The organism is Alkaliphilus peptidifermentans DSM 18978 (genome assembly GCF_900101495.1).
GTDB classification, from domain to species: Bacteria; Bacillota; Clostridia; order Peptostreptococcales; family Natronincolaceae; genus Alkaliphilus_C; species Alkaliphilus_C peptidifermentans.
Map to the genome: position 1 here is coordinate 1 of NZ_FMUS01000013.1, position 57,671 is coordinate 57,671.

The 57,671-nt window shown below is 33.6% G+C and carries 57 protein-coding genes, 1 pseudogene, 1 riboswitch and 1 other annotated feature (1 of these 60 running past the window's edge); of the genes and pseudogenes, 48 read left to right on the forward strand and 10 right to left on the reverse strand.

The window, feature by feature from the left end; genetic code table 11:
* Window positions 1-207: pseudogene (locus BLP68_RS10430) on the reverse strand (IS5/IS1182 family transposase); the annotation flags it as partial.
* 213 nt (window positions 208-420) lie between these two features.
* Between BLP68_RS10430 and BLP68_RS10435 the strand changes: the two are divergent.
* The 5 genes from BLP68_RS10435 (at window position 421) to BLP68_RS10455 (ending at window position 6,456) form a co-directional block, all read left to right on the forward strand.
* A complete protein-coding gene (locus BLP68_RS10435) occupies window positions 421-1,809 on the forward strand; it encodes a TldD/PmbA family protein (RefSeq protein WP_091543205.1) in 1,389 nt (462 codons plus the stop codon).
* Window positions 1,810-1,811: 2 nt separating this feature from the next.
* The gene (locus BLP68_RS10440) at window positions 1,812-3,161 is read left to right on the forward strand and encodes a TldD/PmbA family protein (RefSeq protein ID WP_091543206.1); all 1,350 of its coding nucleotides are present in this window, start codon (window positions 1,812-1,814) and stop codon (window positions 3,159-3,161) included.
* A 228-nt stretch (window positions 3,162-3,389) separates the two neighbouring features.
* Window positions 3,390-4,382 (forward strand): acyl-CoA dehydratase activase-related protein, encoded by a 993-nt coding sequence (locus BLP68_RS10445; RefSeq protein ID WP_143003088.1) that lies wholly within the window; start codon window positions 3,390-3,392, stop codon window positions 4,380-4,382.
* 2 nt (window positions 4,383-4,384) lie between these two features.
* Window positions 4,385-5,476 carry a 2-hydroxyacyl-CoA dehydratase gene (locus BLP68_RS10450; protein ID WP_091543207.1) on the forward strand — a complete coding sequence of 364 codons (1,092 nt, stop codon included), beginning with the start codon at window positions 4,385-4,387 and terminating at the stop codon, window positions 5,474-5,476.
* 17 nt (window positions 5,477-5,493) lie between these two features.
* Window positions 5,494-6,456, forward strand: coding sequence for an acyl-CoA dehydratase activase (locus BLP68_RS10455; protein ID WP_091543209.1), 963 nt, complete (start codon window positions 5,494-5,496; stop codon window positions 6,454-6,456).
* A 102-nt stretch (window positions 6,457-6,558) separates the two neighbouring features.
* Here the strand turns inward: BLP68_RS10455 and BLP68_RS10460 are convergent, their stop codons facing one another.
* Complete coding sequence (locus BLP68_RS10460) at window positions 6,559-7,125, reverse strand: hemerythrin domain-containing protein (protein ID WP_091543210.1); 567 nt, start codon at window positions 7,123-7,125, stop codon at window positions 6,559-6,561.
* A 198-nt stretch (window positions 7,126-7,323) separates the two neighbouring features.
* Here BLP68_RS10460 and BLP68_RS10465 point away from each other — a divergent pair, with 198 nt between their 5' ends.
* The 4 genes from BLP68_RS10465 to BLP68_RS10480 all read left to right on the forward strand — a co-directional run bounded on the left by BLP68_RS10465 (window position 7,324) and on the right by BLP68_RS10480 (window position 10,434).
* A complete protein-coding gene (locus tag BLP68_RS10465) occupies window positions 7,324-8,094 on the forward strand; it encodes a DUF1385 domain-containing protein (protein ID WP_091543212.1) in 771 nt (256 codons plus the stop codon).
* 98 nt (window positions 8,095-8,192) lie between these two features.
* Window positions 8,193-9,134, forward strand: a complete 942-nt coding sequence (locus BLP68_RS10470; protein ID WP_091543214.1) for an LCP family protein — start codon at window positions 8,193-8,195, stop codon at window positions 9,132-9,134.
* 23 nt (window positions 9,135-9,157) lie between these two features.
* On the forward strand, window positions 9,158-9,856 hold the full coding sequence (locus tag BLP68_RS10475) for a cytochrome c biogenesis CcdA family protein (protein ID WP_091543215.1): 699 nt from the start codon (window positions 9,158-9,160) through the stop codon (window positions 9,854-9,856).
* A 20-nt stretch (window positions 9,857-9,876) separates the two neighbouring features.
* Window positions 9,877-10,434 (forward strand): TlpA disulfide reductase family protein, encoded by a 558-nt coding sequence (locus tag BLP68_RS10480; RefSeq protein WP_091543216.1) that lies wholly within the window; start codon window positions 9,877-9,879, stop codon window positions 10,432-10,434.
* A 52-nt stretch (window positions 10,435-10,486) separates the two neighbouring features.
* Here the strand turns inward: BLP68_RS10480 and BLP68_RS10485 are convergent, their stop codons facing one another.
* A complete protein-coding gene (locus BLP68_RS10485) occupies window positions 10,487-10,747 on the reverse strand; it encodes a DUF1657 domain-containing protein (RefSeq protein ID WP_091543217.1) in 261 nt (86 codons plus the stop codon).
* Between the two features lie 179 nt (window positions 10,748-10,926).
* Between BLP68_RS10485 and BLP68_RS10490 the strand changes: the two genes are divergently transcribed.
* The 10 genes from BLP68_RS10490 to BLP68_RS10535 all read left to right on the forward strand — a co-directional run bounded on the left by BLP68_RS10490 (window position 10,927) and on the right by BLP68_RS10535 (window position 20,262).
* Complete coding sequence (locus BLP68_RS10490; RefSeq protein WP_091543218.1) at window positions 10,927-11,148, forward strand: hypothetical protein; 222 nt, start codon at window positions 10,927-10,929, stop codon at window positions 11,146-11,148.
* 209 nt (window positions 11,149-11,357) lie between these two features.
* Window positions 11,358-12,068, forward strand: coding sequence for a Crp/Fnr family transcriptional regulator (locus BLP68_RS10495; protein WP_091543220.1), 711 nt, complete (start codon window positions 11,358-11,360; stop codon window positions 12,066-12,068).
* 203 nt (window positions 12,069-12,271) lie between these two features.
* Window positions 12,272-12,529, forward strand: a complete 258-nt coding sequence (locus BLP68_RS22260; RefSeq protein ID WP_091543221.1) for an alpha/beta-type small acid-soluble spore protein — start codon at window positions 12,272-12,274, stop codon at window positions 12,527-12,529.
* 459 nt (window positions 12,530-12,988) lie between these two features.
* Complete coding sequence (rodA, locus tag BLP68_RS10505) at window positions 12,989-14,104, forward strand: rod shape-determining protein RodA (protein WP_091543223.1); 1,116 nt, start codon at window positions 12,989-12,991, stop codon at window positions 14,102-14,104.
* 139 nt (window positions 14,105-14,243) lie between these two features.
* Window positions 14,244-15,575: a magnesium transporter gene (gene mgtE, locus BLP68_RS10510; RefSeq protein WP_091543225.1), complete on the forward strand. Its 1,332-nt coding sequence runs from the start codon at window positions 14,244-14,246 to the stop codon at window positions 15,573-15,575.
* 152 nt (window positions 15,576-15,727) lie between these two features.
* Window positions 15,728-16,417, forward strand: coding sequence for a spore cortex-lytic enzyme (gene sleB, locus BLP68_RS10515; protein ID WP_091543227.1), 690 nt, complete (start codon window positions 15,728-15,730; stop codon window positions 16,415-16,417).
* A 16-nt stretch (window positions 16,418-16,433) separates the two neighbouring features.
* Window positions 16,434-17,780 (forward strand): germination protein YpeB, encoded by a 1,347-nt coding sequence (ypeB, locus tag BLP68_RS10520; protein ID WP_091543229.1) that lies wholly within the window; start codon window positions 16,434-16,436, stop codon window positions 17,778-17,780.
* Between the two features lie 147 nt (window positions 17,781-17,927).
* A complete protein-coding gene (locus tag BLP68_RS10525) occupies window positions 17,928-18,827 on the forward strand; it encodes an acetamidase/formamidase family protein (protein ID WP_242876959.1) in 900 nt (299 codons plus the stop codon).
* 161 nt (window positions 18,828-18,988) lie between these two features.
* Window positions 18,989-19,354: a zinc ribbon domain-containing protein gene (locus BLP68_RS10530; RefSeq protein ID WP_091543231.1), complete on the forward strand. Its 366-nt coding sequence runs from the start codon at window positions 18,989-18,991 to the stop codon at window positions 19,352-19,354.
* A gap of 104 nt (window positions 19,355-19,458) precedes the next feature.
* Window positions 19,459-20,262: an ATP-binding protein gene (locus BLP68_RS10535; protein ID WP_091543232.1), complete on the forward strand. Its 804-nt coding sequence runs from the start codon at window positions 19,459-19,461 to the stop codon at window positions 20,260-20,262.
* A 225-nt stretch (window positions 20,263-20,487) separates the two neighbouring features.
* On the opposite strand, the gene BLP68_RS10540 is transcribed toward BLP68_RS10535, so the two are convergent.
* Window positions 20,488-21,078 carry a hypothetical protein gene (locus BLP68_RS10540; RefSeq protein WP_091543234.1) on the reverse strand — a complete coding sequence of 197 codons (591 nt, stop codon included), beginning with the start codon at window positions 21,076-21,078 and terminating at the stop codon, window positions 20,488-20,490.
* A 226-nt stretch (window positions 21,079-21,304) separates the two neighbouring features.
* Here BLP68_RS10540 and BLP68_RS10545 point away from each other — a divergent pair, with 226 nt between their 5' ends.
* The 3 genes from BLP68_RS10545 (at window position 21,305) to BLP68_RS10555 (ending at window position 24,555) form a co-directional block, all read left to right on the forward strand.
* On the forward strand, window positions 21,305-22,654 hold the full coding sequence (locus BLP68_RS10545; RefSeq protein ID WP_091543235.1) for a glucose-6-phosphate isomerase: 1,350 nt from the start codon (window positions 21,305-21,307) through the stop codon (window positions 22,652-22,654).
* A 112-nt stretch (window positions 22,655-22,766) separates the two neighbouring features.
* Window positions 22,767-23,588, forward strand: a complete 822-nt coding sequence (gene murI, locus BLP68_RS10550) for a glutamate racemase (RefSeq protein WP_091543237.1) — start codon at window positions 22,767-22,769, stop codon at window positions 23,586-23,588.
* A gap of 31 nt (window positions 23,589-23,619) precedes the next feature.
* On the forward strand, window positions 23,620-24,555 hold the full coding sequence (locus BLP68_RS10555) for a DMT family transporter (RefSeq protein WP_242876960.1): 936 nt from the start codon (window positions 23,620-23,622) through the stop codon (window positions 24,553-24,555).
* 102 nt (window positions 24,556-24,657) lie between these two features.
* On the opposite strand, the gene BLP68_RS10560 is transcribed toward BLP68_RS10555, so the two are convergent.
* Together BLP68_RS10560 and BLP68_RS10565 are read right to left on the reverse strand one after the other, a co-directional pair.
* The gene (locus BLP68_RS10560) at window positions 24,658-24,897 is read right to left on the reverse strand and encodes a YkoF family thiamine/hydroxymethylpyrimidine-binding protein (RefSeq protein WP_242876961.1); all 240 of its coding nucleotides are present in this window, start codon (window positions 24,895-24,897) and stop codon (window positions 24,658-24,660) included.
* Window positions 24,898-25,018: 121 nt separating this feature from the next.
* Window positions 25,019-26,326 carry a Sapep family Mn(2+)-dependent dipeptidase gene (locus BLP68_RS10565; RefSeq protein WP_091543239.1) on the reverse strand — a complete coding sequence of 436 codons (1,308 nt, stop codon included), beginning with the start codon at window positions 26,324-26,326 and terminating at the stop codon, window positions 25,019-25,021.
* 249 nt (window positions 26,327-26,575) lie between these two features.
* Between BLP68_RS10565 and BLP68_RS10570 the strand changes: the two genes are divergently transcribed.
* The 8 genes from BLP68_RS10570 (at window position 26,576) to BLP68_RS10605 (ending at window position 35,355) form a co-directional block, all read left to right on the forward strand.
* Entirely contained in the window at window positions 26,576-26,962 is a 387-nt protein-coding gene (locus BLP68_RS10570; protein WP_143003089.1) for a hypothetical protein, read from the forward strand.
* Window positions 26,963-27,050: 88 nt separating this feature from the next.
* Window positions 27,051-28,601: a putative polysaccharide biosynthesis protein gene (locus BLP68_RS10575; RefSeq protein ID WP_091543243.1), complete on the forward strand. Its 1,551-nt coding sequence runs from the start codon at window positions 27,051-27,053 to the stop codon at window positions 28,599-28,601.
* 97 nt (window positions 28,602-28,698) lie between these two features.
* Window positions 28,699-30,372, forward strand: a complete 1,674-nt coding sequence (locus tag BLP68_RS10580) for a M3 family oligoendopeptidase (RefSeq protein WP_091543245.1) — start codon at window positions 28,699-28,701, stop codon at window positions 30,370-30,372.
* Between the two features lie 110 nt (window positions 30,373-30,482).
* Window positions 30,483-30,947 (forward strand): FMN-binding protein, encoded by a 465-nt coding sequence (locus BLP68_RS10585; protein ID WP_091543247.1) that lies wholly within the window; start codon window positions 30,483-30,485, stop codon window positions 30,945-30,947.
* Between the two features lie 60 nt (window positions 30,948-31,007).
* Window positions 31,008-31,175, forward strand: a complete 168-nt coding sequence (locus tag BLP68_RS10590) for a hypothetical protein (protein ID WP_242876962.1) — start codon at window positions 31,008-31,010, stop codon at window positions 31,173-31,175.
* Between the two features lie 590 nt (window positions 31,176-31,765).
* Window positions 31,766-33,904 (forward strand): ribonucleoside triphosphate reductase, encoded by a 2,139-nt coding sequence (locus BLP68_RS10595; protein ID WP_091543250.1) that lies wholly within the window; start codon window positions 31,766-31,768, stop codon window positions 33,902-33,904.
* A gap of 173 nt (window positions 33,905-34,077) precedes the next feature.
* Window positions 34,078-34,626: a GNAT family N-acetyltransferase gene (locus BLP68_RS10600; RefSeq protein ID WP_091543252.1), complete on the forward strand. Its 549-nt coding sequence runs from the start codon at window positions 34,078-34,080 to the stop codon at window positions 34,624-34,626.
* Between the two features lie 45 nt (window positions 34,627-34,671).
* Window positions 34,672-35,355: an anaerobic ribonucleoside-triphosphate reductase activating protein gene (locus tag BLP68_RS10605; RefSeq protein WP_091543254.1), complete on the forward strand. Its 684-nt coding sequence runs from the start codon at window positions 34,672-34,674 to the stop codon at window positions 35,353-35,355.
* Between the two features lie 103 nt (window positions 35,356-35,458).
* On the opposite strand, the gene BLP68_RS10610 is transcribed toward BLP68_RS10605, so the two are convergent.
* A complete protein-coding gene (locus tag BLP68_RS10610; RefSeq protein WP_091543255.1) occupies window positions 35,459-36,466 on the reverse strand; it encodes an ABC transporter substrate-binding protein in 1,008 nt (335 codons plus the stop codon).
* 149 nt (window positions 36,467-36,615) lie between these two features.
* Here BLP68_RS10610 and BLP68_RS10615 point away from each other — a divergent pair, with 149 nt between their 5' ends.
* The 6 genes from BLP68_RS10615 (at window position 36,616) to BLP68_RS10640 (ending at window position 43,310) form a co-directional block, all read left to right on the forward strand.
* Entirely contained in the window at window positions 36,616-36,936 is a 321-nt protein-coding gene (locus tag BLP68_RS10615; RefSeq protein WP_091543366.1) for a hypothetical protein, read from the forward strand.
* A gap of 125 nt (window positions 36,937-37,061) precedes the next feature.
* Window positions 37,062-37,601 (forward strand): CDP-diacylglycerol--glycerol-3-phosphate 3-phosphatidyltransferase, encoded by a 540-nt coding sequence (gene pgsA / locus BLP68_RS10620; protein WP_091543257.1) that lies wholly within the window; start codon window positions 37,062-37,064, stop codon window positions 37,599-37,601.
* Between the two features lie 64 nt (window positions 37,602-37,665).
* Window positions 37,666-37,882, forward strand: a binding site (T-box leader).
* A 76-nt stretch (window positions 37,883-37,958) separates the two neighbouring features.
* On the forward strand, window positions 37,959-38,162 hold the full coding sequence (locus tag BLP68_RS10625; protein WP_091543258.1) for a hypothetical protein: 204 nt from the start codon (window positions 37,959-37,961) through the stop codon (window positions 38,160-38,162).
* Window positions 38,163-38,183: 21 nt separating this feature from the next.
* Window positions 38,184-40,835, forward strand: coding sequence for a valine--tRNA ligase (locus BLP68_RS10630; RefSeq protein WP_091543260.1), 2,652 nt, complete (start codon window positions 38,184-38,186; stop codon window positions 40,833-40,835).
* Between the two features lie 115 nt (window positions 40,836-40,950).
* Window positions 40,951-42,249 (forward strand): bifunctional folylpolyglutamate synthase/dihydrofolate synthase, encoded by a 1,299-nt coding sequence (locus BLP68_RS10635; protein ID WP_091543261.1) that lies wholly within the window; start codon window positions 40,951-40,953, stop codon window positions 42,247-42,249.
* A 122-nt stretch (window positions 42,250-42,371) separates the two neighbouring features.
* Window positions 42,372-43,310, forward strand: coding sequence for a YncE family protein (locus tag BLP68_RS10640; protein ID WP_091543263.1), 939 nt, complete (start codon window positions 42,372-42,374; stop codon window positions 43,308-43,310).
* Between the two features lie 90 nt (window positions 43,311-43,400).
* On the opposite strand, the gene BLP68_RS10645 is transcribed toward BLP68_RS10640, so the two are convergent.
* Together BLP68_RS10645 and BLP68_RS10650 are read right to left on the reverse strand one after the other, a co-directional pair.
* The gene (locus BLP68_RS10645; protein WP_091543265.1) at window positions 43,401-43,928 is read right to left on the reverse strand and encodes a DUF4364 family protein; all 528 of its coding nucleotides are present in this window, start codon (window positions 43,926-43,928) and stop codon (window positions 43,401-43,403) included.
* Between the two features lie 171 nt (window positions 43,929-44,099).
* Window positions 44,100-44,306, reverse strand: a complete 207-nt coding sequence (locus BLP68_RS10650; protein WP_091543267.1) for an alpha/beta-type small acid-soluble spore protein — start codon at window positions 44,304-44,306, stop codon at window positions 44,100-44,102.
* A gap of 171 nt (window positions 44,307-44,477) precedes the next feature.
* Here BLP68_RS10650 and BLP68_RS10655 point away from each other — a divergent pair, with 171 nt between their 5' ends.
* Window positions 44,478-45,173 (forward strand): 4Fe-4S double cluster binding domain-containing protein, encoded by a 696-nt coding sequence (locus BLP68_RS10655; protein WP_091543269.1) that lies wholly within the window; start codon window positions 44,478-44,480, stop codon window positions 45,171-45,173.
* A 31-nt stretch (window positions 45,174-45,204) separates the two neighbouring features.
* On the opposite strand, the gene BLP68_RS10660 is transcribed toward BLP68_RS10655, so the two are convergent.
* Window positions 45,205-45,393 carry a hypothetical protein gene (locus BLP68_RS10660; protein ID WP_091543270.1) on the reverse strand — a complete coding sequence of 63 codons (189 nt, stop codon included), beginning with the start codon at window positions 45,391-45,393 and terminating at the stop codon, window positions 45,205-45,207.
* Window positions 45,394-45,507: 114 nt separating this feature from the next.
* On the opposite strand from BLP68_RS10660, the gene BLP68_RS10665 reads away from it, so the two are divergent.
* The 11 genes from BLP68_RS10665 to recQ all read left to right on the forward strand — a co-directional run.
* On the forward strand, window positions 45,508-46,590 hold the full coding sequence (locus tag BLP68_RS10665; protein WP_091543272.1) for a polysaccharide deacetylase family protein: 1,083 nt from the start codon (window positions 45,508-45,510) through the stop codon (window positions 46,588-46,590).
* Between the two features lie 106 nt (window positions 46,591-46,696).
* Window positions 46,697-46,801: riboswitch (SAM riboswitch) on the forward strand.
* A 123-nt stretch (window positions 46,802-46,924) separates the two neighbouring features.
* Window positions 46,925-47,989, forward strand: coding sequence for a methionine ABC transporter ATP-binding protein (locus BLP68_RS10670; RefSeq protein WP_091543273.1), 1,065 nt, complete (start codon window positions 46,925-46,927; stop codon window positions 47,987-47,989).
* The gene (locus tag BLP68_RS10675; protein ID WP_091543275.1) at window positions 47,952-48,629 is read left to right on the forward strand and encodes a methionine ABC transporter permease; all 678 of its coding nucleotides are present in this window, start codon (window positions 47,952-47,954) and stop codon (window positions 48,627-48,629) included. Before BLP68_RS10670 ends, BLP68_RS10675 begins: the two co-directional genes overlap by 38 nt.
* A gap of 146 nt (window positions 48,630-48,775) precedes the next feature.
* Window positions 48,776-49,579 (forward strand): MetQ/NlpA family ABC transporter substrate-binding protein, encoded by an 804-nt coding sequence (locus BLP68_RS10680; protein ID WP_091543277.1) that lies wholly within the window; start codon window positions 48,776-48,778, stop codon window positions 49,577-49,579.
* 12 nt (window positions 49,580-49,591) lie between these two features.
* Window positions 49,592-50,875: an NPN-dependent 2-hydroxyacid racemase, LarAH10 family gene (gene larAH10, locus BLP68_RS10685; RefSeq protein WP_176758968.1), complete on the forward strand. Its 1,284-nt coding sequence runs from the start codon at window positions 49,592-49,594 to the stop codon at window positions 50,873-50,875.
* Between the two features lie 457 nt (window positions 50,876-51,332).
* Window positions 51,333-52,436, forward strand: coding sequence for a GntR family transcriptional regulator (locus tag BLP68_RS10690; RefSeq protein WP_091543280.1), 1,104 nt, complete (start codon window positions 51,333-51,335; stop codon window positions 52,434-52,436).
* Between the two features lie 120 nt (window positions 52,437-52,556).
* A complete protein-coding gene (locus tag BLP68_RS10695; protein WP_091543282.1) occupies window positions 52,557-53,945 on the forward strand; it encodes an L-fucose/L-arabinose isomerase family protein in 1,389 nt (462 codons plus the stop codon).
* A 27-nt stretch (window positions 53,946-53,972) separates the two neighbouring features.
* A complete protein-coding gene (locus BLP68_RS10700) occupies window positions 53,973-55,640 on the forward strand; it encodes a ribulokinase (RefSeq protein ID WP_091543284.1) in 1,668 nt (555 codons plus the stop codon).
* 17 nt (window positions 55,641-55,657) lie between these two features.
* Window positions 55,658-56,356 carry an L-ribulose-5-phosphate 4-epimerase gene (locus tag BLP68_RS10705; RefSeq protein ID WP_091543286.1) on the forward strand — a complete coding sequence of 233 codons (699 nt, stop codon included), beginning with the start codon at window positions 55,658-55,660 and terminating at the stop codon, window positions 56,354-56,356.
* Between the two features lie 62 nt (window positions 56,357-56,418).
* Window positions 56,419-57,465, forward strand: a complete 1,047-nt coding sequence (locus BLP68_RS10710) for an aldose epimerase family protein (RefSeq protein ID WP_091543288.1) — start codon at window positions 56,419-56,421, stop codon at window positions 57,463-57,465.
* Between the two features lie 123 nt (window positions 57,466-57,588).
* Window positions 57,589-57,671, forward strand: partial view of a DNA helicase RecQ gene (gene recQ / locus BLP68_RS10715; RefSeq protein WP_091543290.1) — the 5' portion only. 2,074 nt of this gene lie beyond the right edge of the window; only the first 83 of its 2,157 coding nucleotides appear in the window; it begins with the start codon at window positions 57,589-57,591; the stop codon falls past the right edge of the window.

Below are 57,671 nucleotides of genomic sequence, written 5' to 3' on the forward strand. Positions count from 1 at the left end.
AAGTAAAGTCATTTTAAAAAGAACTACTGGATCAACAGATGGACGTCCATTATCATGACAATACAATTCTTCGACTTCGTCATAGATAAAACTAAAATCAATGTATTTATCTATTTTTCTTAGTAAATGGTCTTCTTTAACTAGCTCTTCGAGCATAACAAACTCATAAGAAGTTTGCTTATCTTTAGCTTTAGCTTTAGTAAGCATAATTCATCACCTCATTATACATATTCGACATCGATTGGATAAATCCTTTTTGAATAAAAAAAAATCCACCCTTTTCAGGTGGACTTTGTCAACAGTCTCAATAACGAGAGGTTTTACCTCTCGTTATTTTTATAGTTATAAAAAAAAATATATATATAAAAAAGGATTTTTTGAAGCAACATATAAATAGTATATATAGAAGGAGGGGAAAAAATGCTAGATAAAAGATTAATAGATAATATTATCACTGAGGCATTATCCACAGGCGGAGATTTTGCAAAGGTTTTTGTTGAGGATAAGGATGTAACCAGTATTAAGTTATTGGGCGGCAAGGTGGAATCAAGTGTCTCGGGAAGAGACTATGGAATAGGCATAAGGATTTTCAATGGTTTTAATAGCATATATGCCTATACAAATCGAAATGATGCTGAATCACTTTTAAAAATAGCATCTGAGGCTGCTAAAGCAATCAAAGAAACCAAAAAGGAAATAACCTTAAACTTTATTGAAGAGACTTATAATAATATACATCATATAAGAAAGTTTCCAAAGGATATACGTTTGGTCAATAAAATCTCTGTCATGAGAGAAGCTTCTGAGGCTGCAAAGAACTACAGTAAAGAAATTTCCCAAGTTACAGTAGGCTATTTAGATGAAGATCAAAAAATTTTAGTAGCTAATTCTGAAGGCAAGTATATTGAAGATAGGCGGGTGCGCTCTAGGTTATTCATAGAGGCTGTTGCAGCTAATGAAAATGAAATGCAAACAGGTTTTTTCGGTCCAGGAGCCCATAAAGGCTTCGAATTTTTTGAGCAAATAAACCTGAAGGAATATGGTGAGGAAGCAGCAAGAGTGGCAGTTACGATGCTTCATGCTGACCCATGTCCAAGCGGGAAATTTCCTGTAGTGATAGACAATAAATTTGGCGGGGTTATTTTCCATGAAGCCTGTGGACACGGGCTAGAGGCCACCAGTGTTGCAAAGAAGAATTCTGTTTTCGCCGACAAAATTGGTGAAAAGGTGGCATCAGATATTGTAACAGCCATCGATGATGGGACAATTCCTAATCACTGGGGTTCTATAAATGTTGATGATGAGGGTGAGAAAACAAGGAAAAATATACTAATAGAAAATGGCATATTAAAGGGATATATGATTGACAAGCTAAATGGTCGCAGAATGGAAATGGAACCTACTGGATCTGGTAGAAGACAGTCCTATAAGTATGCACCTACCTCCCGTATGACTAACACATATATTGCAGCAGGTAAATCTACACCGGAAGAAATTATTAGTAAAACTGAGTATGGAATTTATGCTAAGTATATGGGCGGAGGTTCTGTTAACCCAGCTACTGGAGATTTTAACTTTGCAGTAATGGAGGGTTATCTAATAAAGAATGGGAAAATAGATAATCCAGTAAGAGGTGCAACCTTAATAGGTAACGGACCTAATATATTACATAAAATTGATATGGTTGGAAATAATCTTGATCATGGTCAAGGCATGTGTGGTTCTGTTAGTGGTTCAATACCGGCCAATGTTGGGCAGCCAATGATTCGAGTAAGTGAAATAACCGTTGGGGGAAGAAAGGGGGAGTAATTGTGGAAATACTTAATTTAAAGGATAAAATTTTTGAAGCTGGAAAAGAAATGGGCTTTGATGATATGGAAATTAGCTATGTAAGTAATAAAAAATTTAACTGTAAGGTTTTTAAAGACAGTATTGACGATTATTCCATATCTATTGAGGGAGGAATATCCTTCAGGGGAGTTATTAATAATAAAATGGGTTATTCCTATACCGAAAAGGTAGACGAAACTTCAATCAACCTACTATTAAAAAAAGCTAGAGAAAATGCTCAAGTAATAGAAAATGATGATAATGAGGAAATATTTGAGGGGTCAGCTATCTATGAGAGGGTTGATATTTTCTCTGATGATTACTCCCATGTTAAGGTTGAAGATAAACTTCAGCTTCTATTAAATTTTGCAGAAGAAGTATATAAGCAGGATGAAAGAGTTGCACAAATACTATACAATCTATACGAAGACCATGAGTCTGAAAGAATGATATTTAATACAAAGGGATTGTCAAAGATAGAAAAAAGTAACATAGGATTAATTTACTTTTCTATTTTAGTTAAGGATAGTAAAGATTCAAAAAGTAGTAGTATATTAAAGGTAACAAGAGACTTTAGAGATTTTGATTATAAAGAAATGGCTAAAAGTGTAGTTGAAGACGCATTAACTTTACTTGGAGCAGAGCCAGTTAAAAGCAAGGATTATTCCATACTTCTAAAGAATAATGCTGCAGCATCTCTTTTACAAACCTTTAAAGATATTTTTTCAGCAGAAAATGTTCAGCATGGACGTTCTTTATTGAAAAATAAGCTTGGAGAAGCTATTGCTAGTAATCAAATTACCATTATAGATGACCCTCATATAAAGGAAAAAATGGCCAGTAGATCCTTTGATAGTGAAGGTGTAGCCACAAAAAAATGTGTAATTGTTGAGGAAGGATTATTAAAAACTTATCTTCACAACCTTAAAACAGCAAAAAAAGATGGTGTTAGTTCTACAGGACATGGATATAGAAATTCATATAAAGGAACCATAACAATCGCTCCTACTAATTTATTTATTGATTCAGGAGACAACACCTATGATGATTTAGTTAAATCAATAGAAGAAGGTCTAATCATTACAGAACTTCAAGGACTTCATTCGGGTGCCAATATAGTTTCAGGAGATTTCTCACTTGCTGCTGAAGGCTACTTTGTAAAAAATGGACAGATCGAAAAGCCTGTTAATCAAATTACTATTGCCGGTAATTTTTACGAACTATTGAAAAACATTGAAGCAGTGGGCAATGATATCGAATTTACTTTCCCAAGTGAGGGCTATGTAGGGTCTCCTACATTATTAATAAAAAAACTTGCTGTATCAGGTTAGATTAGAAAGGGCAGAAATGCCCTTTTTTTTTATCTAAAATATCATATTCAAAACAAGAGGAAAATACATTTTTATGTTGAATATTAATATATTCCAAAATATGATAAAGCATATCCTACATAAGGTATAAAAAGGTATTAAGTAAGAGTAATAATTTCTCAAAACAAAGTATATTGTATATTGAATTGGTCGTCTTTTATATTTATTATACATTGGAGGTTATAGACTGTGAAAATCGGAATTCCCAGAAGTTTATTGTATTACTATTATTATCCTTTATGGAAAACATACTTTGAAGAATTAGGCATTGAAGTGGTTAGCACACCTGCAACTTCAAAGAAAATAATTGACATGGGGATAAAACACTCTGTGCCTGAATTATGTGTACCTATTAAAATATATATAGGTCACCTTCTTAAGTTGATTGAGGATGGTGTTGATTATATCTATGTACCTCGCTTTGTATCAATATTAAAGGGACAATACTTCTGTCCAAAATTTATGGGATTACCAGATATGATAAGACATTCATTTGAAGGCATTGAAGATAAAATGATTATTCCCACAATAGAATCTAAAAATGAAAATATCGCTGAGTATAAAAACTTTAAAATTTTTGAAGAAAAACTAGGTATTTCCACTAAGGCAAATAAGAAGGCTATAGCGAAGGCACGACGAGTATGGGAGAGCTTTAAAAATTACTGCCATCTAGGTTATTCAGCTAATGAGGCTAGTGACTTAGCATTGGGTAAAATAATAGAAACTGGTACTTTGCCAGCAAAAGCATCAGTAACAATTGGAGTTGTGGGTTATGTATATAACCTATATGACTCTTATATTAGTATGGATATTATTAAAAAACTACGGGAAATGGACGTCAGTGTGAAAACCTTTGAAATGATTAAAGAGGATGTGTTGAATCAAAAGCTACAGAACATGTCAAAAAATCTATTCTGGACCTTTAGCGATAAACTAATTGCTGCTGGGTATACCTTTTATGATGACGCTAATATTGATGGATTAATTCATGTTACTGCATTTGGTTGTGGTCCTGACTCCATGCTTGGAAAGCTACTGGAGCTTGATTCACCAGTATATGAAAAACCATTTATGACTATACGAGTTGATGAGCATTCAGGTGAAAATCATCTGCAGACAAGAATTGAAGCTTTTGTTGATATGATAAAAAGAAAAAAAATTAAAGCTAGAAGAGGTGCTTAATAATGAAGGTGTCGTTTCCTTATATGGGTACAACAATAGTATATAAAAAATTACTAGAATTATTAGGACATGAAGTAGTAATGCCTCCTAAGCCAAGCCAATATACTATAAACTTAGGAGTAAAGTATAGTCCTGAGTTTGCGTGCTTTCCTCTAAAGGTAATCACTGGTAGTTATATTGAAGCAGCCGAATTAGGAGCAGAGGTAATTGTAACTTCAGGAGGACATGGACCATGCCGAGCAGGATTCTATGAGCAGGTTCATAGAAGGATTCTTGAAGAAAAAGGATTTAATGTAGACTTTATTGTATTCAATTCAATGTTTAGAGATTTCAAACAATTTTTTGCCAACATGATGATGCTTAAGGGAACAAATTCCTGGTTTAAAATAGCACAGTCTTTATTGATGGTATATGATATGATAAAAAAACTTGATATACTAGAAAAAAGAGTGCAAGAATTACGAGCCTATGAACTGAAAAAAGGAGAAACAACAAAAGCATGGGAACAAATTCAGATTGGATTTGATAAGGCAAGCTCTAAGAAGGATTTACAACAGGCATTTAATAATGGAGAAGTACTACTTAATCAGATAAAGACCTTCAACATCTATGATAAAGATAGAATTAGAATAGGTATTGTTGGAGAGATATATGTTGTAATGGAATCATCTATTAATATGAAGATGGAAGAATTATTGGGGAATCTTGGTGCTGAGGTTGAACGGTCTCAATATCTATCGGAATGGGTAGCTTATAATGCACTACCAGGCTTTATGAATCGTACTCACGAAGTAGAGATATTGAAAAAGGGTGAGCCTTATATTCCTATTAATATTGGAGGTCATGCAAAGCAGACGGTAGGTCATATTGTAGATTATAGCCAACGTGGCTTTGATGGGGTTATACATTTAATGCCATTTGGTTGCTTGCCAGAGCTGGTTTCTCAAAGTATAGTTCCGAAAATATCACAGGCCTTAGATATTCCTGTACTAACCCTATCTATAGATGAGCAAAGTGGTACAGCAAACAGTTTAACGAGGGTAGAAGCCTTCATGGATTTAATCAAAGGGAAACGCATGAAAAAAATATCATAATATGGGGGATGGATTTGGTGAAGGAATTTTATATCGGTATTGATGTTGGCTCTGTCAGTACTAACATAGTTTTGATTGATAATAATTGTGATGTTCATTATAGTGCATATACTAGGACCAATGGGCAACCACTTGATTCAGTTAAGAAGGGCCTTAAGGAGCTACAAAGGGCTTTACCTGCCGATGCTTACATAAATGGAGTAGGAAGTACTGGTAGTGGACGTCAATTAATAGGAACTATGGTGGGAGCAGATGTAGTTAAGAATGAAATAACAGCCCATGCCACTGCAACAGCCCATATAGTGCCTGATGTTAAAACCATTTTTGAAATTGGAGGGCAAGATTCAAAAATTATTGTTATTGATAATCAGATGGTTGTTGATTTCGCCATGAATACAGTTTGCGCTGCAGGTACCGGATCCTTCTTAGATCATCAAGCTGAAAGATTGGGCATCCCAATAGAAGAGTTTGGAGCAATGGCTTTAATGGCCGAGAGGGATGTAAGAATTGCGGGTAGATGCACTGTTTTCGCTGAGTCAGACATGATTGCAAAACAGCAATTTGGATTTTCTAAGTCAGAAATTATAAAGGGTCTATGTGAGGCCTTAGTAAGAAATTACATTAATAATCTTGGCAGAGGTAAAAAACTAGATCCGCCTTACGTATTTCAAGGAGGAGTTGCTGCCAATATAGGAATAAAAACTGCCTTTGAAAAAGAAATAGGTCACGAAGTTATCGTTCCTAAAAACTTTAATATAATGGGAGCTCTAGGATCAGCTATTTTAGCTAAAGAATATATTCTAGAAACTAGTTCATCTACTAAATTTAGAGGTTTTGAAACTGCCGATTTAGATTTTCAACCATCTGCCTTTGAATGTGGTGGATGTTCAAATAAGTGTGAGGTCATAAAGGTAGAGATGGATAGCAAAGTCGTTGCCATGTGGGGAGACCGATGTGGTAAATGGACAAATAGTTTATGAAATAATGTAGAAATGTTGAATGTTGAATGTTAAATGTTAATATAAACATAATAAAAAATACAGAAAAATTTACGGGCGGATATTAATATCCGCCCCTTCTTACTAGTTTTTGATCTTTGACACATATCCTTCAAGGTTTTCTAGTATTTTTACATACTTAGCTTCAGTTTCATCACTATTCAAGCGTACCTTTGCGGCTTCGAAATCCTTATCTAGCTTGTCTAAGCTTTTCTTCATTAATTTTTCTTCGGCAAAGGTAAATATTGCAGTGTCCTCTTTTTCTATATGCCTATATAATAGGTCTGTGTATGAAATAGCATTTGCTATAATATCTATTTTTGCTTCGTCATGTCCAGCTTCTGAAGCCTTTAGAGCATCTTCTAAATTTTTGATAAATAAACGACCTAGGTCGTGCTCAGTAAGCATTCCATAAATTGGGCCAATTTTAATATTTTCTCCTAATTCATTTGACATAACTTCAAAAAGAATATCCTCTTCCTTTCCATGATGAAATTTGTCTGCATAGTTTCTAACAAAATCAATTGCTTGATAAAAACCCTCATAATATACCTCATGTGTAGTAAAGGTATGTATACATAAGCTTCGAATTATCTTAAGCATCCTTAAAATGTTCTTATGCTCATCCATTAAAACCTGAATAGCTTTCATATGGGTTTGCCTCCTTTTTTTTCTTATTATACCCCAAAAAATAAAGAATCAATTTTAATATTAAATGTTAATATCATGGTTATATAAAAAAGAACATGGGTTAAAAGAATCAAATTTAAAATATAGTATGGAAAATTGAGAATTAACATAATTGCTTTTTAAAACATTTAATATAGAATATAATTGTAGTAATGAGTAATGAATTTTACTAAGAAGGACGTGTTTTACTTGAAAATAGGAGGAATGGCCCACAGAAATGGTATAACCTTTTTCTGTGATGCCTTTAAGTTAAAGGCTATAAGAAAAAAAAATCGAATAGATTATCAGATAAAATGGATTCTCCCTCCAAAATGGCTTCGAAAATTAGAAAAAAAACCAGTTTTGGGGGTTTTCACAACAATTTACTATCAGTGGTTGGTTTTTGATTTTAAAGTTAAGCTTCTGTTTGGACTAATGACTATACTCTACTTTGCTGAACCACTAATCCCAATGGCTTATTACCCACAACTTAACAAAGGTCAAGTATTAGGTATTATAGTATTATTGATAATAGTAAGTCACAAGCATTTAATAAGGTTACTGCGATATCATGGAGCTGAGCATAAAGTAATAAACTGTTATCTAAAATATGGATATTTAGAGGAAGGGCTTGTAAAAAAATCATCACGGTTTAATAAAAGATGCGGTACTAATCTTGTTGTAATATTTTTGATTTTGTATGGATTACTGCAATTTTTTAATGTTGAGTCATTATCTATTATACTAATATTGTTTTTTATTGCTGTCTTTGTTGCTAGAAGGGCTGCAATGATGAATAATGAAATATTTTTTCATTTGTTTAATATATTTCAATGGGTAACTGTATGGGAGCCCGGTGACGAAGAGATAAATGTTGCTATTCAAGGCTTTTCGAGGTTGTATAAAGGTTATATAGCCTATCAGACTGAAATGCTAAATAAAAGAGTCTAGATTACAAACAACTAACTAGTAGATTTTTCCTAAGAATAAATTCCATATGGTATAATATAAAAAATATGAATTCTTACATAAGATGAAGGGGGATAGATATGAAGGAACAAATTTTAAAATTCATTGCTTTTGTCATTGCTTGTATAACTCTAGCCTTCTTATCGGGTCTTATAAGCTTTATGGTTGTATCGGATGGAGGAAATAATACTGATACCATCAAGAAGGACACTATTAAAAATGCCCAAGAACAAGTTAAAAATACATCTGTTAAAATAGAAGAAGATGACAGTCGCATAGACTTCATTGTAGCAGGGATTGACAGAGGTAAAAACGATGCATTAATCTTTGCAACATATAGTATGAAAAATCATAAACTAGATTTAATATTCATTCCCAGAGATACATATTATAGGTTTAGAGGCGGTACAGGTGTAAATATTGATAAAATTAAGGATACACATAGCTCATTGAAAATGGAAGGCCTAAAACTAGCAATGAACGATATTATAGGAAGAGAAACCATAGAACATCATATAATAATTGACTATAAAGCATTTGAAAATCTAATAGATTCAATAGGGGGAGTAAATGTTACTATAAAAGAAAAAATGTATTATAATGACCCATATCAGAATCCGCCCCTAGTCATAGATTTTAAACCAGGCACATATAACTTAAATGGTAGAGATAGTTTAAAGTATATAAGATATGTAAAGGGAAATAATTCGGAGGCTTTAAATAGAGGCAGCGATGTTGGCAGAATAAATGCCATGCAATCTTTTTTGAATGATGCATTAGAGAAAGCCTTCACCCATAGACTCCCAGTTGTATTAACCACAGCCTTTAAGCATATAAATACAAGTTTTACTGCACCTGATATAGTTAAAATAAGCACATCTGTTGCAGGAATAAAAGCAGAGGATATAAATATCTATGTATTACCTGGATACATGACTCCAGAAAATTATTATGTTATAGATCAAGAAGAGCTTGACCTACTAATAAGCAAAATATATGGGTTATCTGAGAATAATGATTAATTCTTTTATAAAGGAGAATAAATATGATAGAGGTTGCAATAGCATTATTAGCGGGAATATTATCATTTCTATCTCCCTGTGTACTGGCAATGATGCCAGCCTATGTAGGTTTTATTAGCAACGACTTTTCATCCCATATTAGTGTTAATAGAAAGTTTATATTAAAAAGAGCATTGCTATTTGTTGGAGGTTTTTTCTTAATATTCACTTTTATGGGGGCTGCTGCTGGATTCATTGGTAGTAAGTTGTTTAGCTATAGATTAATTTTAATGAAAATAGGTGGCATTTTTATCATTATTTTTGGATTGAAGATGATAGGATTACTTAAATTAAATTTTTTGAATAGAGAGCTTAGGGTTAAAGCACCAAAGAAAATAACAAGAGGTATAGATTCTTTTCTAATGGGAATGGCCTTTGCAACAGGTTGGACACCTTGTGTTGGACCTGTGTTGGCATCTATTTTATTATATGCCAGTACAACGGCTACACTTCACAAGGGAGTACTACTTCTAATTATGTATTCTATTGGGTTAGCCTTACCTTTTTTAGCAACTGCTATGCTAATAAATAGTTTTAATAGTAACTTCCATAAATATAGTAAGATATCTCCTATAATAACGAAGGTTGGCGGAGTAATCATGATTATTTTTGGAATTATTATATATTTTAATAAAATGACTTTTCTAAATCAGTACTTTGATTTTATAAAAATAGGAATCTAAATAAGTAAAGGAATGATTTAATGAGAAAAAAAATAGTAGCAATGATAGTAATAGGACTCATTTTTGCTTTATATGCCAGTTATACAGTATATGATAATTGGGTTAATAGAAGTGATAGTGAGGTTACTGAATCAGATAATGAAGGAGTTAACCTTAAACCTGAAATTGGAACAAGGCGAAATAATGTTGCCTTAGATTTTACCCTTCAAAATTTAGAAGGGAAAGAGGTTAAGCTGACGGACTACTTTGGAAAGAGCATAGTTCTTAACTTCTGGTCTAGTGACTGTCCTCCTTGTAGAGATGAAATGCCAGCTTTAGATGAGTTTTATTTGAATAATAAAGATAATATTGTTGTAATCGGAGTAAACTTAGGTCAAGATATCTCAACTGTAAGAGACTTTATTAATGAAGGCGGGTATAGCTTTCCAATACTATTAGACACAAAAGTTCTTGTGGCACAAACCTATGGAATTATGTATATGCCAACTACGTACTTTATAAATGAGGATGGTATAATTGAAGATATACATATTGGATTGCTAACATTGGAAGATTTACAAAAAAGATATAATAAGTAAAAAGGAGAGCTTGAAACTCTCCTTTTTACTTATTATAAATTATTCTTAAGCACTACTGTTTTTGATTTTTATTCTGTTTTTGATTATCCTGTTGTTGCATTCCCAATGATTCTTGTAGATACTGAGGTTCTTCATTATTTACAAAGTTAATTCTAGACTGAAGCATTTGGGCGGTATTTTCAACACTTGAAGATAATTGGTCGAACATTTGCTTAGCCTGTTGATCTTCGGTATCCATTGAAAAGGTTTTAAGATCTGCTGCTAAGCTTTTTGCACTTGTTAATGCCTGCTCTAATTTATTAATGACTGTCATGAATAAGCCTCCTTTTTAAATCACTTCGTCAATATTATTTCCCTAAATTTAAAAATTCCATAATGAAAAATAAGGTAAGTAACCATTATATAATTTGTATTAAAACACGGAACATAATCACACATTTCCATTTAATTCATATTATAGCAATAAAGATGATAAAAAGGGGTGTATAACTTATGGCTGAAGTAAGAGAAAATGATTTTTTAGGTTCGCTTTTTGGCGGAATTGGTGGTAAAGGTGGTAAATCATCAACAAACATAATTATCATATTAGTGGTTCTATTTTTATTATTTGGAGGTAATATAGGACCGTTTTGGAAAAAACTTGATGAAAATCTAATACTTATTTTCATACTTTTTATTGTTTTACTTGGAGGAACAGGATCTTTTAAATTCTAAAATCCCTCTACTTCTTTATTTTAAAATAGTTAAGGAGCATAGTATTTAATGCGTGACCTTAGCTATTTTTTTGCTTCAAAGTATGACAAGCCTTTGTTCTGAAGAATGGGTTTTAAAACATATATATAATTCTATATGTGACATATATCATGTTGAAAATTAATACAAACAGGGTACAATTATACTAAGGTAAAATTGGAGGTAAGGTTATGGATATTAAACATTGTGAATGTAATAATTGTCCCCATGAATTATGTGCTAGAAAGGTCCCATTGTTTGCTAGCTTTAACAGAGAGGAGCTAAATAATGTTCTTCAATTAATCAAACGCAAAAGCTATAAAAAAGGTGAGATTATCTTTTTGCAAGGAAGTGTTTCAGATGGTTTATATATTATAAATAGTGGAAAAATAAAGATATTCAAATATACCAGAGAAGGAAAAGAGCAAATATTATATATTTTATCGGAAGGAGACTTCTTTGGAGAATTAAGCCTATTGAAGGCTGACGAGGTAAATTTTAACGTAGAAGCAATAGAGCCTGTAAATATATGCTTAATTGAACGTAAAGACTTTGAAAATATGATAATATCAAGTCATGATATAACAATAAAATTATTAGAGGCTGTAAGTAGCAGATTAACAAAGCTTGAGACACTTGTTCAAAGTTTAGGCACAAAGGATGTAGAAGCCAGAATTGCTCAAATGTTAATAGATTTAGCTAACGAGTTTGGTGATAATAAAAAAGAGGGTATAGAAATGAGTATACCTCTTACAAGAGAGGACATGGCAAATTTTACTGGTGTAACCCGTGAAACCATTAGTAGAAAGCTTAGTGCCTTACAAGAAGAAAAAATTATTAAATTAGTTGGTAACAAGAAAATTATAATTATAGATATTAATGCTTTAAAGCTATATACATAAATTAAATAACCCTAGATATAATGCTACTTATATTATTTTTAATATTTTTAAGAGGGTAGATGATTAAGGAAGATACTGTTAGTTTATCAAAATAATGATGTGTGTGTTAAAATTTACAATGTTTAATTCATGCGATACTACAGATAATACTAGTGTAGCTAATCAAGCTACTAAAAAAAGACTAATCGAAGGGAGGAACAATAATGAATACAACACCTAATCAAACTAGCCAAACTGGTACAACTAATAATGTTAACAGAACAGGTAGAAACAATATTGTAGTTCCTGAAGCTCGACAAGCATTAAACCAAATGAAGATTGAAGTTGCTAATGAGTTAGGAATTTCAAACTATGACCAGATTGATAAAGGTAACTTAACAGCAAGACAAAATGGTTATGTTGGTGGAACAATTACTAAGAGATTAGTAGAGTATGCTGAAAGAACAATGGGAAATAAATAACTAAGAAACAAAAATAAAAGCGGAGCTAATAGCTTCGCTTTTATTTTTTACTTTTTTTTATTGTTTTTTAATAGCATTTATATTTATCAAACCAAATATGCTTATTTTGATTTAATAAAAAAATGACACTAAATTTTTGAAAATAGTCAACATTGATAAAAATGGTATAACCACAAATAGGTTGCAAATTCCTATAAATTGAAGTAAACTAATTATGTATTAGTAGTTAGTTAAATAATTTATTGAGAGTTTTTGGGAGAGATAAATTTATGGTTTCTAACTGAAACAAAAGATTTTTTTATGCTATTTTACTACTGTGTGTTTTTATGTACTCCCAATACTTAGATTAAGGGATTTTTTTTATGGAAGTTTAGAGCTATAAAAGGACTACTTATGTTAATAGCTATAAAAATAAATGGCCTGTTTTTTAAGTCTATTGAAGACGTGGGGTGAAGTATTATGAAATTAGAAGGAAGATTATTTAAAAAAATTGATTATAAATTGATAGTTATAATAATACTAATATGTACATTAGGAGTTGTAATGATTGGTAGTGCAACCCATACCTATATAGGGGGCAGTGAAGGATTTATTAGAACCCAGGTAATATCAATAATAATGGGATTAATAGCTATGGTGGTTATTTTAATGATAGACTATAATAGCGTTGCTAGATTTTGGATTCCTATTTATGTTGTGTGTAATGGGTTATTAGTTGCTGTGCTTTTATTTGGAACAGGTAAAGAAACATGGGGTGCTAATAGATGGATAAGAATTGCAGGTAGGCAATTTCAACCTGCAGATTTTGTTAAAATAGGCATTATTATCTGTTTAGCCAAATTAATAAGTGATAACAAGGAAACAATAAATGAGCCTGCTACTTTATTAAAAATACTAGCTTTTGCTGGACTACCTATGGTTTTAATATATAAGCAACCAGATTTAGGTACAGCTATGGCATTTGCCTTCTTTACATTTGGAATGATTTTCATAGCTGGGTTAAACTTTAAATATATTTTTTTATCGGCAATCACTGGCTTAATAAGCCTTCCATTAATGTGGGTTACTGGATTGTTGAAGGACTATCATAAGAAGCGGATAATGATTTTTTTAAATCCTGAGTTAGATCCTTCGGATAGTGGTTATCAAATTTTACAGTCGAAGCTTGCAGTAGGGTCTGGTATGATTTTCGGTAAAGGCTTATTCAAGGGTAGCCAAACCCAATATGGTTTTTTACCTGAAAAACACAATGATTTTATATTTTCAGTAATTGCAGAGGAATTAGGCTTTGTTGGTGTAACCATATTGATAGCATTATATGCTATTATGCTTAAACGACTTATTAATATTGCAAGGGATGCAAAAGATGATTTTGGAGCATATCTTGTAATAGGGAACACTTTTATGCTGGCCTTTCATATTTTTGCTAATATAGCTATGACTATTGGATTAATGCCTGTGACGGGTAAGCCATTACCCTTTATTAGCTATGGTGGAACCTTTATGTTGACCAATATGATAGCAATAGGAATAATATTGAATGTAAATATGAGACGTGATAAAATTAATTTTTAAAAATTTGAAATATAAAGGAGGTGGTGGAAATGGATTCGCACCCTGACTCTTATAGGTGTTGCTCGGTCAAAAAATTAAAAGATGATGAGATTTCCACCACATTTGGAAATACTCTCTCTTAGCTAGGAGAGGTGAAAGAATGAATGAAAGAATCATTGAATTGGTTATGCAGAAGAAATTTTCCTTATTAAAGGAAGAATTAAACGAAATGATGGCAGTTGATATTGCTGAGGTTTTCGATGAATTGGATAAGAAAAATAGTATAATTCTTTTTAGACTATTATCAAAGGATTTAGCTTCGGATGTCTTTTCATATTTGTCAGGACAACAAAGAAAAGATATTGTGGAGGCTATCCATGAAACAAAGCTTAATGAAATTATAGAAGAACTATATTTTGATGATATGATAGACTTTTTAGAAGAAATGCCTGCTAATGTGGTAAAAAAGATACTTATTACAGCCACAGACGAAGAGCGTAAGTTAATAAATCAATTTCTAAACTACCCAGAAAATTCTGCTGGTAGCCTAATGACTATTGAATATGTTGACTTAAAGAAGGAAATGACAGTTAAAAAAGCTTTAGAGCATATAAAAAAGACTGGTGTTGATAAAGAAACAATATATACATGTTATGTGTTGAATGAAAAAAGAAAGCTTGAAGGAATAGTATCCTTAAGAAAACTTGTTTTGCTAGAGGATCATTTACTAATAGAAGATATTATGAATGAAGATTACATTTCCTGTACAACATTAGATGATCAGGAAGAAATAGCTGGATTATTTAAGAAGTATGATCTATTGACAGTACCAGTAGTAGATAAAGAAGCTAGACTAGTGGGTATAATTACAATAGATGACATTGTAGATGTTATTGAACAGGAAAACACCGAAGACTTTCAAAAAATGGCAGCTATGTCTCCAAATGATGAAGAGTACTTATTTAGTAATGTTTTTTCACTAGCCAGAAAAAGAGTCTTATGGTTGGCAATTTTGTTGGTAACTGCTACCTTTACTGAGATGATTATTGGGAAATTTGAAAGTATATTAACTGCAGTTCATGTATTAGCTGCATCCATCCCAATGCTGATGGATACCGCTGGTAATGCAGGTGCTCAATCCTCAACCTTAATCATAAGGGGTATTGCCCTGGGTGAGGTTGAGTTAACAGATTATTTAAAGGTTTTTTGGAAGGAGTTTAGGGTAAGCTCTATTGTTGGAAGCTCTTTAGCAGCCATTAACCTAATACGTATGATTGTTCTAGGTACTGAAATGGCTGTTGCCTTAACGGTATCGATAACCCTCCTTCTAACTATAATGATGGCTAAAGTAATAGGTGGTACATTACCTATTGTTGCAAAAAAGTTAAAGTTAGACCCAGCAATTATGGCAGGGCCACTAATTACAACAATTGTGGATGTAATGGCCTTGTTGGTATACTTTAATATTGCAGGCTTTTTAATAGGATTTTAAAAGGATTATAATAAAAAAACTACGTATAATAACGTAGTTTTTTTGCGTGTAATTATATAATTCTTCTATGATAAGGACCTTATTCTTTTTTGGATAAATTATCTTTCTTTTGATAAAAATAATATTACTCAATTAGATTAAGGAGGAGAAATATGAGAAGAACTAAAACTCTTGCCATCTTACTTATAACAGCAATGCTTTTATTAACTCTATCCTATATTGCAGTGGAAAAAGTATATGGTCAAAACCTATACTGGGGTTCTAGAGGAGATGATGTTAGAGAGGTACAAACTAGATTACAAAGATGGGGTTACTACGATGGGCCAATAAGCAGTGTTTATGGGCCCCAGACCTTTGAGGCTGTCAAAGATTTTCAAAGGGCAAATGGCTTGACAGTGGATGGTGTAGTTGGACCACAAACCCGTGCAGCATTAGGGATGCCAGTTCAAACTACTGCACCTGCTGCACCAGCCAGTCAAGGTGTTTCAAGAAGTGATGACATTAATTTATTAGCTAGAACAATTCATGCTGAGGCAAAGGGAGAACCCTATGAAGGGAAAGTAGCAGTTGGAGCAGTAATTTTAAATAGAGTAAGAAATCCGGCATTCCCCAATACTATGGCAGGAGTTGTTTATCAGCCCTGTGCCTTTGAACCAGTAAAGAGGGGAACTATAAATGAGGCACCAGATGATGATGCATTTAGAGCTGCTAGAGATGCTTTAAATGGATGGGATCCAACAGGCGGAGCCATATACTTCTGGAATCCTGCTACTGCAACCAGTCCCTGGATATGGACACGACAAATATCTTTAAGAATTGGAAGACACGTATTTGCACATTAATCAAAGGAGGGATAAGATGAGAAAATATTTTTTGCCTGGTGTGCTTCTAGTTGCACTTATTGCAGCAGCAGCTTGGGGATATCAACAGCAACAACAAAAAAATGATTACCATACATACCTTGATATACAATTTCAAAGGCAGTTTTATGACTTGATTGGTCATGTTGAAAATGTACAGGTTGATTTATCAAAGGCAATGCTATCGGGTTCCAGCAACGACATGGCTAAGTACTTAAATGATACTGTTATGCAATCCTATTTAGCTCAAGAGAAGCTTACACAATTACCCTTTAACCATGGATCTATTAGACAAACAGAGAAGTTCTTAAGTCAGATAGGTGATTACTGTACAGCCATGGTAAACAAGGCTTTGGAAGGCTACGTTCCTAATGAAGAAGAAATGACAACCATGCAGGAATTACATAGCTATGCAAACCTTCTTGCTCAAGAATTATTTGAGATGCAACAGCAGGTTGTTTCAGGAGGAGTAAATTTTGGTGACCTACGTAGTATTGGCAATAGAAATCTTCAACAGGTCGATGATCATATGAAGAATTTAAACCTCATTAACATCGAAGAGAGAATGCAGGATTATCCAGAATTAATCTATGATGGACCATTTTCAGAGCATATGAAGGATGTTAAGCCACGGCTTGAGGGAGATGAAATAAGCCAAGAAGAAGCCCTACGAATTGTTTCAGAGACATTTAAAAATCAAGGAATAACAAATCCAAGAATTATTGAAAATATACAAAATACTAGATTAGATGGATATTATATTAGAGCAGAGAAGGAAGTAAATAATGGTAGAGAGGTATCTGTTGCTGTATCTAAAACCGGTGGTCAAATTATTTGGTATCTAGACCCAAGGCAGATGGGTGAAAGTACTCTTGACACAAAGGAAGCAATATCAAAGGCTACTGAGTTTCTAGAGGACAAGGGTTATAAAGATATGGTGCCTACCTATACAATGGCTTATGAAGGAGAAATAATAATAAATTATGCTTATCAGCAGGAGGAAGTATTAATTTATCCAGATCTAATTAAGGTTAAGGTGGCATTAGATAATGGTGATATTATTGGTATGGAAACTGAAGGCTATTTGATTAACCATCATCAACGAGAAATAGAAGAACCAGAATTAACGGAAGAGGAAGCTAGAGAGAAAATCTCCAGCAGAGCATCGGTGGAGAGGGCACGTTTAGCAATTATACCTACAGAAGGAAATCATGAGGTTCTTTGCTATGAATTTAAAGTGAAATTCGGACAAGATAACTTTTTAGTTTATATTGATGCAAATACAGGTCATCAAAGAAGAATTCTTCTAATGGTTGAACAGGAAGATGGAACTCTAGTTATTTAATCATTAATAGAATCAATCTCAAGTTGAAATGAGTCGGAGATATCTCTGACTCTTCTTTTTTAGTATACTTTTAACAGGAATTCTAATTTATTTATTGAAATATATGATTAATATTAAATAATATCCCATTAAAAGGAGAGATGTTAAGTGAAAAGGATAAAAGCCACTACTGCTGTTTTTAAAATGTCACCAAATAATAAACCTGTAGAGTCAGTAAACTCAGGTGACGTTGTAGTTTTTGAAACATACGATTGTTTTAGTAACTCCATTAAAAAGGAAGAGCAGCTCTTTAGTACAGTTGGATGGGAGCTAATAAACCCTGCAACAGGACCATTATATATTAACGATGCCGAAGCTGGAGATATATTAAAGATTGATGTTTTAGATATAAGTGTCAAAGATCAGGGAGTAATGACCACAGCTCCTAAATTAGGCGTTTTAGGTGATCTTATACCCAATGAAAAAACTAAAATAATACCTATAGTCAATGGTGAAGCTGTATTTAATGAAAAAATAAAGGTGTCTATAAATCCTATGATTGGTGTAATTGGAACAGCACCTAAAGAAGATGAAATATCCACAGGCACCCCTGGAGGTCATGGGGGAAATATGGATTGTAAAAGGATAGTAAAGGGTGCCACTTTATATTTACCTGTTAATGTTGAGGGTGGACTGCTGGCTATGGGAGATCTTCATGCTTTAATGGGTGATGGAGAAATAGTAATATGTGGAGTTGAGATTTCTGGCGAGATTACTATTAAAGTTACGGTATTAAAAAATATAGAACTACCTTTACCTATGCTGGTGGAAGGTGATGAAATAATGACAATAGCTTCAGAAGTAAGCCTAGATGATGCGGCTATTATGGCAACAAAACAGATGCATAGCTTTTTAACAAAGGAGCTAAAGATGGATATACATGAGGCTGGAATGTTACTTTCAATGGTGGGAAATCTTAAAATATGTCAGGTAGTTGACCCACTAAAAACTGCTCGAATGGAGCTTCCCCTATGGATACTAGATATATACAATTACATACTAAAATAAATTAACTTTAATAATAAACTTAAAGTTATACTTTAACTTCAAGGTTTAACCAACTTAAAATACACATTTATCATTAAAGTTAATGTTTAACCTTAACTATAACTTTAATGGTACCCTTTACTATTCTTAGAATAGAAATATAGTAAAGGAGGGAAATTACCATGGGGTTAATGGATAAATTATCAAACTCAATGTCACAAACCGCTAAATCATTTACAAAGCTATCTGCAAATATGGTTGAGATAAGTAAATTGAATTTAAGTATTAAGAAAAGAGAAGAGGAAATACAACAAAAGCTTGAAGAAATAGGACAGTATGTATATAGTAGATTTAAAAAGATGAGCATGGTAAGTCGCGCCGAAGTTCAAGATTTAATATTAGAAATTAAAGTACTGGAGGAAGACATAAATACATTAGAAAAGCTTATATTAAACTTAAAAAGATTAAATTATTGTGAGGGATGCCAATTAGAGCTTGATGAGGATGCTAGATATTGCCCTATATGCGGCAAGTTACTAAGACATTAAGGTAATTGTGATGTACTTCACGAATTTTTGTGCTAATTATCACATACTTAGTATCCTCCCTATTGTATTATAATCATAAAGATAAATAGAAGGAGAGGATATAAATGGCTATTCGTAAGATAATAGAAATAGATGAAGCAAAATGTAATGGATGCGGTTTATGTGTTCCCAACTGTGCAGAGGGAGCTATTCAAATTATTGAGGGTAAGGCAAAGCTTGTAAGTGACATCTATTGTGATGGACTTGGTGCATGCCTAGGTCACTGTCCAGAGGATGCATTGAAAATAATTGAAAGAGACGCTGACGAATTCGATGAAATTGCTGTAGAAGAGCTTTTAAAAAGTCAGGGAAAAAGCTTTACACCACAAAGCAATCAGCATACTCAGCAGGGACATGGACATGGGCATCATGGACATGGAAATCATGGACATGGACATCACGGTGGTGGATGCTGTCCAGGCAGTAAAATGATGGAATTTAAACAAGAAGAAAATGAAAATACAGCAGATGCTATTAGTAGTAATGATATAGAAATAAAAATAAAACCACAATTAAATCAATGGCCAGTTCAATTAAAACTAGTACCAGTAAATGCACCGTACTTTCAAAATGCTGATCTTCTTATAACAGCTGACTGTGTACCATTTGCTTACCCTAATTATCATTTAGATTTACTAAAGGGAAAAGCAGTTGTTATTGGTTGCCCTAAGCTAGATGATCTTCAATTCTACATTGAAAAGCTAACACAAATTATTGAAGAGAACTCATTAAAATCAGTTACAGTAGCATATATGGAGGTTCCATGTTGTCAAGGAATCGTAATGGCTGCAGAAGCTGCTTTACAAAGAGCTAACAAGCAAATTCCTTTAAACAAGGTTAAAATTGGAATTCAAGGTCAAAAAAAATAAAATATATGTAATATATAAAGCCTACACTTTATTGTGTAGGCTTTTGCACTGAAGACAAAGTCATCAAAATGCAGACTGATCAAAAAGCCACAGACTCGAGGCGCAAGAAAACCTAGCGACTGCAGCGTATACGTAATACGTAAGGGTGCTGGGTTTTAGAAGCAACGAAGAAGATGGGGGTTTTTCATCAGTCTGAAAGCCTACACTTTACTGTGTAGGCTTATGCTATCTTTTAGGCGAAATAGTTGGAATACTTAAGGCATCCACCTTAATTCCTTTTTTTAAAATGATATCAAGATTCTCTCGTTCATAATTGCATTTTGTAAAGGCTATTTTACATTGCACCTTATACTTACACGTATTACAGGCTAACTTACTCACCTTAGTTCGATGCTTTTCAGAAAGCCTAATGAGCTGAATAGTTTCCTTGTTGTTTTGAAGACTTTCCTTAAGAAATGGCTTCACAGCATTTATATAGCTCTTTTTTATCAACCTTATAGCTTTGTTTCGATCATTTGGACATATAAGCTCTAGCTGTGCAACATCTTGTTTAATTATACCAATTATAGTATTAGTATTGATTTCAGCAGAAATCTTACCCTTTGGAATGTCAAGATAATCTACCTTAGGTGTAATTACACCTTTAATTTTTATATGATATATATTATCCATATCATATTCTTCATCATATTTGATTATAAAGTACTTATTAAATAATCTAGTAGATAAAGATAGATAAAAAATATAGAAACAGTAAAAGATAGCTATAAAAAAAATAACTGTACCTAGTATTAATAATAGCAATTCCGAATTCATAGATAAACCCTCCCGCTTATATTTTATCATATAACCTAAGTATAAATTTACTGGTGAAATTTAGTTGGGTAAAATTGCATACTAATCATAAAATAATAATATCAAAAACAAATATCTTACCTTGCAATTGCATATCAATTATGGTAATTTTAGTATAATTGTGAATATCATTTAAAAAGGATAATGAGTTTTATAATATATACAGTTTAATGAGGAGGTATAGAGAATGAAGAAGATTAGATTTGATTATTCTAAAGCTATAGATTTCATAGGGGAGCATGAGCTGGAAAATATGAAGCCTATGATGGAAATAGCCCATGAGTTGCTACATGGAAAAAAAGGCGCAGGCAGTGAATACACAGGCTGGGTTGAGCTTCCCAAAATGATTAGCACGGAAGAATTAAAGGATATAAAAGCTACAGCAGAGGAAATAAAGAAGAAGTGTGATGCTTTTATAGTAGTTGGAATTGGAGGCTCTTATTTGGGTTCTAAATCTGCAATAGAAATGTTAAACCATCATTTTTATAATTTTCTACCTAAAGAAAAACGCAAAGCTCCACAGATTTATTTCGCTGGACACCATATTAGTTCCACCTACTTAACGCATTTAATGGAGATTATTAAAGAAAAGGATATTTGCATTAATGTAATATCTAAGTCTGGCACCACAACAGAACCTGCTCTAGCATTTCGTGTTCTTAAAAATCTGTTGGAGAAAAAATATGGTAAGGAAGAGGCAAGAAGGAGGATTATTGCTACTACAGATAAGAAAAAGGGTGCTTTAAAAACACTGGCAGATGAAGAAGGTTATAAAACCTTTGAAATTCCAGATGACATTGGTGGAAGATTTTCAGTTCTTACCCCTGTGGGGTTACTGCCAATTTCAGTAGCTGGTATTGAAATTAGTGAAATTATTAGAGGTGCAAAGGATTCAATGATGGATAGCAATGAAGCTGACCTTCAAAATAATTACTGCTATCAATATGCAGTAATTAGAAATATTCTGTTTAATAAAGGAAAGAATATTGAAATGCTGGTTAATTATGAACCATCCCTACAATTCTTTGGGGAATGGTGGAAGCAATTATTCGGAGAAAGCGAAGGGAAGGATTTAAAGGGAATTTTTCCAGCAACAGTTAATTTTTCTACTGATTTACACTCAATGGGTCAATATATTCAACAGGGAATGAGAAGTATATTTGAAACAGTTTTACGTGTAGAAAAACCAATTAAAGATATAGTCATCGATGAAGAAGAGCAAGATTTAGACGGTTTAAATTATTTAGCAGGAAAAACAATGGACTTTGTTAATCAAAAGGCATTTGAAGGAACTATTTTAGCTCATCTAGATGGAGGGGTGCCAAATTTAATAATTGATATTCCAGAGTTATCCCCCTACTATTATGGTTACCTGGTTTACTATTTTGAAAAAGCATGTGGAATTAGCGCTTACCTTCTCGGTGTTAATCCCTTTGATCAACCAGGAGTTGAGGACTACAAGAGAAATATGTTTGCACTTTTAGGTAAACAAGGGTATGAAGAAGAAAGAGAAGCACTTCTGAATAGATTAAAGTAAAATAAGTTGTTAATAATATTAGAGGCAATGGACTATAAATGTAGCCCATTGTCTTTAATATTTAGTTTTGTTAATATAATAATATTAATCTTAATAGATAGGTGGAGTTATTATGAAAGGAAATGCCAGCTTACCCATAGGGGTTTTTGATTCTGGAGTTGGAGGCATAAGTGTTTTAGCACAGCTAATAACACTTATGCCAAATGAAGGATATATATATTATGGTGATTCTCTAAACGCACCCTATGGAATAAAGGAGACAAGGGAAGTAATGGAACAATCCCTAAAGGTTGCAGACATATTAGTAAAAAAAGGAATTAAGTTATTGGTTGTTGCCTGTAATACAGCCACCAGTGCTGCAATCATTCGTCTGAGAGAAGATCTAGACATACCAGTTATTGGAATGGAACCAGCATTGAAACCTGCTGTAAAATTAAATCAAGGAAAAAAAATATTAGTTATGGCCACACCTGTAACATTAAAGGAGAAAAAATTTAGCGATTTAATACAACTATTTAAGGATACTACTGGAATAATTAAGCTTCCTTGTCCTGGCTTAGTTGAAATAATTGAAAAGAATGGATCTACTTCAAGAGAGCTAGAGTATTATTTATTAGAACTATTTAAAAATATTGACTTTAAGCAAATTAGCACTATTGTACTTGGTTGTACCCACTATGTTTTTATAAAGGATACAATTCAACATATAGTTGGTAAAGATATAAGCCTTATTGACGGTAATTATGGTACGGCCCTTCATATTAAAAGCATAATAGAACCTAAAGTAAAAAGTCTATCAAAAGAAATAGACCAAACAACTGATGTTCATTTATTAAACTCAAATCCAACAAAGGATATGCTTATTTTAAGTAAAAGACTTTTATCAGAGGAACTACAAAAACTCCAACATAAGGGCTCTATTAATTATATATAGCTAAAATAATAATAAGGAAGTAGGGCGTTAAGTGGAAAAGGTTAATAATAAAAAAATCATTTTATTAATGTTGCTTTCATCAATTTTTTGGGCTGGTGCCTTCATAGGTGGCAAATTAGCAGTGGAAGAATTTCCACCTTTTTCATTAACCTTTTTAAGGTTTTTATTTGCATCAATTATTATATTTTTTGTTATGGTGAAATATGAAAAAAAAGATTGGCATTTAAAAAGAGAAGACTATCCTGTTATGATATTTTTAGGATTGGTTGGCATGGTCGGTTACCATATTTTATTTTTTATTGCACTAAAGCACACTACAGCAATAAATGCTTCCATGATAGCGGCTATTAACCCTTTATTGACTACAATTCTAGCGGCGATTTTTTTAGGTGAGGGACTAGGGTTTGCACGAATGGGAGCTATAATTATAGCTTTGATGGGTGTAATTATCACTATAACAAGAGGAGATTTTTCCATAATTAAAAATCTCAATTTTAATATAGGAGATATGTTAATGATAGTAGCAGTTAGCTGTTGGGCTGTTTATTCAATAGTCAGTCGAAGAGTTATGAGTAAATACTCACCGTTAATACTAACCTGCTACAGCTTTATACTATGTACAATCTTTACATTGCCATTTGCATTGCTGGAAAGACCCTCTCAATTTTTAAGTCAAACTACAATATTAGGATGGAGCAGTGTTCTTTATATGGCCATTTTCCCCTCAACTATTGGATATTTAGTACAACAAACATCTATTAAGGAGATAGGCCCTAGTAGAACAGCAATTTTTATTAACCTTGTTCCTGTATTTTCAATGGTTTTATCTGTAATCATTTTAAAGGAAAGAATTACATTTCTCACTCTTATAGGTGGAATAATGATTTTATCAGGAGTTTACCTAACTACAAAGCTTAAAAACCCAAATTATATATATTCAGAGGTTAAGGTGTCAGAAAAAAGCTAGTGGGAAGCAATATGAGTAAAAAATACAGTAAGTATTTACTGAGAAAGATGCTGGTTTGAATCAGTTTTGGGGATGTTGCCATCTAGGCAACATCCCCAAATTCTAGTCTGCAGCATTTGTTATTGTTACCACCATACTAACTTCTCCTGCTTCCTTTGCATCATCAAACAATGTCCTTAGACTATTCCAAACCTCATCATCATTTCCTTGAATGTGGGTATCCATAGATCCAACATTATAGGTTATTCTGTGGTTTTCAAGTGTGTTTATGGAATGGTTAATAACATCACTTGCATTGGAGGTCTTTAAAGGATATAAAGCAACTTCAGCGTGAATCCTCAAAAATAATCACTCCTCTCATCTAGCATATTAATAGTATGGATTTATGACTATCTATTTATTCTTATACAAAGCTTAAGAATTTTGTTTGATTTATCAATAATCATAGAAAAAAAGTACAAAATTATGCTTTATTTACTGATATTTTATTATCCATACCAAGAGTGGCAATTGCTTTACTATAGATATGTGCATTCTTTATTAATATGTCAATATCAATGAATTCATCCTGTTGATGGGCCATTTTTTTGTGGCCAGGAAATAAAGGACCGAAGGCTACGAAATTTTTTAAAGCCCGGGCATATGTGGCGCCTCCAGTTGATATTGGCTGACTATCTAATCCTGTCTCTGAGTGGAAGACTTCTCTAAGAATCTTTACTAGAAAATGATCTTTTGGTATATATAAAGAAGGAAGAGTATCCATCTCATCAATTACTATTTCATATAAACTGCATTTGTTTTCTAGTAGTTGAATAACCTCTTTTTTAGATTTAGTAACAGGATAACGGATGTCTAGAAATATTTCTTGAACCTTTTCAGAGATATTCACTTTAGAAATATTAACAGTTAGTCTTCCGGATTCAATATCCTCAAAAATACCATAGATATTTGTACCATAACAGTCGTCCTTTAATTCATTATATATAAAATCAATAAGCTTATTATTAACACCTTCATCATATAACTTTATAGCTGCCATAACAATTGCATTTTCTCCCTCCCAGCATTTTGCTGAATGAGCTGTACTACCAGTGAATTCAGTACTAGTATCATCTTTTATATATATACATTTATCAGGTACACTGTTAAAGGCGTTACCGCCTTTAAGGATAAAAGAAGCACCTCCCTTTATAGAGAGCTTCAGCTGAAGCAGACCCTTTTCAGCATTAATCAGGGGATAATCAGAATCAGCTACAAAGCCATAGCTGGGCACCTCCTCCACCTGAAGATATTTCTCAATACACTGCCAATTGGTCTCTTCATTAGTGCCTAAAAACAGACGTATCCGCTTATTTAGGGGTAAACCAGCCTCTTGTATAGCCCTCATAGAGTAAAGTACCGCAATAAGTGGTCCCTTATCATCCAGGGCACCTCTTCCATATAACTTATTGTCGTGAATCTCACCACCAAAGGGTGGGTATTTCCACCGGTCTGGATTCTCAGCAGGAACAACATCTAGGTGAGCAAGTATAGCAATCAATTCATCTCCTTCTCCCATTTCTATATATCCATAATACCCTTCGTAGTAATGTGTTTTTAAATCAAAACTCTTTCCAAGGCTAATCACATATTGAAGAGCATCATCTACCCCTTTCCCAAAGGGTTTACCTTCGATTGGATTTCCATTTACACTATTTATCCTAATTAACTCCTGTGTTGATAAAATAATATCCTTACTATACTTATTGACTATATCAGATAAAATTTCCATTAGTTCAATCTCCTAACTTATTTTTTTAATATTGTTAGAATTAGCAAAAATTAATTATTTTATATAGAAGAGTAATTAAATATATTGGTAATATATAACTAATATTGACATAGGAAGGCAAAAAGTGTAAAATTACACTACAAGTAAATATTTTTTTCTTTTGAAAGGGTGATGAAAACCTTGGTTTTTAGCATTATAATTCCTGTTATAATTTTAGGTATATTGTTTATAGGTATCGGAGGGATGTTTATGATGTCAAAAAATATTAGCTTAAGAAGTGTATATCTTTACCTAGTTTGTTTTGTTACATTGATAATTTTTGTATTTGGCACAATTACAACTATTCAAAGGGTGGTAGATATAGCTGTCGATGGTGGATACTATTATATGACCTTAGAAGACTATGAGCAACGATTCATAGTAAGAGGTTCTGATGGTAATATAGAGCAAAGATTAACTGAAGAAGAATTAACAAGAAGATATGAAGATTACTTAAAACAAGAAAAAAACCGTGCTCAAAAAAATAATGTAAGACAATTGGCTTCTAGTTTCTCTGCAATGGTGGTGGGCGGTAGTTTTTGGTTGTACCACTGGAAAAAAATAAATAAAGACAATGAAGAAATAGTAAGATCCTAATTATAGGATCTTTTTTATTGTCATACATAATGCCCTAGATAACAAGAATATATTAGATAATAAACTCCATAGAAAAAGGAGATAGTATATGTCTAATAAAAAGTTTATTAAGGGGGCCTTTATACTAGCTATAGCAGGTCTAACAGCTAAGTTTTTGGGTATGTTTTTCAAAATACCACTCCAGAGACTAATTCATGACGAGGGTATGGGGATTTTTGGGTTACCTTATCCTATATATACTGTTCTATTAACTATATCCATCATAGGATTTCCGGCTGCAATATCAAAGCTAATATCTGAAAAAATAGCAGTTGGTAATACAATGGCAGCAAATAAGATATTTAGAGTATCTTTTTTTATGCTACTGGGTATTGGATTATTTACCTCACTATTTTTTTACTTAAATGCCAATAGAATTATAAATCTTCTTAACTGGCCTCAAGAAACCTACTATTCCATAATTGGTCTTTCCTTTGCACCTTTTTTTGTAGCAATAATGTCTGCTTTTCGTGGGTATTTTCAAGGCCTCCAACTAATGACACCTACAGCTATATCTCAAATAGTTGAACAAATGGGTAGAGTATTTATAGGTGTAGGTCTTGCTTATTTCTATATATCTAAAGGTACTGGCTATGCTGCTGGAGCCGCCTCCTTTGGGGCTACCATAGGTGCATTTTTAGGTACAATTGTTTTACTGGGCTACTATTTAAAGTATAAAAGTAGAACTCCATTTACTAATATAGAAAACAAAACTAAGCAAGATTCTACATACACCATCATTAAGAAAATACTATGGATTGCCTTCCCCATAACCATTGGTGCAATACTAAGCTCTGTAATGGGGTTAATAGATTCAATCATTGTTCACTCAAGCTTGATTGGAAGTGGATATACTGCAGAGGGAGCGACAATTTTGTATGGGAGACTAACTGGAAAGGCTGTTACCCTAATGAATGTTCCACTAACCCTTAGTATGGCCATGGCAGCAAGCTTAGTGCCTGCTATATCAGAGTCCTTCAGTAAACGGAACTTTAATGAGCTTAGAGAAAAAGCAACTGTAGGCATTAAAATAACCATAATGATGGCATTACCTGCTGCAATAGGCTTGTCACTGTTATCTCATGAAATAATTCATTTGCTATGGGGTAAGGGTGAAGCAGGAGGAGATATACTCAGGATTCTTGCCTTTAACGTACTATTCATTTCTATTGCTCAAACAATGACGAGTATTTTGCAGGGTATTGGTAATGTTTATATTCCGGTAAGAAACTTAGTCATTGGTGTTATTGTAAAATTAATAATTAGTCATTTGCTTCTTTCGACATACTTAAATATCATTGGAACTGTCATAGGTACGATGGCAGGATACATGGTTATAATGCTTTTAAATTATTACGAATTAAAAAGACTTATAGAATTACGTATAGAGTTTAAGGAAACAATAATAAAACCTATTTTTGCAACTACTACAATGGCCTTATTGGTTTTTATAGCTTTTAAACTATCGCTATACTACATAAAGGTAGAATCCATTGCAACCTTAATCTCTATAGTTATTGGTATTGCATATTATGCTATATTAATCTATTTAATAGGGGGTAAATATATAACTAAAGGTAAATCTTTATTTTATAAATAAAATATTCTATTACAGATGATATATCAAATATTTTATATATATAGTATTATTATTATAAAGATAGAATAAATTGTAAACAAAAAAAGGGGGATATAGGATGATAGATGTGCAAGACCTTAAGCTATTAGAAAATGAGCTACAGCAATTATTAGATATACCCATCAAGAATGTAAAGGATTTAGAAGAATGGATTCTTAAAGAAAGTCAGCTATTAAAAGAGATTAAAGAGCAAATGGCAAAATTTTATATTGATTTTAACTGCTATAATAATGATCATAAAATAAAAGAAAAATATGAATTTAGCCAAGAATTTATTACACCTATGCTAAAACAATTTAAATCAAAGCTAGATCTTAAATTTTATAATAATCCTTATAAGACTGAACTTGATCAACAATACTATAGACAGTACATATTAAGTAGATCCAATTCAATAGAAATTTTTAATGAAAAAAATATTTCCCTTGAGATAAATGAGGAGATGCTAATTAATCAATATAGTACAATTATGGGAGAGATGATGGTAAATTGGGAGGGGGAGGAAAAAACCCTGCAGCAAATGTCGTTATTCTTAATGGATTCAAATAGAAATACTAGAGAAAAGGCTTGGAAGCTAATTCAAGAAAGAAGAATGCACGCCAATAAAGAGCTTGATAATATAATGGATCAACTTATTCAAATAAGACATCAAATAGCAGTGAATTCAGGGTTTAATAATTATAGAGATTATATGTTTAAAAAATATGAAAGGTTCGATTATACGCCAGATGACTGTAAAACCTTTCATAGAGCTGTAGAACGTATAGTTGTACCATATAAGGATGTACTTGAAAAAAGGCTGAAGGAAAAGTTAGAAGTAGAGCAGCTTATGCCATGGGATAGTCAGGGGATTCCACAATGTGATAAGCCACTACAACCACTAAAGGATTCTCAGGTGCTTGTGGAGGGATGTATTAAGCTATTAAATCAAGTGGATAGTAAATATGGAGACTTACTGTCACAGATGCAAAGGGACGGAATGCTGGATCTTGATAGCAGAAGAGCTAAATCACCGGGTGGATTCTGTTCTTATTTACCTATTACAGGATTGTCCTTTATCTTTATGAATTTTGCAGGAACCTATGAGGGTTTAACGACAATGGTCCATGAGATGGGACATGCTGTCCACAATATGATGAAGAAAAGTATTCCAATATATAATTACCAAAATACTCCTATGGAATCAGCAGAATTGGCCAGCATGTCTATGGAGCTATTAACCATAGACAATTGGAATTATCTTTATCCTGATGAATTGGAATTTAAAAAGGTACGTGGAGACCATATTGAAGATATTATAAAGTTTATTCCCTGGGCAATGACGGTTGATAAATTCCAGCATTGGATGTATGAAAATCCTGATCATACTGCTGAAGAAAGAAATAAAAAGTTTAAAGAAATTGCTCTATCCTTAAGTCATCATTATGAGGATTGGAGCCAATACCAAGTAGAATTGGAAAATAGATGGAAGGCACAAATCCATATATATGAGGTGCCATTTTATTATATCGAGTATGCTATTGCACAATTAGGAGCTCTACAGGTATGGAAGGAGTACAAAAAAAACCCTGGAATTGCATTGGAAAATTATGAGAAGGCACTTAAACTGGGCAGTTCAAAACCACTGCCGCAGGTTTATGAGGCTGCTGGTATAAAATTTGACTTTACTGAAGAAACAATTAAAGAGTTAATGGAATTTCTAAGTCAACAATTAGAAAATATACAACAGTAGGTACTTGTAAATCCTCCTTGCTATGGAAGTCATCTCCATGTATAGGAGGATTCTTATTGAACAAAATATTACTAAGAAAGTAATAAAAATCAACTTAGGAGGGTAATAACTTGAAAAGTAAAAAAATGTTAATTCTAACTCTTATAGTTTTACTTGTTGTAGCAGCAGCCTTAACGGGATGTAGGCCTGAAGAAACACCAGCACCTACACCGCCACCACAAACTCCTCCAGCAGGAGAAGAAGAGGCTAGATACGAAGATGGTACTTATGATGCAGAGCTAGAGCCCGATCAAAGGGGATGGAAATCAACAGTTGAAGTAACAGTAGCTAATGGAGAAATAACTGAGGTTAATTATGATGAGGTAGATGAAGATGGTAATTTAAAATCTGAAGATGAGGAATACAATGAAAGATGGCGTGAAGCATCTGGAATTGCAGCTCCAGAAGCCTATGAAGATTTAGAAGCTCAATTGATTGCAACTCAGGATATAGAAGAGGTTGAAGTAGTAACTGGTGCCACCTCATCTACAAATAGCTTTAAAGAAGTTGTAGCAAAAGCCCTAGGAGAAGAATAGTAAAATAGTACTAAAATTTTGAAATACTAGAAAGAGGGGATCTATATTAATCAAAAGTTTATGATTCGAACAGATAGTAGTATTTCTGATGCTATGCCAAGGTCAGAGGCAATTAAGGTAGTTAAGGAATATGAAAAGAATGGAATAAACGCCTATATTGTATCTGAGGACGAGGGTAATAGATTAAAGGAAAATGGCAATAAATTTAATACTCCAAAATGGAGCTAAGGACGCTAAATAAGCGTCCTTAGACTGATGAAAAACCCCCATCTTCTTCGTTGCTTCGAAAACCTAGCACCCTTACGTATTACGTATACGCTGCAGTCGCTAGGTTTTCTTGCGCCTTGAATCTGCGGTTTTTTGATCAGTCCTCAGGTTGTAGACGAACCCCTGATATTTTCAAAACTACGTAAACCCCTTCAGAACCAAAACGGGAATGAGCTAAAGATAATCAGTAGTTTTCAAAACTCGCTTTCGCTCAAACAGTTGAAAACTCTTATCTGACTATCTTTTCGCTCTTTTTATTATAACTTCACTGATCGTTTACTTAAGTTTTAAAAATCGAGTTTGTCATAAAAAATTACTTTGTCTTCAGTCTGAAGGACGCTAAATAAGCGTCCTTTTTATATTATGCATTGAAGCATATATATAATATCTAAATTTTATATAATGTAAAGATAAAGGAAGAATGAAGAAGAAATTTGATGAAAAAAAGCATAATATAAGACTAAGGTAATATTGTATTTTATGAGTAAAATAATGTAATATATACAATATATAGTGTAACACATGGAAAATAATACAATAGGAGGGGTATGATGGCGGTTACTAAGATTCAAAAGAGAAATGGTGAAATCGTTGATTTTGACCTAAATAAAATAAAGGATGCCATCTTTGCAGCAGCACAATCTGTGGGGGGTAAGGATGAAGTTAAGTCAACTAGACTTACAAAAATAGTTGCAGACATAATTAATGAAACCTATAGAGCAAGTATTCCTTCAGTAGAGGATGTACAAGATGTTGTAGAAAAGGTCCTAATTGAAGAAGGACATGCTAAAACTGCTAAGGCATACATATTATATCGAAAAAGACATGAAGAAATCCGTGAGGTTAAAAACCTTTTTATGGATGCTGAAAAAATGGTGGAGGAATATGTGAACCTTGAGGATTGGCGTGTTAATGAAAATGCCAACATGGGATTTTCTCTTCAGGGCTTAAATAATCACATAGTTGAAAGTATAACTACTAAATATTGGCTTAACAAAATATATCGTAAAGAATTAAGGGACTCCCATATACGTGGAGATTTACATATTCATGATTTAGGTTTACTTGCTCCCTATTGCTGTGGGTGGGACCTTGAGGCATTTCTAACTAAGGGCTTTAAGGGTGCAAAGGGAAAAATAGAATCAAAACCACCTAAGCACTTTGAATCAGCCTTAGGACAATTAGTTAACCTTTTATATACCCTACAGGGAGAATCGGCAGGAGCCCAAGCGGTTTCCAGTATTGATACATATTTAGCACCATTTATATATTATGATAAGCTTAACTTTAAGCAGGTTAAAAAGGCATTACAAAGATTTGTTTTTAATTTAAACGTTCCAACAAGAGTAGGCTTTCAAACCCCATTTACAAATATAACCTTGGACATTACTCCACACCAACTATTGAAAAATCAGCCGGCAATTGTAGGTGGAGAGCATATGGATAAAAATTATGGTGAATTCCAAAAAGAGATGGATATGTTTAATCGAGCTTATTTTGAAGTAATGATGGAAGGTGATGGAGCAGGAAGAGCCTTTAGCTTTCCGATACCAACAGTAAATATAACTGATGATTTTCCATGGGATACTGATGTTGTTAATTGTTTAATGGAAATGACTAAAAAATTTGGTACACCATACTTTGCAAACTTTGTCAATTCAGATCTATCACCTGAGGATATCCGTTCCATGTGCTGCCGTTTACGATTGGATAATCGTGAGTTAAGAAAACGGGGCGGTGGACTATTTGGAGCAAACCCATTAACAGGCTCAATTAATGTTGTTACTTTAAATATGGCACGAATAGGATATTTATCCAGTACAATGGAGGAATTCAAAAAAAGCGTAAGAGAGTTAATGGAACATTCTAAAGAGATTTGTGAGGCAAAGCGTGAAGTTTTGGAAAGATATATGGATGCAGGTCTATATCCCTACTCAAGATTTTATCTACAAACTGTAAAGGATGGTACAGGTGAATACTTTAAAAATCACTTCTCAACTATTGGATTAAACGGAATGAATGAAGCCTGTATTAATCTACTTGGAAAAGACCTTACTACAGAAGAAGGTCAGGAGTTTGCTATTGAAATTATGGAGTTTATGAATCGTGTAATTCAAATATATCAAGAAGAAACAGGAAGCCTATGGAATCTTGAGGCATCACCAGCAGAAGGAACTGCTTATCGATTTGCAAGAATAGATAAAAAAATGTATCCCAAAATATTTACTCAAGGTGAATCTGAGCCATTTTACACTAACTCGACTCAACTTCCGGTGGATCACACAAATGATATATTTGAGGCAATTGAGCTACAGGAAAAATTACAAACACTTTATACAGGGGGAACAGTACTTCATGGCTTTATAGGGGAAGAAATAGATAATATTGAAACCTGTAAGCAGTTGATCCAAAAGGTAATGGAAAATAGTAGTATACCCTACATAACTATAACCCCTACCTTCTCAATATGCCCTGACCACGGATATCTATCGGGTGAGCATTTTGAGTGCCATCATTGCGGTAAAGAATCAGAGGTATGGACACGAGTTGTAGGCTTCCACAGACCTGTTCAAGCATGGAATAAAGGCAAGCAAGAGGAATATAAAATAAGAGAAGAGTTTTCTCCAGAGGTTAGCTTGAAACATGAAAGCATTATTTTAAAGGAAGAAAAAAATATTAATGTATGCTAAAGACTATTAAGTCTTACCCCTGCTGGTAGAAGGCAGGGGTATTTTCATTACTATCCCAGCACCTAGCGTTATAAAAATAAAGAAACATTAAAATATCTATTTTCTGTGAGGAAAATAAAATAGCTTTGTGTTATAATCTTATTTAATAAATTAATAACTAAGGAGGAAAATAAATGTTTAAGCATATTATAAATAATGACATCCAATTAAAACTATTGGAACTAAATGATGCAGAAGAACTAACTATTTTGACAGATGAGTGTAAGGATCACCTTAGACAATGGTTGCCCTGGGTCGACAGTAGCAGTAGTATAGATGACAGAAGAGCTTTTATAGAGATGACTAAAAAACAATATGCAGCCAATGACGGTTTTCAGGCAGGTATATGGTACAAGGGACAAATAGCTGGGGTAATAGGTTTTCATAGTATAAACTGGTCAAACAAATCCACAAGTATCGGGTACTGGCTTGGTGACAAATTTCAAGGTAATGGAATTATGACAAAGGCCACCATAGCCTTTATTGATTATGCTTTGAAGGAGTTAAAACTTAATAGGGTAGAAATAAGATGCGCTGAAGAAAACCTTAAAAGTAGAGCAATACCGGAAAGATTAGGCTTTACTAAAGAAGGGGTAATTAGACAAGCAGAGTGGCTATACCATCATTATGTAAATCATGTAGTTTATGGAATGCTGGCAGAGGAATGGAAGCAAAGTCTATAGTGCATAATCTTTTAAAATTAATATAAAAGAATTGAGGGAAAGATTATGAAGATACTAGGATTAACAAAATCCTCCTTTATTGATTACCCTGGAAAAATATCTACAGTGGTTTTTACAGGGGGATGTAATTTTAAATGTCCCTATTGTCATAATGGACATATTGTCAAAGGCCATGCCAGTCAAATCGATGAAGAATATATTCTAGAATATCTTAAGAAGCGAAGAAACTACATAGATGCAGTCTGCATTTCTGGGGGAGAGCCGACTCTACAGACTGACCTGACTGAATTTATACGTAAACTTAAATTAGAAGGCTTTTATATTAAATTAGATACCAATGGCACAAATCCTAATATTTTAAAATTGTTATTAAAGGAGAATTTGCTAGATTATATTGCGATGGATGTAAAGGCTCCTTTAAATAAATATAGTGTTATTACTGAAACGCCTGTAAATATAAAGGATATCCAAGAGAGTATTAGTATATTAAATGAAAGTGGGATTGACCATGAATTCAGGACGACAGTATGCCAAGAACTAATAAAGCCTCAAGAATTAATTGATATTGCACAAATGCTTAAAGGCTCTAAAAAATTCTTTATTCAAAATTTTAAGGATACAGAAACAGTCTACGGAGGTATGAATAATTATAGCTCCTATGATGAGGATGAATTGGAAAAAATAAAGGAACAGATAAAGGATTGGTTTGATGTTTGTGCAGTAAGATAGTTAAAGAAAAATTAAAAGATGAAAATTGAAAGATGAAGGCAAAAAATTAGCCTAAAATCAAAAAACAGAGGTGGACAATTTAGCAATGTCCACCCCTTATAATTTATTTAATACTTTCTATTGCCTTCTTAGCGAATTCGGTATTGACAATTGCGTTATAGTCCACCTTTTGACTTAGCTCACCTGCTTCAATCATAACATCCTGTAATCTTTCAAGACCTTCTTCAGTTAAAACAGGATTTGGTGCCCATGCACCTATTGAACGATATCTCTCAACCACTGTGATTAAAATATCTAGGTCTGTGTCAGGGAAGTGGGGCTGTAATGATTTAGCCACCTCTTCAGCAGAGTGACTTTCTACCCATAGCATTCCTCGGTAAATGGCATTTGTAAATTTTTGAATTGTCTCTGGATTTTTATCAACATAGCTTTGTTTTACACTATATGCTGTATATGGAATGTAACCACTTTCCTCTCCCACTGAGGCAACTACATAGCCCTTTCCTTCCTTCTCAACCATTGAAGCTGTAGGCTCAAATAGAGTAGTATAATCTCCTTCACCACCTGTGAAAGCACCGGCCATGACACCAAATTGTATGTCGGTACGAACATTTAAATCTTGACCAGGTATTAAATTATTTTCTTTCAGTACATATTCAAGAACCATGTTAGGCATACCACCCTTACGTCCACCTAAGATTTCCTTGCCCCTTAACTCTTCAAATGTAAAGCTGAGGTTGGGGGTTCTTGAAACAATAAAGGAACCATCCCTTTGGGTTAATTGTAGAAAATTAATTGCATAATCATCCTTGCCTTGATTATAAACATATATTGAGGCCTCAGGACCCATAAAACCAATGTCAACCTGATCACTTAGTAAAGCAGCCATTACTTTATCGGCGCCTTTACCATCAATTAATTCTACATCAAGTCCTTCATCTTTAAAAAACCCTTCTGTTATGGCTACATATTGTGGAGCATAAAAAACTGAATGAGTTACCTCCATTACCTTAATGCTTGTAAGGCCATCATCCTTTTTGCAACCAGTTAATACAAGCGAAAATAATAGTAGCAAGACTACTACTATACTAAGTAGCTTAAGTTTTTTCACATTAATCCCCTCCAAATTTAAATTAGCACTTTAATTCATTATATTCCTGAATAGATATTGTGTTACTTCCCCATGAATAGGAATTGAATAAGGGGCATAAAATGAAAATATATACAATTAATGAAGCAAAAAAGCATGGAGGGAATTATATGTCTTGGAATATTAAAATATTACCCGGTAGAAATCGGTATGGATACATAAAAGGGGAAATAGATCATTTTCATTGGTATGCACTGGTACATAAGGACTGTGTTAGCTTTGGCATAGATCCTAGAAGCCTTGAAGGTGGATATGGAAGAATATCAAGACTTTGCATTTATAAAGATATACCCATGTCATCCTATACAAAGCGGCTTATTTATGCCAATTATAAAAGAAAGTGGGATGTCTTTAATAGCTCTTATGAAGACATGATTAAATATCTTGTAGAATATTTAGAGCGCATATATTCAATCAAGTTAGTAAAATAAACTAGATATAATTTTGTTTTTGCTTAAAAAATTGTTATAATAGGGGATAGACACCTTTATTGTTTAAATTAATTGAAAACTAATATAGATACGTAAGTATTTTAAGCAGAAAAGAGGGAGAGATTATGAACTTACCAAATACTATAACTATAATTCGCTTCGGACTAATACCTATTTTTATAATAATGTTTTTTTCTACTTCCTCCAATGCTATTGTATATTCAATACTTATTTTCATTCTAGCCGGAGTGACAGATATGTTAGATGGCTACATTGCTAGAAAATATAATTTAGTAACAAAGTGGGGACAAGCAATGGATCCCTTAGCGGATAAATTAATGCAGCTTACAGTATTGATTTGTTTTACCATAAAGAGATTTTTACCAATATGGGTAATTGTAATAGTGGGTATTAAAGAACTGTTAATGGTATCGGGAGGTTTGTTTTTATATACACAAAAGGGAAAGATTGTTATTGCAGCTAATCAATATGGAAAAATGGCAACAGTATTGTTTTATGTTGCTATTATTTCTGTAGCATTTAGGCTTCCCTATTATATTTACTTAGTTTGGATATCAGTATCTTTTACTGCCTATGCCTTTTTACAGTATGCTAAAATTGGATTAAAAGAAGTAAAAATGAAAGAAATACAAAAAACACCTTGACTTTTCTAAGTAAAGCATTATAATAGTTTTAAAATATACTAATAATAAACATTAATAAATATAGAAATCGGCTATGAGGAAGAGGAGTAAATAACTCATCCCAAAAGAGAAAAGAACCCTAGGCTGAAAGGTTCTTTAGGGAAATGATTATTGAAGGTAGCTTCGGAGCTTCTACATTGAACTTAAGTAGATGTAGACGGGAAATCGTTAAATTGTTTTGAGAGCCTGCCTTTTTAATGCAGGAATTAAGGTGGTACCGCGAAGATCCCTTCGTCCTTATATAAGGATGAAGGGTTTTTTATTTTGATTTCCTTATACTTATAACTTTCAATTTGAACGATGGGAAGGTGATAAAAAATGTTTCAATTTGGAATGATATTCTTATTTATAGGAGCATTAATGGTATACGCAACAGGACTAATCGTCAGAATAATAAAAAGGCCGCCCTTTAATAATGTCTTATTCGTTAAAATTAGTGGATTGGTTTTTACTATTATTGGAGCAATAATGATTTTTTTAAGCCAATATCCAGAAAAATTGGAGTTTCTAAGAATTGTTTAAATAGACAAGGAGGAGTATTAGATGAATAATAATTTACCTAAGACCTATAATCCGTTAGATTTTGAGGACCGAATCTATCAGCAGTGGATGGAAAAGGGATACTTTAAAGCAAAGGTAAACCCTGATAAAAAGCCCTTTTGTATTGTACTTCCACCCCCAAATATTACAGGACAGCTGCATATGGGTCATGCCCTTGACCATACCCTACAGGATGTACTTATTCGCTGGAAGCGTATGCAGGGCTTTGAAGCACTTTGGCAACCAGGTACAGACCATGCAAGTATTGCAACGGAAGTAAAGGTAGTAGAAAAGCTAAAGGAAGAAAATGGATTGACAAAGAAAGATGTTGGTCGAGACGAGTTCCTAAAGCATGCATGGAAGTGGAAGGAAGAATATGGTGGAAGAATCGTAGAACAAATGAAAAAGCTGGGAGATTCTTGTGACTGGTCGCGAGAAAGATTTACTTTGGACGAAACCTGCAGTAAAGCAGTTACAGAGGTATTTATTAAGCTTTATGAAAAAGGCTTAATTTATAGAGGAAATAGAATTATTAACTGGTGCCCTGAATGTAAAACATCTTTATCCGATGCAGAGGTAGAACATGAAGAAAAAAGCGGTAACTTTTGGCATGTAAAATACCCTGTTGTTGATAGTGAAGATGAGTTCATTGAAATTGCCACAACTAGACCTGAAACAATGCTGGGGGATACAGCTGTAGCAATACATCCAGAGGATGAAAGGTATAAGCATTTAATTGGAAAGACCCTAATGCTTCCGTTGATGAATCGAGAAATACCTATTATAGAAGATGAATATGTTGATCCGGAATTTGGAACAGGAGCTGTTAAAATAACACCTGCCCACGATCCAAACGACTTTGAAATAGGATTAAGACACAATCTTCCCCAGATTGTTGTTATGGAAAATGACGCCACCATTAATGAAAGAGGCGGCAAGTATGTAGGAATGGATAGATATGAAGCAAGAAAACAAATTGTTAAAGATTTAGAGGAGCTTGGCTTATTGGTTAAGGTTAAGGATCATGCCCATAGCGTAGGACAATGCTATAGATGTAATACAGTTGTAGAGCCTGTAACATCATTACAATGGTTTGTTAAGATGGAATCCCTAGCAAAGCCAGCCATAGATGCGGTATATGACAGAAACATCAAGTTTGTACCAGAGCGTTATTCAAAAATATATCTACATTGGTTAGAAAATATAAAGGATTGGTGTATATCAAGACAGCTTTGGTGGGGCCATAGAATACCTGCTTATTACTGTCAAGATTGTGGAGAGTTAATTGTGGCAGAAAACAAGCCTCAAGCATGTAGTAAATGTAAATGTGAGCAACTACTACAGGATGAAGATGTGCTTGATACTTGGTTTAGTTCAGCCCTGTGGCCCTTCTCAACCCTGGGTTGGCCTCAACAAACTGAAGAACTAAAATATTTCTACCCCACTGACGTTTTAGTTACGGGTTATGATATCATTTTCTTTTGGGTTGTAAGAATGGCATTTTCAGGTCTAGAATTTATGAATGAGGTTCCCTTTAAGCATGTCTTTATACATGGTATTGTAAGAGACCCAGAGGGCAGAAAAATGAGCAAGTCTCTAGGGAATGGTGTTGACCCACTGGAGATTATTGAACAATATGGGGCGGATGCACTGAGATTTACCCTATTAACTGGCAATTCACCAGGCAATGATATGAGATTTCATATTGAAAAATTAGAATCCAGCAGAAACTTTGCCAATAAGCTATGGAATGCTACTCGCTTCGTTTTGATGAATTTAGATGTAGATAAATTTCAGTTAAATGAACTAAAGATGAATTCAGCAGATCAATGGATAATATCAAAAATGAATCGGTTAATCAAAGAAGTAACAGAAAATATGGAGCGATTTGAGATAGGTCTTGCAGCACAAAAACTATACGATTTTATATGGAGTGAATACTGTGACTGGTATATTGAACTAACTAAACCAAGACTATATGGAGAAAATCTCGAAAACAGAAGAACAGTTCAATACACCTTAACCTATGTATTAGAAAATATATTAAAGCTATTACATCCCTTTATGCCCTTTATAACAGAAGAAATTTGGGGAACTATGCCTACAGCAGAAGGAGATATTATTGTTGCTCCATGGCCAGAGTATAAAGAAGCTGATGTAAATACTGCATCAGAAGATGAAATGGCAATAGTAATGACAATTATTAAAAATATTCGAAACGTACGGGCAGAGATGAATGTAGTACCATCAAGAAAAGCTAAAATGCTGGTTTTGACAACTAGAGAAGATACAAAAAGTATAATTGAAGCTTCAAAGCAATACTTCACTACTTTAGCTAGTGTATCTGAAATACAAAATGTGGAAGGAAAAGATACAATACCTTCAGATGCTGTTTCCATTGTTGTTCAAGGAGCAGAAATATTTATTCCTCTAGATGATTTAGTTGATTACGAAAAGGAAATTGAGAGATTAGAAAAGGAACAAAAGAAACTGGAGGGTGAAATAAAGCGAGGAGAAGGAAGACTTGCCAATGAAGGCTTCCTAAAAAAGGCTCCACCAGAGCTTATTAAAGAGGAAAAAGAGAAACAAGAGAAGTACCAGCAAATGCTTGATACTGTTTTAGAGCGATTAGATTCAATAAAGAATAAGGGTTAGCTTTTAGGGTGGTCATATATATGACTGCCCTTACTTGTAATTCTTTGACTGCTATTATCTATTATGGTAATATTCTTGATAGGAACATATCAATTAGCAAACGGAGGAAAAAAACATGAACTACCATGAAGCACTTGAATATATCCACGGCACCTATAAATTTGGCAGTAAACTTGGACTTGAAAATATAAGCTATTTATTGAAGCTATTGGGTGACCCACAAAAAGACTTGAAAATAATTCACATCGCTGGGACAAATGGAAAAGGTTCAACTGCAGCCTTTATTAATGAGGTATTGAAGGAAGCAGGATATAAAGTAGGACTGTATACATCACCCTATTTAGAAACCTTTACAGAGAGAATAAGAATTAATGGAGTTAATATACCAGAGGAAGAACTTGCAGAGGTAACGTACATTGTAAAGGAAAAGATAGAATTAATGGTGAAAGAAGGAAGAAATCATCCAACAGAATTTGAAGTGGTAACTGCTATAGCCTTTTACTACTATGCAAAGGAAAAGATCGACTTCCTTATTTTAGAGGTTGGTCTTGGGGGTAGACTAGATGCAACAAATGTTGTGGAAAAGCCATTGATATCTGTTATAACCCCTATTGGCTATGATCACATGGAATACTTGGGTGATACCATAGAAAAAATAGCCTTCGAAAAGGGAGGTATAATAAAGGACAACAGTCTTGTGGTTACCTACCCACAGGAGTCGGGGGCGATAGGGGTTATTGAAGAGCTTTGCACAGAAAAAAACAGCAGGCTAATAGTTGTATCCTTTGATGATATAAACATTCATAATAGTTCCATTGAAGGACAAGAATTTACTATTACTGTAATGGATAAAGCTTATAAAAATATAAAAATACATATGGTTGGTCAACATCAAATATATAATTCCGCCACAGCATTAACAGTTTTAGAAGCTTTAAAAAAGCACCATGGAATAAAAATAGACGATGATTCAATTTATAGAGGTTTTTTAAACACGAGATGGCCCGGAAGACTGGAAGTAATGAAGCATGACCCATTAACTATTATCGATGGAGCCCATAACATTCACGGAGCAGAAGCCTTGGCAAAGACTTTGGAAAATCAGCTTGAAAATTTCTCTATAACATTGGTGCTTGGGATGCTTAAGGATAAAGATGTGGGAGGGTTTGTTGATAAAATAGTGCCTTTGGTTGACAGAGTTGTTTTAACAAAGCCTGATAATCCAAGAGCTATGGAACCCCAGCAATTATCAGAAAAGCTTGTAAGATATAATAAAGAAGTTTATGTGGAAGTAGAAATTGGAAAAGCAGTTGACTGTGCTTTTAAGCTGACAAAAGCAACTGAGGCCATAGTTGTTGCAGGCTCATTATATATGATTGGTGAAGCAAGAAAGCATATAAGAGAAAATTACTAATATAAGCCTCTTTCATTATCTCTGAAAACTATTATCACATATTTTTTCCTTTTTCATAAGATAGATATATAGTAGAGGAATAAGTAGGTGTAGCCTTTATGAATGATGATTGAGGTGATTGGATGAAGGATTTATCTCAGGGTAATTTAATCGTTTCCAATTTTTTTGATGACTCTATATCTATAGTCGACCCTGTACAGGGTAAAGAATTACGAAGAATTTACCTGCATCAAAAAGATAAAGCCCATCCACCAGAACGACTGGGACCCCACCATATAGCTATTGATCGAAGGTTGAAGAATCTATTTGTACCAAACACCTATCATAGTAGCTTAGAAATAATTGATCTACTTACAGGTAAAGCTAAAGAGGTTATTTCGGTAGGAAGCTTTCCTAGTCAAGTAATAATTTGCAAGAAATATAACTATGCATACGTTGCAAATTCAGATTCTAATAGTGTTTCTGTAATAAATATGGATACCTTAAGTGTAGCGCTTCAAATACCAACAGGAGAGCTACCTCATGGGATGGTAATGACTACTGATGAAGAGAGAATTTTTGTTGCAAATCAGGGTGCAAGAACTATAACTGAGATAATAACCAGCACCAATGAAAAGAAAAAATGCCATATAGTTAATGGAAATCCATGGCACTTGAAGCTAAGTTACGATGGAAACTACTTATATGCTGTTCACTATAGTCACCTTTATGATAGAAAAGGAAAAATATACATCTATAGTATAAAGGAAATGGAGCTGTTAAGGACCCTTCACATTGGTAAAATGCCTGTAGAGGTAGTAGGTGATAAAACCAATGAAACACTATATATTAGTGATTCTGATATGAATAGCCTTCATATTTACAGCTTGAAAAATGATACAATGGAAGATTCCATAAACTTAAGTAAAATGCCCCATGGAGTGGAAATAAATCATGAAAAAAATGAAATTTATGTAACTGGTCTACATGATAATATTTTACATGTTATAGATATTGGAAAAAAAGCTTTAGTTAAAAGTATACCTGTTGGGCAGGAGCCTACAAGTATTGTTATATTATAAGTTAAGAACAATGAGTAATGAATAATGAGCAATTAGTAATGAAAAGAAAAATTCTAAATTACTTCTACTCATTAAAAATTACTCTTTTTTTTATTCTATTAAAAGATTAATTAATTTTCCATATAGATTTTGGGCATTATTTCTCCAGTTTTCGCATATCTGTTTGGCTTGTTTACTATTGGCAACATTTAAATCTAAATGAATTATAGGCTGTTCATTTTCTATTACCTTTAATGAAACCAAATATTCCATTTCATTAAGCTTAATATAATCTGCTTTAACTTCTGAGCTTTTTATAAACTCATTCCTTGCCACACCCAACATTTGATTAATTTTATTAATGCTGAAGGGTGGTATTCTGTCAATAAAATACTTCAAGGTATTTCTACCCTTTTCAGTTATTACATAGTATTGAATATTATCCTTATGCTCTTCCTCTATAAAATCCGACTCTTTCAATTCACCTAAAAACTGTTGAAACATAAAGTAATTCATTATATCATTTTTTAAAATAAAATCTGTTACCTGAGAATGTGTAACTGGAAGATCCAGTTTCTTAAAAATATATAATAACAATAGCTTATTTTCTGCTAGTTGTTGAGATGAATTTACAAACATTGCGTCGCCCTCTTCCTCAAAAATAGTCTCTATATTAGTTTAATGCATTTCATAATATAATTAAAGAGTTTATAATAGATATTATACTCCTATATACGACAAAAATACAAAAAAGAAGACACTAAAATCATATTAGTGCCTCCTTTTTTAAAACTAAGAAAGTTTATCGATTTATTTATTACTCATTGTTCTTTCTGCATATTCCACTAGACGCTTGGTCATATATCCACCAACATAACCATTTTCTCTAGAGGATAAATTTCCCTTATCAATACTTTCATAGTTACTTATGCCTAATTCATTTGCTATTTCTACCTTCATTTGATTAAGTGCTTGACGAGCTTCTGGAACAACGATACGATTTCCGTTACGTGCCATGGTTTTCCCTCCTCTAAGCTTAATCTAACAACAGACTTGTTTCTGTTGTATAATTAGTTTAACCACATGAATAACTACTATGCTAGAAGTATCTTGTGATGCTTTCAAATAATGGAATTGAGTGCTTATAATATTCTTATCTGATATAATTTAATTAAAGGAGCGATGCAGGTGGACAAACAGGAAAAACTCACAAAATTTTTATTTGATCAAGGAATAGTTAAAATAGGCTATAGTTTTTTAGAAGATCAATTACCTGACGAATTTAAGCATTTAAAAAGCGGAATTACTATTGTTGTAAGATTATCTGATCAAATAGTAAGTGATATAAATATAAAAGATGGACCCACACATACCTATTTTCATCATTATCGCACGGTAAATGCATTTATTGATCAAGTAACCTTTAAGACCACTAATCTTCTGCAGCAATGGGGATATTTAGCTATGGCAGTTCCTGCATCCCAGTCTATTAATAAAGATGGTTGGAAATTTAAAAGCTTGTTTCCCCATCGTACAGCAGCCACAAGGTCGGGTATTGGTTGGATAGGTAAAAACTGTTGTCTTATAACAGAAGAATTTGGACCAAGAGTAAGATTAGGTACAGTTCTAACAGATATGGAACTTGAGTATGATCAGCCAATTGAAGAATCCAAATGTCAAAACTGTAATATATGTGTTAAATCGTGCCCTGCAATGGCTTTAAAGGGAGGTACATGGAAGGCTGGTATGCCAAGGGAAGATATTCTTGATCCAAGCCTTTGTAGTACCCATATGCATAAACAATATCAATCAATTGGAAGAGGCGCAGTATGTGGTATCTGTGTTAAAGCGTGTCCGAAGGGAACCGAAAATTTAAGAAGATAGGGTAGTGTATATACTACCCTATACTATCTTTTTAAGTTAATTTTTCATCCATTGGTCTCTTGACATCTTTTCTTGTGCCATGCTGATGAGCGCTTTCAAGTTGAGCTTTTTGTGATTTTGCTTCTCTGTGAAAGTGTCTTTCTTCAAATTTATAGGTTTTTGCACTTTCCTCTGTTCGTTCACCTTTAATGTTGGTCCATTGACTTTTTCGAATAGACATGAAATCACCTCTACCAATATTATGTGCACAATGAAATCAATAATGTTGAGCAAAAAATACCATTTAAAAAACAATGAGTAATGCTTTTGATAAATACATAAGGGGGAAAAAAACTTGAAAAAGCAAATGATAATTTTTTTAGCATTAATTTTAGTTTTTTTAATAGTAGGATGCGGAGCCGACGTAGGAGTAAATACTGATGATCCTGTGGTTGAAGAGCAACAAGATACACTGGAAGGAGAAGTTGAAGAAATAGCTGAGGCTGATGAAGAAATAATTATAGAAGAAATTAATTTGCTAGAGATAAAACCTAATGAAGCAGGTGAAATAATGGTACTAATGTACCATCATATAAGAGAACCTGAAGCAGAGTGGTCTAGAACCCCAGATAATTTTAGAAAAGACCTTATGGAGCTTTATTACAGAGGATATAGACCAATAAGCTTATATGATTATGCAACTGGCAATATTAATACAGAGGCCGGAATGACCCCAGTAATTTTAACCTTTGATGACGGTAATCAGAACAATTTTAATATGATAGAAAATGATGATGGTGAATGGATAATAGATCCAGATAGTGCGGTTGGAATACTGGTTGATTTTCATAAAATCTATCCAGACTTTCCTTTAGAAGCCACCTTCTTCATTAATGGAGGTACACCCTTTGGACAAAAAGAGTTCATCGAATATAAGCTGAACTATATAGTTGAGAAGGGAATGGATATTGGTAATCACACAATGACCCATATTAACTTTACCAATACTACACCAGAAAAGATACAAGAGGAAATAGGAAAATTAAATAAGTTTATAAGACAGTATCTACCCGACTATGAGGTAAATACCCTTGCATTACCCTTTGGTTCAAAACCTTCAAATCAAGAATGGCATAGTTATCTTGTAGAAGGAGAGTATGAAGGAGAAAAATATCATAATGTAGCAGTATTAGAGGTGGGATGGGACCCATATCACTCACCATATAGCTCGAATTTTAATGCATCTAAAATACGCAGGGTTAGGGCAAGTGAAACAAAGGTTGATGGAGTGGGGATTTATGATTGGCTAAAGGCATTTGACCAAGGAACAAGACTTCGATATATAAGTGATGGAGATTCCAACTATATTTCAGTTCCAGAAAAATATAAAGATAGAATAATGCAGAACTTAGATATTAAAACCATTAGAACCTATTAATAATTATTCCAAATAGAAACTTAATTTTTCTCAATATTTCTTATTGACATATTAAGTTTATTTTCATATAATATAATCTAAGTTTATGAATTCAAAACAAAATAATACCTTATCAAGAGAAACGGAGGGACTTGGCCCGATGAAGTTTCAGCAACCACACTTATATGTGACGGTGCTAAATCCAGCAGAACACAGTTCTGAGAGATGAGGAAGGATGTAAAATACCCTTCTTAGGGTTTTTTTATGCAAAAATCCTCTTCTCTTTGAGAAGGGGATTTTTTTTTAATGAATTAATAAATTCTAATATATTTGATTTTATGAAGGAGGGATTGAAATGATTTTACTAGATAACCTATCAAAAACCTATGAAAGTAAAAAAGTATCGGTGGGGGCATTAAAGAATGTAACATTAAAAATAGAGAAAGGAGATATGTTTGGAATAATCGGCTATAGTGGTGCTGGTAAAAGCACATTAATTAGATGTATAAATCTTTTGGAAAGACCAGATTCGGGGAAGGTTGTTATAAATGATATTGATATTACAGCCCTTTCTCCTAAGAGTCTAAGAAAGCAAAGAGAAAAAATTGGGATGATATTTCAACATTTTAACTTAATGAATAGAAGAAATGTATTTGATAATGTTGCATACCCTCTTAAAGGGAAAGGATTAAACAAAGTACAGATTGAAGAAAAAGTTATAAAGCTTTTAGAGTTGGTTGGAATAAAAGATAAGGTTTATTCCTATCCTTCACAGCTTAGTGGCGGTCAAAAACAAAGAGTTGCTATAGCCAGAGCTCTTGCCAACGATCCAGAGGTGCTGCTTTGTGATGAAGCTACATCTGCACTTGATCCCCAGAATACTAGAGCAATTTTAAATCTATTAAAAGACATTAACCAAAAACTCAATTTAACCGTAGTCATTATTACCCATCAAATGGAGGTAGTTAAAGAGGTATGTAATAGAGTTGCAGTTATGGAGAATGGGGAAGTAGTAGAAAAAGGCAGTATATTAGATATATTCTCCAATCCTAAAAGGGGGATTACCAAAGAATTTGTTGCCAATACAATGGGCTATGATAATTTAGAGGATGTGATAAATCAAGGATTTTTAAAGAATTCTTCTAGTTATGAGCTAACTGTTAAAATTTCTTTTGTAGGCCAGGCTGCAGGGCAGGCCTTTATATCAAAAATATCAATTGATTATGGAATCTTAGCAAATATATTGTTTGGCAGCATAGAAAGCCTTCAGGGTGTATCCTTTGGAAGTTTGATAGTGAGCTTCAGCGGCAATTCTGCAAAAATACATGAGGCTATTGAATTTCTAGAGGAAAATAATATCAAGGTGGAGGTGCTAAAAGAAAATGGAATTATTAAATCAAATAATGCCCAATGTAGTTGATCTATTTCCAGATCTGATGAAGGCATTGAAGGACACATTATTGATGGTGCTCATATCAGGAACAATTGCTTCAGCTATTGGAATACCATTAGGAATAACCTTAGTGGTTACTAGAGAAGGTAATCTTTTAGAAAACAAATTAATATATTTCATTTTAGGGAAGTTTGTAAATGTATTCAGAGCTTTACCCTTTGTAATTCTATTAACAGCAATAATACCTATAACAAGATTTATTGCCGGCACCACCATTGGGCTTAAGGGAGCAGTTGTACCATTGATATTCGCCGCTACACCCTTTGTTGCAAGACAAGTTGAATCAGCATTACTTGAAATTGACCCTGGTGTTATAGAGGCTGCAAAAGCAATGGGATCAAGTCCCCTTGAAATTATCTATAGAGTGCTTTTAATTGAAGGCTTACCAGGAATAGTATATGCCTTAACAATAACAATTGTCAGCTTAATAGGCTTCTCAGCAGTGGCAGGTACCGTAGGAGGAGGTGGACTAGGAGATTTCGCAATTCGATATGGTTATCAATATTTTAGGACAGATATTATGATTGTAACAACTATACTATTACTACTAATTGTAAATATAGTACAAAGCCTTGGTGAATACCTATTAAAGAGACTAAGTCATTAATCAATTTTGGTGAAGAATAAATTCACAAACATTATAAGAAATCATATTACAAGAAGTAGGAATAGAATTGATGTAACAAGCTATTGCATCTAAGCTTTAATGATTTAAATAAATAATACATTAAAACAATAAAGGGAGAGGATAAAATGAAAAGAATATGTTTAGTTTTAACAGTAATATTATTAGTATTTACAGTAATCGGTTGTGGTGCTAAGCCTACAACCAGCGGTGAGTCATCATTAAAGATTGGAGTAACAGGTGGGCCCCATGAGCAGGTTGCTAAGAAGGTTCAGGAGTTAGCGGCTGAGGAGGGTTTATCAATTGAGCTTGTTGTATTTAATGAATATATACAGCCCAACATTCAACTATTTGAAAAGCAATTAGATGTAAATATATTTCAACATGAACCATATTTGATCCAATTTAATGCAGACAGAAATATGGATTTAATAACAATAGCACCAACGGTGAACTTTCCAATGGGTATTTACTCGAATAAAATTTCTTCACCTACAGAATTACAAAATGGTGATAAAGTTGCTGTTCCTAATGATGCCACAAATCAAGCTAGAGCTTTAATTTTACTTGAAACTTCAGGTGTGATTAAATTAAAAGAAGGAATTGGTACAGCTGCAACGGTAAGGGATATAGTAGACAATCCTAAAGAATTAAAGATTGTTGAATTGGAGGCACCAATGCTGATTCGTGCCTTACCAGATGTTGCAGTTGGAGTTATTAATACAAACTTTATTATTGAAGCAGGTATGAACCCTGTAAGAGATTCTATCTTCATAGAAGACAAAAATTCTCCCTGGGTAAACTATATTGTCACCAGACCAGAGCTTAAGGAGGATGAAAGAATCAAAAAATTAGTGGAAGTATATCATTCAGATGAAGTAAGAAGGTTTATAGAAAACACCTTTCAAGGCTCAATAGTTCCAGCTTTTTAGGAGGTGAGAAGTTTGACAATATACAAATTTAAGTATGGAAAAACAGAATTGCAAGCCGCTATAGATGAAGGGGCCATTATTGATAACCTTATTCCAAAGAATAGTGTTCCAATTCCAGATATTCAAAAAGAGGTTTTAAAAGTAATAGAAAATCCAATAGGGGCACCACCACTTAAGGAAATTATAACATCAGGAGAAAGGGTAGTAATTATAGTAAGTGATATTACAAGGCTTTGGATTAAAACAAACAAATTTCTCAAATATATAGTAAATTATTTAAATAGTATTGGTGTATCCGATGATGATGTCAATATTTTGATAGCTCTAGGCTCCCACAGACCCTCCAGTGAAGTTGAAAAGGAATCAATTGTAGGAACAGAAGTCTATAATAGAATTAAAGTATATGATCATGATTGCTTTAGCCCAGAAGAGCTTAGTTATTTAGGAAATTCCAGCTTTAATACTCCAATTTATATTAATAAGAAGATTATTGAGGCCGATAGGGTGATTCTAACAGGTGGTATTGTATTTCATTTGTTTGCTGGATTCGGCGGTGGTGCAAAAAGCATTGTACCTGGCGTAGCAGGACTAGAGACAATCCAATATAATCATCGTCTTACCTTTAACGAAGGTCATGGAACTGGTTTAAATTTAGATGCGTGTTCAAATAAAGTGTATGGCAATCCAATGAGGGAGGATATCACAGATATCTGTAGAAAAATAAACCCAGACTTCCTTATTAATTCTGTATTAGATACAGATGGTAACTTTCTAAAATTTGTTGCTGGAGATTTTGAAAAAGCATGGCTTGAAGGCTGTGAAGTCATCCGAAATATCTATGGAATAAGTATAGAAAATAAAGCAGATATCATTATTGCTTCCGCTGGTGGCTATCCAAAGGACATCAATCTCTATCAGACTATTAAAACAATGGATAACTGCCTTTATGGAGGTAAAGATAATAGTGTTATAATTTTAATGTCAGAATGCAGTGAAGGATTAGGGGCAGCAGAGTTTCTACAATGGTTTAAATATAAAACCCTTGAGGAAATGGAAAGAGCATTAAAGAAGAATTTTACTGTTCCTGGCTATGCTGCCTATAAAGCTGCCTATACCGGTGTTTATAGAAAACTGATACTAATATCATCATTACCGAAGGAAGAGGTTCAACAGTTAGGCTTTATTCCAGTAAACTCGCTGGAGGATGCCCTGGAGCTGGCATATCAATTAAGTCCAGTAGACCCTAAAATAACCCTCATGCCATATGGAGGCAATACACTTCCGATATTAAAATAAACAGACAATTTAAAAACGGCTTCAAGCAGGTGTTTGATGGGTGACTTCCATAGATAGTAGATACCTATAGAAACTGGAATCGTAGATAGAGTCGCCAATAAGTAAATATAACAAGCTGCATTATATGCGGCTTTTTATATTTAATAGGAAAGTCCTACTTTCCTATTAAGTTCGAGGTTGTTAAGGGGGCGTTCCACCTTATGATCAATTAAGAGGATACAGCGAAGTGTCCTAAGAAACTCAATTATAGTGATTGAAAAAATACTCAATTCTTAGAGGGAAATGGAAACTGTATAGAGAATAGTACAAAATATATCCCACTAGTCATTTATCTATGGACCATTGAAATAACTTATCTAGAATAGAAAATCAATAAATTGAAAAATTCAGTAAATTTTGACTTTACACCAACATGTACGCATGATATCATTGAGTTGTACATATAAGGAGAGTGGCTATGAATAATTTAAGCATGGATAATTTAAACGAACCAAAATACAAGAAATTGATAGATTATATAATAGAGTACATAAAAAATGGTGATTTAAAGCCTAATGACAAGATTTTTTCTGAGCTTGAGCTAATGGATAGATTTAATATAAGCAGGCATACTGTTAGAAAAGCCTTTGACCGATTGGTTAATGAAGGCTGGTTGTATAAGGTACAGGGAAAGGGTACCTTTGTCTCCTATCCGTCTGCCAATTTAAAACGAGATGGAAAATTAATTGCAGTTGTCACAACATATTTAGGAGATTATATTTTCCCTGAGATCATTGAAGGCATTGAGAATGTCCTTACACAAAAAGGGTATAGCATTATTTTAGGTAACACTGATAATAAAATTGAGAAGGAACGGGTGGTTCTTAAAAATCTTTTGTCCAATAACCTCTGTGGGTTAATTACTGAACCCACAAAAAGCGTTTTTTCTAATCCCAATAATGATATATACCAGCAATTTATTAATAGAGGAATTCCAATAATGTTTATAAATGGCCATTACAATGACTTTAAATCCTCATATATTATCGAAGATGATATTCATGCTGGTTATATTGCAACAAAACACTTAGTACTTGAAGGTCACGAAAGAATAGGAGGCATTTTTAAAAGTGATGATATGCAGGGACATCGGCGTTATCAAGGCTTTGTTAAGTGTCTTAGGGAATATAATATAGAAATTCCCGAGAAGGGTGTTATCTGGTATAGTACAGAAGACAGAGATGATTTTTTCAATGATAAGGATTATATTAACATTTTATTAAGAAGGCTGAATAATTGTAGTGCAGTTGTGTGCTATAATGACCAAATTGCAGTAAGGATATTAGATATATTGAAAAACAATGGACTTAGGGTTCCTGATGATTATTCTATTGTAAGTTTTGATAACTCCAACATTGCCCAGACTGCAGAGGTGAAATTAACAACAGTAGCCCATCCTAAAGCAGTTATGGGTGAAAGGGCGGCAAATGCTCTTTTAGAAATAATTGATGACAAAAGCTTGTTGATTCAAGAGAAAATGGAACCAAAATTGGTAATTAGAGAGTCAACAAAAAAAGTATAAAAAATTTGCCCCAACATGTACGTACAAATTTAGAGAAACACAGAAACATATGCGCATATGTTGCATTTTATTCATAATTCTTTTTAAAAATTTTATTATTATGGGGAGGTATAAAGAACAATGAAGCATGGGAAACCTCAAATTGGATTACTGGGAATTATGCAGGAACTGTACGATGACATGATTCCAGGAATTACAAAGCATCAAGAAAACTATGCAAGAGAAATTGTAAAGGAATTTTCCGATGAAGTTGAGTTGATTTTTCCAAGAGCTGCCAGGAATAGACAGGATATTGAGGAAATTGTTAAAAAGTTTAATTCTGATGATTTAGATGGAATTATGATTGTTATGCTTACCTATGGACCAGGACAAAGAATTGTAAGAGCACTGCAAATGAACAAGCTACCAATATTATTGGCAAATACCCAACCAGTACCGTCAGTTACTGATGAATGGAATATGGATGACCTTACATACAATCAAGGTATTCATGGAGCTCAAGATACAGCAAATGCAATTTTAAGAACCTACAAAAGGACTTGTCCAATTGTATCGGGAGATTGGCGCTCTGAAAAATTTAAATACTATATTGTAGATTGGGCGAAGGCAGCACAAACTGCCAGTGAGTTAAAGAAAATGAAGGTTGCTATTTTTGGAAGAATGGAAGGTATGGGCGATATTACCACCGATGACTCAGCATTTTTAAGAAAAATAGGGCCTCAGGTTTGTTATGAAGACATTGGTCAGATTTACAGAAATATGGAAAATATTTCGCAGCAGGAAATAGATAAACAAATAGAAGTTGATTATCAAAATTTTATAATTGATCCTAAATTAAAAAAGGAAAATCATGAATACGCTGTTAGACTACAATTAGGCTTTAAAAAATTAATGCTGGAAAAAGGGTATAGTGGTTTCACAGCCTATTTCAATGTTTTTAAAGGAGATGGGCGATTTAAACAAATACCTATGCTGGCAGCATCTAACCTTATGGCTGAAGGCTATGGTTATGCAGCAGAAGGTGATAGCATCACTTGCTCTCTGGTGGCGGCTGGCCATGTACTGGAAGAAAATGCACATTTTACTGAAATGTACGCCATGGACTTTGAAAAAGACTCCATGCTAATGAGTCATATGGGAGAAGGCAATTGGAAAATAGCAAAAAAAGTTGAATTAAGAGATAGAGAATTAGGCATTGGCAATCTGGATAATCCTCCAACTACAGTGTTTATGGCTAAACCTGGTGATGCAACCTTAGTTTCTCTGGTACCTCTATGGGGAGAAAAATATAGATTAGTTATATCCTACGGTGAAATCTTAGAAACAATGGAAGTACCATTTATTGAAATGCCATATTTCCATTTCAAGCCATCTACAGGTGTCTATGAATGTAATGATAATTGGTTAAGAAATGGTGGAACACATCATCAAGTATTACACCTTGGCGATTTAAGAAGAAGATGGAAGTTCTTATGTGAGATCCTGGATATTGAGTATGTTGAAGTATAGATTTACTATGAGGGAGAGTGATAATTGATGAGTAAATATACCATTGGCGTTGATTATGGAACCCAATCAGGGAGGGCAGTACTTGTAAATATAGAAAATGGTGAAATCTTAGCCAGTTCTGTTCATTCCTATCCCTATGGAGTTATTGATGAAAAGCTACCAGGAACTGATATAAAATTAGAACATGATTGGGCCCTGCAAAATCCGGATGACTATATAGAAGTGCTGGAAAAAACCATACCTTCCATATTAAGTCAAACAGGAGTTGACGTCAATGATATCATTGGACTTGGAATCGATTTTACAGCCTGTACAATGATGCCTGTTACGGAGGATGGAAGGGTGCTATGTCAGCTGGAGGAGTTCAAAACTAATCCCCATGCATGGATAAAGCTATGGAAGCATCACGCAGCTCAAGATGAAGCTGATAAGGTTAATGCAATAGCATCTGAAAGAGGAGAAGAATTTCTAAAAAGATATGGCGGAAAGATTTCCTCAGAATGGTTAATACCAAAAATTTGGCAGATATTAGATGAAGCTCCTGAAATATATGAAAAGGCCCATATCTTTATGGAGGCCACCGATTGGGTAACGATGCAGCTTACAGGCAACCTTGTAAGAAACAGCTGTACAGCTGGTTATAAGGCTATTTGGCATAAGCAAAAGGGATTCCCAGAGCCTGCTTACTTTAAGGCATTAGATCCTGCATTAGAAAACCTGGTTGAAGAAAAATTAAAGGGCGAAATAAAGCCAATAGGCACTAAAGCAGGAACATTGACTGAAGCCATGGCAACAAAATTAGGATTAAATACCGATGTCTGGGTTTCAGTAGGAAATGTCGATGCCCATGTATCTGCACCAGCAGTTAATGTTGTTGATCCTGGCAAAATGCTTATGATTATGGGAACATCCACCTGTGATATTCTACTGGGTGAAGAAGAAAAAATTGTTGATGGTATGTGTGGTGTTGTAGAGGATGGCGCTGTGGCAGGCTATTATGCCTTCGAAGCTGGTCAATCGGCAGTTGGAGATATATTTGAATGGTTTATAATAAACTGCGTGCCTAGCCATTATGTAGAAGATGCTAAAAAAAGAGACATAAGCATTCATCAATTACTTGAAGAAAAGGCAAGTCAGTTAAAGCCAGGGCAAAGTGGATTACTGGCATTGGATTGGTGGAATGGAAATCGTTCAGTTTTAGTAGATACAAATTTAACTGGTTTATTTCTGGGGATGACACTTTCAACAAAACCTGAGGAAATGTATCGAGCCTTAATTGAGGCAACAGCCTTTGGAAAAAGAATTATTATTGAAGGCTTTAGGGAAGCAGGGGTACCTGTTAATGAATTATACGCCTGTGGTGGGTTACCTGAAAAGAATAAAATGCTAATGCAAATCTATTCAGATGTTACCAATATGGAAATCAAATTATCTGCATCTGATCAAACACCAGCCCTTGGAGCTGCTATGTTTGGTGCAGTAGCTGCAGGAAGTGAAAATGGAGGCTATGATTCCATCGTAGAGGCAGCCAAACATATGGCAAGATTAAAGGATGAAAGCTATAAGCCAATTAAGGAAAATGCTGAAGTGTATAATCAATTATATAATGAATATAAAAAGCTCCATGACTATTTTGGTAGAGGTGAAAACAATGTCATGAAGCGACTTAAAAAGATTAAAGCTGAAAGTATTTAGTTTATAGGGGGTTTTATATGCTAGATAAACTAAAAAAAGAAGTTTTAGAAGCAAACTTAGAATTGGCAAATAGAGGATTAGTTGTATATACATGGGGAAATGTAAGCGGTATAGACAGGGAAAAGGGTTTAATAGTTATTAAGCCGAGTGGCATAAATTATGAAGATTTAACCCTGGAGAAAATGGTAGTTGTAGACCTTCAAGGGAATATTGTTGAGGGCGAATACAAGCCTTCCTCCGATACAGCCACCCATTTAGAGCTGTACAAAGCCTTTAGTGAAATTGGTGGTGTTGTCCATACCCATTCAGAATGGGCAACCAGCTATGCTCAGGCAGGCGAAGCAATAGAGCCCCTGGGCACCACCCATGCAGATTATTTTTATAAATCAATTCCCTGTACAAGAGATATGTTATCCAGTGAGATACAAGGTGACTACGAAAGAGAAACAGGTAAAGTCATCGTCGAAACCTTTAAGCAATTAAATCCGATGGAGGTTCCAGCAGTCCTTGTTAAGGAACATGGTCCCTTCACCTGGGGTAAGACACCTTATGATGCTGTATATCATTCTGTAGTCTTAGAAGAAATTGCAAAAATTGCTTATAAGACAAATATAATAAAAAACCATCATTGTAAGCATAGAATGAAGGAAGAATTGTTAGATAAACATTATTTAAGAAAGCATGGAAATAAAGCTTATTATGGTCAAGGTAAATAAGTGATTACTCTTTTTCACCTGCTGGTCATAGCTGACTAAAAAAAAGAAGGGAGGAGAGAAACTTGAAATCAGAAAAAACATTAGTTGGTAGAACTAAGAAAAATCAAGATATTTTCAAGTATTCTTTAGAAAACGACAATGGCTTTACAATAAGTATTTTAAATATTGGAGCAACAATCTATGAAATACTTGCTCCAGATAGAGACGGGAAATATGAAAATATTGTTTTATCCTATGGTGAAATAAGTGACTATGAAGAAAATCCTGATTCTATTGGTTGCGTAATCGGAAGGACAGCAGGAAGAATTTCAAAAGGGGAATTTTTATTAGATGGAGAAAAATACTACTTAGCTAAAAATGATGGAAATAATAATATTCATGGTGGAGTTAAGGGATTTGGAAGAGTTATATGGGAGGCTACTGAAAGGGTTGATAAAGAGAGTATAAGCTTAATACTTAACTATAATAGTCCCCACATGGAAGAGGGATTTCCTGGCAACCTAAAGGTTACAGTAACCTATGAGTTAAATAATAAAAATGAATTAAAGCTGTCCTATAGAGGAATAAGTGATAGAATGACAGTCGTTAACTTAACAAATCACTCCTATTTTAATCTATCAGGTGAGGTTAAAAGAGACATATTGGATCATCACCTTTCTATTAATGCTGATACAGTAGCAGTTATTAACAAAGAGATTCTGCCTACAGGGGAAATTAGGGATGTGAAGGGTACTGTTTTTGACTTTAGAACATCAAAAAAAGTTGGAAAAGATATAAATGATAATGAATTAAGAAGCTATGGGGGCTATGATCATCCATTTATCCTAAATCCTTCCACTAAGCCAACTATTCTATTGGAGGATCAAGAAAGTGGTCGATATATGGAAATTGAGACAGATCAACCAACTGTAATATTTTATACTGGCAATCATTTAAATAAAGAAATTCGTATTAATGGAGGAATGATAGCAAGAAGACATTCTGGACTTTGTTTAGAGACTCAAGACTATCCAGATGCCCCTAACCAATGTAATTTTCCCAGCAGCATTATCAATGAAGATAAAGAATATTTAGCGAATACAATATATAGATTTGGAATCCTTACATAAATATTTAAAAACCTGTTTGTTTAAAAATCCTTGCCAATTTAAAGACTAGTAATATTAAATTACTACATATTTAAATTTATGTTAAAATGAGAATTGAGGGTGAAGGATTGGGAGTGGGATTTTATGGACAAGCAGAAAATATATTCACTATTAAAACAATACTATGGTTATGAGAGCTTTAAAAAGGGCCAGGAAGCCATTATAGA

Bases quoted from the DNA above. Each gene is read 5' to 3' on its own strand.
- BLP68_RS10640 (WP_091543263.1), top strand. From the start codon at position 42,372: ATGAAGGATTTATCTCAGGGTAATTTAATCGTTTCCAATTTTTTTGAT.
- BLP68_RS10630 (WP_091543260.1), top strand. From the start codon at position 38,184: ATGAATAATAATTTACCTAAGACCTATAATCCGTTAGATTTTGAGGAC.
- BLP68_RS10660 (WP_091543270.1), bottom strand. From the start codon at position 45,393: ATGTCTATTCGAAAAAGTCAATGGACCAACATTAAAGGTGAACGAACA.
- BLP68_RS10675 (WP_091543275.1), top strand. From the start codon at position 47,952: ATGGAATTATTAAATCAAATAATGCCCAATGTAGTTGATCTATTTCCA.
- murI (WP_091543237.1), top strand. From the start codon at position 22,767: ATGAAAGGAAATGCCAGCTTACCCATAGGGGTTTTTGATTCTGGAGTT.
- rodA (WP_091543223.1), top strand. From the start codon at position 12,989: ATGAAATTAGAAGGAAGATTATTTAAAAAAATTGATTATAAATTGATA.
- BLP68_RS10490 (WP_091543218.1), top strand. From the start codon at position 10,927: ATGGCTGAAGTAAGAGAAAATGATTTTTTAGGTTCGCTTTTTGGCGGA.
- BLP68_RS10695 (WP_091543282.1), top strand. From the start codon at position 52,557: ATGAAGCATGGGAAACCTCAAATTGGATTACTGGGAATTATGCAGGAA.
- BLP68_RS10590 (WP_242876962.1), top strand. From the start codon at position 31,008: ATGATTCGAACAGATAGTAGTATTTCTGATGCTATGCCAAGGTCAGAG.
- BLP68_RS10595 (WP_091543250.1), top strand. From the start codon at position 31,766: ATGGCGGTTACTAAGATTCAAAAGAGAAATGGTGAAATCGTTGATTTT.
- BLP68_RS10645 (WP_091543265.1), bottom strand. From the start codon at position 43,928: ATGTTTGTAAATTCATCTCAACAACTAGCAGAAAATAAGCTATTGTTA.
- BLP68_RS10495 (WP_091543220.1), top strand. From the start codon at position 11,358: ATGGATATTAAACATTGTGAATGTAATAATTGTCCCCATGAATTATGT.
- BLP68_RS10530 (WP_091543231.1), top strand. From the start codon at position 18,989: ATGGGGTTAATGGATAAATTATCAAACTCAATGTCACAAACCGCTAAA.
- BLP68_RS10460 (WP_091543210.1), bottom strand. From the start codon at position 7,125: ATGAAAGCTATTCAGGTTTTAATGGATGAGCATAAGAACATTTTAAGG.
- BLP68_RS10465 (WP_091543212.1), top strand. From the start codon at position 7,324: ATGAATTTTACTAAGAAGGACGTGTTTTACTTGAAAATAGGAGGAATG.
- BLP68_RS10450 (WP_091543207.1), top strand. From the start codon at position 4,385: ATGAAGGTGTCGTTTCCTTATATGGGTACAACAATAGTATATAAAAAA.
- BLP68_RS10570 (WP_143003089.1), top strand. From the start codon at position 26,576: ATGATGTCAAAAAATATTAGCTTAAGAAGTGTATATCTTTACCTAGTT.
- BLP68_RS10470 (WP_091543214.1), top strand. From the start codon at position 8,193: ATGAAGGAACAAATTTTAAAATTCATTGCTTTTGTCATTGCTTGTATA.
- BLP68_RS22260 (WP_091543221.1), top strand. From the start codon at position 12,272: ATGAATACAACACCTAATCAAACTAGCCAAACTGGTACAACTAATAAT.
- BLP68_RS10605 (WP_091543254.1), top strand. From the start codon at position 34,672: ATGAAGATACTAGGATTAACAAAATCCTCCTTTATTGATTACCCTGGA.
- BLP68_RS10690 (WP_091543280.1), top strand. From the start codon at position 51,333: ATGAATAATTTAAGCATGGATAATTTAAACGAACCAAAATACAAGAAA.
- BLP68_RS10615 (WP_091543366.1), top strand. From the start codon at position 36,616: ATGTCTTGGAATATTAAAATATTACCCGGTAGAAATCGGTATGGATAC.
- BLP68_RS10650 (WP_091543267.1), bottom strand. From the start codon at position 44,306: ATGGCACGTAACGGAAATCGTATCGTTGTTCCAGAAGCTCGTCAAGCA.
- BLP68_RS10475 (WP_091543215.1), top strand. From the start codon at position 9,158: ATGATAGAGGTTGCAATAGCATTATTAGCGGGAATATTATCATTTCTA.
- sleB (WP_091543227.1), top strand. From the start codon at position 15,728: ATGAGAAGAACTAAAACTCTTGCCATCTTACTTATAACAGCAATGCTT.
- BLP68_RS10540 (WP_091543234.1), bottom strand. From the start codon at position 21,078: ATGAATTCGGAATTGCTATTATTAATACTAGGTACAGTTATTTTTTTT.
- BLP68_RS10705 (WP_091543286.1), top strand. From the start codon at position 55,658: ATGCTAGATAAACTAAAAAAAGAAGTTTTAGAAGCAAACTTAGAATTG.
- BLP68_RS10600 (WP_091543252.1), top strand. From the start codon at position 34,078: ATGTTTAAGCATATTATAAATAATGACATCCAATTAAAACTATTGGAA.
- pgsA (WP_091543257.1), top strand. From the start codon at position 37,062: ATGAACTTACCAAATACTATAACTATAATTCGCTTCGGACTAATACCT.
- BLP68_RS10485 (WP_091543217.1), bottom strand. From the start codon at position 10,747: ATGACAGTCATTAATAAATTAGAGCAGGCATTAACAAGTGCAAAAAGC.
- mgtE (WP_091543225.1), top strand. From the start codon at position 14,244: ATGAATGAAAGAATCATTGAATTGGTTATGCAGAAGAAATTTTCCTTA.
- BLP68_RS10565 (WP_091543239.1), bottom strand. From the start codon at position 26,326: ATGGAAATTTTATCTGATATAGTCAATAAGTATAGTAAGGATATTATT.
- BLP68_RS10435 (WP_091543205.1), top strand. From the start codon at position 421: ATGCTAGATAAAAGATTAATAGATAATATTATCACTGAGGCATTATCC.
- BLP68_RS10535 (WP_091543232.1), top strand. From the start codon at position 19,459: ATGGCTATTCGTAAGATAATAGAAATAGATGAAGCAAAATGTAATGGA.
- BLP68_RS10575 (WP_091543243.1), top strand. From the start codon at position 27,051: ATGTCTAATAAAAAGTTTATTAAGGGGGCCTTTATACTAGCTATAGCA.
- BLP68_RS10635 (WP_091543261.1), top strand. From the start codon at position 40,951: ATGAACTACCATGAAGCACTTGAATATATCCACGGCACCTATAAATTT.
- BLP68_RS10480 (WP_091543216.1), top strand. From the start codon at position 9,877: ATGAGAAAAAAAATAGTAGCAATGATAGTAATAGGACTCATTTTTGCT.
- BLP68_RS10680 (WP_091543277.1), top strand. From the start codon at position 48,776: ATGAAAAGAATATGTTTAGTTTTAACAGTAATATTATTAGTATTTACA.
- ypeB (WP_091543229.1), top strand. From the start codon at position 16,434: ATGAGAAAATATTTTTTGCCTGGTGTGCTTCTAGTTGCACTTATTGCA.
- BLP68_RS10580 (WP_091543245.1), top strand. From the start codon at position 28,699: ATGATAGATGTGCAAGACCTTAAGCTATTAGAAAATGAGCTACAGCAA.
- BLP68_RS10545 (WP_091543235.1), top strand. From the start codon at position 21,305: ATGAAGAAGATTAGATTTGATTATTCTAAAGCTATAGATTTCATAGGG.
- BLP68_RS10670 (WP_091543273.1), top strand. From the start codon at position 46,925: ATGATTTTACTAGATAACCTATCAAAAACCTATGAAAGTAAAAAAGTA.
- BLP68_RS10700 (WP_091543284.1), top strand. From the start codon at position 53,973: ATGAGTAAATATACCATTGGCGTTGATTATGGAACCCAATCAGGGAGG.
- BLP68_RS10625 (WP_091543258.1), top strand. From the start codon at position 37,959: ATGTTTCAATTTGGAATGATATTCTTATTTATAGGAGCATTAATGGTA.